The 48,839-nt window shown below is 60.8% G+C and carries 37 protein-coding genes and 3 pseudogenes; 15 read left to right on the forward strand and 25 right to left on the reverse strand.

Annotated elements, in window-relative coordinates; translation table 11 throughout:
• Positions 1–426: 426 nt before the first annotated feature.
• From ACVW0R_RS08885 to ACVW0R_RS08910, 6 genes and pseudogenes are all read right to left on the reverse strand, one after another.
• Positions 427–5,688, reverse strand: a complete 5,262-nt coding sequence (locus ACVW0R_RS08885; protein ID WP_011431517.1) for a response regulator — start codon at positions 5,686–5,688, stop codon at positions 427–429.
• A 183-nt stretch (positions 5,689–5,871) separates the two neighbouring features.
• Positions 5,872–8,322: a methyl-accepting chemotaxis protein gene (locus tag ACVW0R_RS08890; RefSeq protein ID WP_457501937.1), complete on the reverse strand. Its 2,451-nt coding sequence runs from the start codon at positions 8,320–8,322 to the stop codon at positions 5,872–5,874.
• Between the two features lie 308 nt (positions 8,323–8,630).
• Positions 8,631–9,149 (reverse strand): chemotaxis protein CheW, encoded by a 519-nt coding sequence (locus ACVW0R_RS08895; protein WP_041438647.1) that lies wholly within the window; start codon positions 9,147–9,149, stop codon positions 8,631–8,633.
• 111 nt (positions 9,150–9,260) lie between these two features.
• On the reverse strand, positions 9,261–9,626 hold the full coding sequence (locus ACVW0R_RS08900) for a response regulator transcription factor (RefSeq protein ID WP_457501938.1): 366 nt from the start codon (positions 9,624–9,626) through the stop codon (positions 9,261–9,263).
• Positions 9,623–10,013, reverse strand: a pseudogene (locus tag ACVW0R_RS08905) (response regulator). The gene ACVW0R_RS08900 and the pseudogene ACVW0R_RS08905 overlap by 4 nt, the downstream one beginning before the upstream one ends.
• A gap of 227 nt (positions 10,014–10,240) precedes the next feature.
• Complete coding sequence (locus tag ACVW0R_RS08910; RefSeq protein ID WP_011431512.1) at positions 10,241–11,383, reverse strand: response regulator; 1,143 nt, start codon at positions 11,381–11,383, stop codon at positions 10,241–10,243.
• 289 nt (positions 11,384–11,672) lie between these two features.
• On the opposite strand from ACVW0R_RS08910, the gene ACVW0R_RS08915 reads away from it, so the two are divergent.
• Entirely contained in the window at positions 11,673–11,957 is a 285-nt protein-coding gene (locus tag ACVW0R_RS08915) for a YggT family protein (RefSeq protein ID WP_011431511.1), read from the forward strand.
• A gap of 18 nt (positions 11,958–11,975) precedes the next feature.
• Here ACVW0R_RS08915 and ACVW0R_RS08920 read toward each other — a convergent pair whose 3' ends face one another.
• Both ACVW0R_RS08920 and ACVW0R_RS08925 read right to left on the reverse strand, forming a co-directional pair.
• Complete coding sequence (locus ACVW0R_RS08920) at positions 11,976–13,094, reverse strand: electron transfer flavoprotein subunit alpha/FixB family protein (RefSeq protein WP_011431510.1); 1,119 nt, start codon at positions 13,092–13,094, stop codon at positions 11,976–11,978.
• 137 nt (positions 13,095–13,231) lie between these two features.
• The gene (locus ACVW0R_RS08925) at positions 13,232–14,083 is read right to left on the reverse strand and encodes an electron transfer flavoprotein subunit beta/FixA family protein (RefSeq protein WP_011431509.1); all 852 of its coding nucleotides are present in this window, start codon (positions 14,081–14,083) and stop codon (positions 13,232–13,234) included.
• A 345-nt stretch (positions 14,084–14,428) separates the two neighbouring features.
• On the opposite strand from ACVW0R_RS08925, the gene argS reads away from it, so the two are divergent.
• Positions 14,429–16,225: an arginine--tRNA ligase gene (gene argS, locus ACVW0R_RS08930; protein WP_011431507.1), complete on the forward strand. Its 1,797-nt coding sequence runs from the start codon at positions 14,429–14,431 to the stop codon at positions 16,223–16,225.
• 206 nt (positions 16,226–16,431) lie between these two features.
• Here the strand turns inward: argS and ACVW0R_RS08935 are convergent, their stop codons facing one another.
• From ACVW0R_RS08935 to ACVW0R_RS08965, 7 genes are all read right to left on the reverse strand, one after another.
• Positions 16,432–16,647 (reverse strand): hypothetical protein, encoded by a 216-nt coding sequence (locus ACVW0R_RS08935; protein ID WP_011431506.1) that lies wholly within the window; start codon positions 16,645–16,647, stop codon positions 16,432–16,434.
• A gap of 15 nt (positions 16,648–16,662) precedes the next feature.
• Entirely contained in the window at positions 16,663–18,318 is a 1,656-nt protein-coding gene (locus ACVW0R_RS08940; protein WP_457501939.1) for a hypothetical protein, read from the reverse strand.
• A gap of 285 nt (positions 18,319–18,603) precedes the next feature.
• Positions 18,604–19,479 carry a shikimate dehydrogenase gene (locus ACVW0R_RS08945; RefSeq protein ID WP_099812719.1) on the reverse strand — a complete coding sequence of 292 codons (876 nt, stop codon included), beginning with the start codon at positions 19,477–19,479 and terminating at the stop codon, positions 18,604–18,606.
• A gap of 35 nt (positions 19,480–19,514) precedes the next feature.
• On the reverse strand, positions 19,515–20,018 hold the full coding sequence (locus ACVW0R_RS08950) for a hypothetical protein (protein ID WP_011431503.1): 504 nt from the start codon (positions 20,016–20,018) through the stop codon (positions 19,515–19,517).
• Between the two features lie 67 nt (positions 20,019–20,085).
• On the reverse strand, positions 20,086–21,318 hold the full coding sequence (locus ACVW0R_RS08955) for a response regulator (RefSeq protein WP_457501940.1): 1,233 nt from the start codon (positions 21,316–21,318) through the stop codon (positions 20,086–20,088).
• 320 nt (positions 21,319–21,638) lie between these two features.
• The gene (locus ACVW0R_RS08960; RefSeq protein ID WP_240527312.1) at positions 21,639–22,409 is read right to left on the reverse strand and encodes an SIMPL domain-containing protein; all 771 of its coding nucleotides are present in this window, start codon (positions 22,407–22,409) and stop codon (positions 21,639–21,641) included.
• A gap of 3 nt (positions 22,410–22,412) precedes the next feature.
• A complete protein-coding gene (locus tag ACVW0R_RS08965) occupies positions 22,413–22,598 on the reverse strand; it encodes a hypothetical protein (protein WP_041438644.1) in 186 nt (61 codons plus the stop codon).
• 191 nt (positions 22,599–22,789) lie between these two features.
• Between ACVW0R_RS08965 and ACVW0R_RS08970 the strand changes: the two genes are divergently transcribed.
• A complete protein-coding gene (locus tag ACVW0R_RS08970) occupies positions 22,790–23,065 on the forward strand; it encodes a DUF4404 family protein (RefSeq protein WP_041438641.1) in 276 nt (91 codons plus the stop codon).
• A 30-nt stretch (positions 23,066–23,095) separates the two neighbouring features.
• Positions 23,096–23,788 (forward strand): coiled-coil domain-containing protein, encoded by a 693-nt coding sequence (locus ACVW0R_RS08975; RefSeq protein WP_414346686.1) that lies wholly within the window; start codon positions 23,096–23,098, stop codon positions 23,786–23,788.
• Positions 23,789–23,834: 46 nt separating this feature from the next.
• Here ACVW0R_RS08975 and ACVW0R_RS08980 read toward each other — a convergent pair whose 3' ends face one another.
• Positions 23,835–24,059, reverse strand: coding sequence for a DUF2555 domain-containing protein (locus ACVW0R_RS08980; protein ID WP_083759181.1), 225 nt, complete (start codon positions 24,057–24,059; stop codon positions 23,835–23,837).
• A 112-nt stretch (positions 24,060–24,171) separates the two neighbouring features.
• Complete coding sequence (locus tag ACVW0R_RS08985; RefSeq protein ID WP_011431494.1) at positions 24,172–24,522, reverse strand: hypothetical protein; 351 nt, start codon at positions 24,520–24,522, stop codon at positions 24,172–24,174.
• A gap of 226 nt (positions 24,523–24,748) precedes the next feature.
• On the opposite strand from ACVW0R_RS08985, the gene gltX reads away from it, so the two are divergent.
• Together gltX and ACVW0R_RS08995 are read left to right on the forward strand one after the other, a co-directional pair.
• Positions 24,749–26,188, forward strand: coding sequence for a glutamate--tRNA ligase (gene gltX / locus ACVW0R_RS08990; RefSeq protein ID WP_099813302.1), 1,440 nt, complete (start codon positions 24,749–24,751; stop codon positions 26,186–26,188).
• Between the two features lie 40 nt (positions 26,189–26,228).
• Positions 26,229–29,366 (forward strand): GAF domain-containing sensor histidine kinase, encoded by a 3,138-nt coding sequence (locus ACVW0R_RS08995; RefSeq protein WP_143596985.1) that lies wholly within the window; start codon positions 26,229–26,231, stop codon positions 29,364–29,366.
• A 182-nt stretch (positions 29,367–29,548) separates the two neighbouring features.
• Here the strand turns inward: ACVW0R_RS08995 and ACVW0R_RS09000 are convergent, their stop codons facing one another.
• Complete coding sequence (locus ACVW0R_RS09000) at positions 29,549–30,193, reverse strand: class I SAM-dependent methyltransferase (protein ID WP_457501941.1); 645 nt, start codon at positions 30,191–30,193, stop codon at positions 29,549–29,551.
• A gap of 118 nt (positions 30,194–30,311) precedes the next feature.
• On the opposite strand from ACVW0R_RS09000, the gene ACVW0R_RS09005 reads away from it, so the two are divergent.
• Positions 30,312–30,527: a hypothetical protein gene (locus ACVW0R_RS09005; RefSeq protein ID WP_011431490.1), complete on the forward strand. Its 216-nt coding sequence runs from the start codon at positions 30,312–30,314 to the stop codon at positions 30,525–30,527.
• A gap of 23 nt (positions 30,528–30,550) precedes the next feature.
• Here the strand turns inward: ACVW0R_RS09005 and ACVW0R_RS09010 are convergent, their stop codons facing one another.
• Positions 30,551–31,405 (reverse strand): ABC transporter permease, encoded by an 855-nt coding sequence (locus tag ACVW0R_RS09010; protein ID WP_011431489.1) that lies wholly within the window; start codon positions 31,403–31,405, stop codon positions 30,551–30,553.
• A gap of 163 nt (positions 31,406–31,568) precedes the next feature.
• Positions 31,569–32,588 carry a daunorubicin resistance protein DrrA family ABC transporter ATP-binding protein gene (locus ACVW0R_RS09015; protein WP_011431487.1) on the reverse strand — a complete coding sequence of 340 codons (1,020 nt, stop codon included), beginning with the start codon at positions 32,586–32,588 and terminating at the stop codon, positions 31,569–31,571.
• A 339-nt stretch (positions 32,589–32,927) separates the two neighbouring features.
• Between ACVW0R_RS09015 and ACVW0R_RS09020 the strand changes: the two genes are divergently transcribed.
• From ACVW0R_RS09020 to ACVW0R_RS09045, 6 genes are all read left to right on the forward strand, one after another.
• Positions 32,928–33,932 (forward strand): hypothetical protein, encoded by a 1,005-nt coding sequence (locus ACVW0R_RS09020; protein WP_457501942.1) that lies wholly within the window; start codon positions 32,928–32,930, stop codon positions 33,930–33,932.
• 288 nt (positions 33,933–34,220) lie between these two features.
• Positions 34,221–38,828, forward strand: a complete 4,608-nt coding sequence (gene gltB / locus ACVW0R_RS09025) for a glutamate synthase large subunit (protein WP_457501943.1) — start codon at positions 34,221–34,223, stop codon at positions 38,826–38,828.
• A gap of 99 nt (positions 38,829–38,927) precedes the next feature.
• Positions 38,928–40,019, forward strand: coding sequence for a magnesium-protoporphyrin IX monomethyl ester (oxidative) cyclase (acsF, locus tag ACVW0R_RS09030; RefSeq protein WP_011431482.1), 1,092 nt, complete (start codon positions 38,928–38,930; stop codon positions 40,017–40,019).
• A gap of 46 nt (positions 40,020–40,065) precedes the next feature.
• The gene (locus ACVW0R_RS09035; RefSeq protein ID WP_457501944.1) at positions 40,066–41,547 is read left to right on the forward strand and encodes a site-2 protease family protein; all 1,482 of its coding nucleotides are present in this window, start codon (positions 40,066–40,068) and stop codon (positions 41,545–41,547) included.
• Between the two features lie 2 nt (positions 41,548–41,549).
• Positions 41,550–41,981, forward strand: coding sequence for a tetratricopeptide repeat protein (locus ACVW0R_RS09040; protein ID WP_457501945.1), 432 nt, complete (start codon positions 41,550–41,552; stop codon positions 41,979–41,981).
• On the forward strand, positions 41,936–43,504 hold the full coding sequence (locus ACVW0R_RS09045) for an O-linked N-acetylglucosamine transferase, SPINDLY family protein (RefSeq protein ID WP_457501946.1): 1,569 nt from the start codon (positions 41,936–41,938) through the stop codon (positions 43,502–43,504). The genes ACVW0R_RS09040 and ACVW0R_RS09045 overlap by 46 nt, the downstream gene beginning before the upstream one ends.
• 42 nt (positions 43,505–43,546) lie before the next feature.
• Here the strand turns inward: ACVW0R_RS09045 and lgt are convergent, their stop codons facing one another.
• The 3 genes from lgt to ACVW0R_RS09060 form a co-directional block, all read right to left on the reverse strand.
• Positions 43,547–44,686 (reverse strand): prolipoprotein diacylglyceryl transferase, encoded by a 1,140-nt coding sequence (lgt, locus tag ACVW0R_RS09050; RefSeq protein WP_414348323.1) that lies wholly within the window; start codon positions 44,684–44,686, stop codon positions 43,547–43,549.
• 217 nt (positions 44,687–44,903) lie between these two features.
• The gene (locus ACVW0R_RS09055; protein WP_011431479.1) at positions 44,904–45,596 is read right to left on the reverse strand and encodes a response regulator transcription factor; all 693 of its coding nucleotides are present in this window, start codon (positions 45,594–45,596) and stop codon (positions 44,904–44,906) included.
• Between the two features lie 672 nt (positions 45,597–46,268).
• Positions 46,269–46,547 carry a transposase gene (locus ACVW0R_RS09060; protein WP_457501947.1) on the reverse strand — a complete coding sequence of 93 codons (279 nt, stop codon included), beginning with the start codon at positions 46,545–46,547 and terminating at the stop codon, positions 46,269–46,271.
• A gap of 300 nt (positions 46,548–46,847) precedes the next feature.
• On the opposite strand from ACVW0R_RS09060, the pseudogene ACVW0R_RS09065 reads away from it, so the two are divergent.
• Positions 46,848–46,979 (forward strand): annotated as a pseudogene (locus ACVW0R_RS09065) (IS200/IS605 family transposase); the annotation flags it as partial.
• A 283-nt stretch (positions 46,980–47,262) separates the two neighbouring features.
• Here the strand turns inward: ACVW0R_RS09065 and gmk are convergent.
• Positions 47,263–47,916 carry a guanylate kinase gene (gene gmk, locus ACVW0R_RS09070; RefSeq protein ID WP_011431478.1) on the reverse strand — a complete coding sequence of 218 codons (654 nt, stop codon included), beginning with the start codon at positions 47,914–47,916 and terminating at the stop codon, positions 47,263–47,265.
• Positions 47,917–48,010: 94 nt separating this feature from the next.
• Positions 48,011–48,280, reverse strand: coding sequence for an extracellular matrix/biofilm regulator RemA (gene remA / locus ACVW0R_RS09075; protein ID WP_011431477.1), 270 nt, complete (start codon positions 48,278–48,280; stop codon positions 48,011–48,013).
• 107 nt (positions 48,281–48,387) lie between these two features.
• Here remA and ACVW0R_RS09080 point away from each other — a divergent pair.
• Positions 48,388–48,604, forward strand: a pseudogene (locus tag ACVW0R_RS09080) (RNA-guided endonuclease TnpB family protein); the annotation flags it as partial.
• Between the last annotated feature and the right edge of the window lie 235 nt (positions 48,605–48,839).

Below are 48,839 nucleotides of genomic sequence, written 5' to 3' on the forward strand. Positions count from 1 at the left end.
GTCAGCGTCGCGTAGTGACAACGGAAACGGACAGAATGCTATCGCTTCACCGCTGAGCAGTAATGCTCAGCAGTGTTCAGCGTAAATGTATCAGGATCATCGCATCCAGAAACCGCAGTTCGAAGGATTCGTCGGCAGGGCCTAGGCCTAGCCGATGAGCTCTCTGGATTGAGAGCCCCCCCTTGTTCTCATGAGCAGTTGCCTCTAGCCCCAGCTCCCTGGCAAGCCAGGGATTGCCCAGGACAAACCCACCAGCCAGGATCAGAGCACAGACAGTCAGGCGCATCGCCACTTCTCTCCGAGGACAACAGGTCAATATCCTACGCCTTCCAGCCCCCTCTGGAGTCAAACCCTTTGGCGATCCTGGCGCCAGAGTGGGATCCCTTAGCTTGGTGCCTCCATCTGGGCGCCCCTGGCGTCGCCAGTTCAGGAAGTGGGGTTGGGTGCCAACAACTGCTCCCCTTGCAACATGCGAGCGGCAGCGCTGAACAGCTCTTCCTCCAAGTAGGGCTTGGTGAAGTAGGCAGTGGCTCCCAGCTCGCGGGCTGTCTGCCGGTGCCGTTCTGCCCCCCGTGAGGTGAGCATAGCTACTGGAATATGCCTGAGGTTGCTGTCTGCCCGTATGCGGGAGAGCAACTCCAAGCCGTCCATGCGCGGCATCTCGATGTCGCAAAAGATGAGATCGCAGCGCAAGCCACCGCGAAGCTTTTCCCAGGCGTCCTGGCCATCGCGGGCTTGCTCCACCCGGTAGCCCACCTTTTGAAAGGACATGGAGAGCAGTTCCCGCACTGCAATCGAGTCGTCCACAATGAGCACCGTGGTTTGATGGGTTTCCTCGGCACGTGGCTCCGCAGCGCGACGCTCCGCCCAGAGGCGGCTGAGATCGCGACGGCGGCCTTGGGCCATATCTACCAGTTCAAGGACGTCAGCAATTGGCAGCACGCGACCATTGCCCAGCACCGTTGCCCCAGAAATGCCAGGTGGTTTGGGCACAGGCCCGCGCAATTGCTTGATCACGATTTCCTGCTCTTCCACAAAGCTGTCCACCTGCAGGGCAACGTACTGGCCGGCACTTTGCAGGACGACGATGGGCAGGATGCCCTCCTCTTGGGCGATGCTGTAGACCTCTGAGCGGCTGCGGCTGTGGCTGCGGCTGTAGGACAACAGATTCGAGAGGGGCTGGAAGGGAAGGCGTTGATCCCGCCAGGGAATGGAGGGCCGCCCCTGTTCATCCGGCTGCACCTCGTCGACGGGAACATCCAGCATCTCCTCCACACCGTCGAGGGGGAAGGCGATCAGGGCTTTGTCGCTGACACACACCATTGCCTTGGAAATGCTCAGGGTAAGCGGCAGGCGGATGGTGAAGGTGGTGCCCTTGCCGCGCACGGAATCCACTTGGATGCTGCCGCGCAGATCGGTGATGTTGCGGCGCACCACGTCCAAGCCAACCCCCCGCCCGGCCAGATCGTCCACCTCGCTGGCCTCGCGAACGCTAAAGCCGGGGTGGAAGAGGACGTTGAACACTTCTTCTTCGGTTGCCTGCTCTGACAGCAGCCCCAGCCTTTGCGCCTTGGCCTTGATTTTCTCCACCGGGATGCCGGCACCGTCGTCGGCGACGACGATGATTGTCTGGTTGCCCTGGTAGAAAGCTTTGACGGTGATCTTGCCTTCAGGGGGCTTGCCCAAGCGGCGCCGCTCCTCAGGGGGCTCGATCCCGTGCACCAGGGCATTGTTCACCAGGTGGGTCATCGGGTCGGAAAGCTCTTCCAGGATGGCCTTGTCGATGAGGGTGTCGCGGCCTTCCACCACCAGGCTGGCCTGTTTGCCCGTTTTGATGGAGAGGTCACGGACGGCGCGGGGCAGCCGGTCGGCAATTTGCGAGAAGGGCACCATGCGCGCCCGGTTCAGGCCTTCTTGCAGTTGGGTGGTGACCTGGCGGAATTGGCGGGTGATCTGCTCTGCCTCGTCCACCGCAAACTCGATGTCGGAAGAAGACTCGCGCACCCGCACGATGAGCTCAATGATCTCCTGGGCCAGCGTGTGGAAGGCCGTAAACTGATCCATCTCCAACTTGTCGAACTCTTGGCCTATGGAATGACCCACCCGTCCCCGAGGGGATTCCTCGCCGTTCCGACCAAACCCCACCGTTGCCGCGCTGCTGCGGCTGGAGAACAGCGCCGCTTCCAGCAACGAGCGGTCGTACTGATCCCGCATGCGCTGGCCCAGCTCCCCTAGCTGTTGCACCCGGCCCAATAGGCCATCCAGAAACTGGCGCAGGCGAGTTTGGTTTTGCTCCATGCTGTTGCGGATGACCACCAGCTCTCCCACCAAGTTGTTGATGGAGTCGAGGTGGCGCACCTCCACCCGCATTACAGGATTGCTGAGGGCAGATCGCCGTGTGGTCGGTGCTGTTGGGGTAGCCGGTGCCGTGGGGGCGGCTGTTGCTGGGGCGGCGACAGCGGGCGGAGAAGGCGCCGGCGCTGCTGCAGAGACTTGGGGGGCGACCTCGAGATCGCCTAGGAGGGATTCCAGTTGGGCTGCGAAATCGTCGGCGACCTCGCCGCTCACGGCTGTAGGGGATCCCACAATGGGAGCGATGACCTCCTCTAGCTCAGGGGGCACCGCTGGTTCGGCGGCATCGAAAAGGGCGGCCAAATCGTCCAAACTTGGGGCAGGAGAGGCTTCCGGCGCTTCTTCCTCCAAAGGCTGTGTCTCATCTGGGGAAACAGTCGCGCTCTGGGCAGCCAAGAGCTCATCCTCCGCGAACAGGCTTTCCAGTTGGCTGGCCAGATCGTCCTCTGCTGGCTGGGAAGCTCCGCCTTGCTCTGCTGCAGCTACAAGTGGTTCTGGCTCAGGCAGAGTCACTCCCTCCAGACTGCTCCCTTGCAAAGCCTCTGCCTCGCCCAGGAAAGTGGCCAGATCTGAGGGGATCGCTTCCTGGGCGGCCTCCCCTTCTGCAAAGAACCGGCTCAACTCATCCAAATCCACCTCGCCATCCATGGCCGAGAGGGATCCGCTGGTTTCTAAGCTCAGTGCTTCGGTAGCGGGCTCCTCGGCAAATAGAGCCTCGAGGCGGTCGAAGGCCTCCGCGGGCTGGCCCTCAGGATAGAGAGCTTCTTCCTGAACCGGGAAGAGGTTCTCCAAAAGAGCCCAGTCCTGGGCCTGTGCCGCATCCCCCGTGCCCGGGGCATCCTCCAGCGTCTCCCCGGCGAAGAGATCGGCTAGGCTCAGCTCGGCCCCCAAGTCCGGGGTTTCCGCCGCCGTCGACTCGTCGGAAGGGGCCAAGAAGCTCTCCGCCGCAGCGGCAGGTTCGCCGGGCGAAGATTCTTCGGCGAAAAGGTCTTCCAGTTGCTCGACTGCGGCAGAGTCGGCAAGGTCAGAAGAGGGTTGAGAAGCCACCTCGAAAGAGGGGGAAGGTTCGCCTGCTTCTTCTGGGCTCCACCAGGCCTGATCCGCCGCCGAGACAAGGCTCTCCAGGCCGCCTTCAGCCGCAGAGTCCAAAGATGTCAGGGATCCCGTCTCATCGGGGACAGAAAAGTCCCCCGGCCAGATGTCGGCGGGGAACTCAGCCCACAAGTCTGCGGCCGCCTCCCCATCCCCAGGCTGGAGGGACGGAGACGGCTCCTCTGCCCAAAGATCCGCTTCCGGCCCGCTGTCGGGAGCAGCCCCAAAGTCAGGCAACTGAGACAGCTCCTGCAGAGGAGAGCTCTCTACTGCCAGCTCCTCGAGCTCGAACAAGGCTTCCACTCCGACACTTGCAGCTTCGTCTGCAGCCGAGGCTTCCTCGGGGCTTTCCGCAGCGACTTGGGCCGCCCGCTCCTGGGCGGGGACATCCCAGATGGCCTGGCTGGTTTCCTCGGCTCCTGTCAGCTCGGCAGGCTCGACAGGTGACAGCTCTGCCGCCGCTTCGCCCATTACTTCGGCAAACAGCTCCGCCAAATCCGTTTCCGCTCCCCCCTCTTCTGGGCTCAGCTCCTCAAGCGCCTGCGAAAAAGGCTCGGGGGAAGGAGGGATCAGCTCCGGCGGCGGCTCTTCAATATCGGATAGCTGCTCTGCGTTGGCAAACAGCTCGTCAAAGGCGGCGGAGGCTTCTGCTTCCAGGCTCAAAGGAGGGGCGTCGAAATCGCCTGAGCCAAAGCTCAGCCTATCCTGGAGCCAGCCGCGGGCTGCTGCGGCTTCTTCCGGCGCGGCGACGCCCTCTTGGGCAAGGTCGGCGGCTGCTTGCCAGTCTTCCTCTGGCAAAGCCTCGGTGGACATCTCCGGCCAGCTCAGCCCTGGGCCCTCCTCGCCCGCCAGAACGCTGTCCATCTCCAAAGTGGACGGCGGCTGTTCGGCCAGCAGATCCCAGGCCGCCTCCTCCGCTTGCAGGGTTGCTTCGACGGGGATCGCCTCTCCTGGTTCAGGTTCTTCTTGGCTCCCATCAGGGGCAGAGGATTCTTCTGCCGGGATCCCAGCAGCGGCCCAGTCCGCTGGGGCAGGCGTGCTCTCGGGTTCGAGGAAGAGCGGCTCTGGCTCCTCAAGGGCCGGCAGCACAGGGCGGAAGGCCAACAACTCAGCGGAGGGCTGGATGGTCTGCGCTGCTCCGCTGGCCAGAGCTTGGTGAGCCTGTTTCAAATCTCTCAGAACCGGCAGAGCCAGTTGCCGCAAATCCTGGGCAGGATCTGCCAGGATCTCGCCAATCAGGCGGGCTAGGGCCGTCCAGCCGCCCAGATCCACACCTTCGGCCTGTCCCACCTGCTGGAGCGATTGGGCCAAGCTTTGCAGGGCAGGCCGCGTTGCCGGGTCGTCAGGACGCTTGAACAGCTCCAGCATCTGGCGCAACAGGGCCGGGATCTGCTGGTGAACCACCACCTCCAAAGGATCCGGCGGCGGAGCGGGAGCCGCCGGGCGAGCCAATTGCTGCAATTCCGCCGAGGCCGTCACCTCTTCGGCCCTGCCCGCCAAGATAAGCTGCTGCCCCTGCTTCAAGTCTCGCAGGGCGACCAACGCCAACGTTCGCAGATCGGCGTCGGGGTTGCCCAGGGCTTGCTCGAAGGTTTCTGTGAGCTGCTGCCAGCCCGCCAGATGATGGGCTTGCCCGATCTGCTTGAGAACGGCATTTGCCTCCCGCAACTGCTCGCGAATGCCCGGCTGATCCCCTCGCTTGAACAGCTCCAACATCTGCCGCAATTGCTGCGGCACCACTTCCGCCATCTCTTGTTGTAGGGTGCGGGCCGCCGGCGGCGGGGGGGCAGCCGGAGCAGAGCTAGCGACAGGGCCAGCGCCGAGAAGGCTCTGAATGTAGTTTTCAGTCTCCTGAAAAACCGGCTCCAGTTCCGCCAGCGTCGCGTTGCTGAACTCCTGGGTGAGACCGCGAGGGCTCTGCAGCTCGTCCAACAACGCCGCCAACCCATCAAAAACTCGCAGCAGCAGCGTCTCCAAGTGCTGATCCACCGGCACTTCGCCCGGGCGAGAGCGAAACACGTTGAAGAAATCCTCTAGGCGGTGGGCAGTCCGCTGAATGCTGGCGAGGGCCAGCATGGCCGCTCCGCCTTTGATGGAGTGGGCAGCTCGGAACAACTCGTTGATCAGCTCAGGATCGCTCACGCTGTCCCGCAGGCTGAGGAGCCCTTGCTCGATCGTTGCCAAGTGGTCGCGGGCTTCTTCGATAAAATAACCGAGGATCCGCTTTTGTGCTTCTTCATTCATGGCAGGAGGTTCCTCCTACAGCCCACAGGTACTCATATCAGTAGTAGCAGATCGGACAGGGGAAGCTCTCCCATGCCCGGATTCTGTCTTGGGACAGAGGGATCCCGATGTCCCTGAAGTGCGGCAACTTCCCATCGGGATCCTTGCTTGTCCCTAGGATGCCCGCCAACCGAGCAGATTTGCTCATTCATCCCCCACCCGGAAGCGACCGACAGAAGCTTGCAGCTCGCGAGCGATGCTCACCAACTGTTGCAGCGAGCTGGCTACCTTCTGCGCCTCTTCGGACGTCTCGTTGGCAGTCAGCTCCACTGATTGCATTACCTGGGCCACGGCGCGAGAGGTTTCTGTTTGCTGCACGGTAGCCTGAGAAATAGCCCGCACCAGCCCATCGATCCGCCGGCTGACCTCGATGATCTCGTCTAGGCTGCTTTTGGCCTGCTCTGCCCGCCGCGTCCCCTCGATCACCAGTTGGGTGCCTTCTTCCATAGCCGTCATCACGTTGCTGGTTTCCGATTGAATCTGCAACACGATCTGCTCGATCTCCTTCGAGGCTTTGGCAGCTCGGTCGGCCAGTTGTCGCACCTCATCGGCCACGATGGCAAAGCCCCGTCCCGATTCCCCGGCTCGGGCCGCCTCGATGCTGGCGTTGAGGGCAAGCAGGTTGGTGCGCGAGGCAATTTGAGAGATCAAAGCCACAATTTTGGAAATTTCCTGCGAGGATTCCGCCAATCGCTTCACTTTGCGGGTGGTTTCTGCCACGGTTTCGCGAATTTCCAGGATGCCACTTACCGTGCGATCCACAGCTTCTTCACCCCGAGCGGCTGCTTCTGTGGCTTGGGCAGTCACGTTGGCCGCCTCGCGGGCGTTGCTGGCTACCTCTTGAATTGATTCCGTCATCTCCTGAATGGAGTTGAGGGAGTTGGAAATCTCCTCCGCCTGGCGCAAGGCATCGGCAGAGAGGCTGCGGGCAAAGTTCTCGCTCTGCAAAGCCGCATCGTTGACGGCAGCGGCGGCCCGCTTCACTTGGACAACGATGTCCCGCAAGCTGCGAATGGTCAGGTTGAAAGAGTCGGCGACGGCGCCGAGCACATCGGCAGTGACCTCCGCCCGCACCGTTAAGTCCCCGCGGGCTGCCCCCTCGACGTCGTCCAGCAGGCGAATGACCTGGCGTTGTAAGTCCTCCTTGGCCTGTCCCTGCTCGGCAGCTCGCTGGCTCAGATCGGCAAAATGGGCCTCCAGGGCGGCAGCCATTTGGTTAAAGCTGTTGGCCAAGCGGCCCAACTCGTCATCCCCTCTCGCCTCTGCTCTGACGGAGTAATTCCCCTGGGCCAAGGCGGCAAAGTGGCTGGCCAGCTCTTGAGCGGTGGAGCGAATGTGTTTGGCACTGCTGGCCCCCAGCACAACCCCGGCTCCCGTGCCGATCACTCCACCCCCGATGACCCCGGCAAGCAAGCGAGCTCCCCCATTGGCGGGGATCCCCAGGCCAATGGCCAACCCGGCAGCCAAACTCACGGCTCCTTGGATCAGCGCTGTGGCCAACTGCCGATCGGCAAGCGGGCGGTTGGCGATCCCAGCGAACATCCCCGCTCCCTGGCCCCCTGGGAGGGGCATCGAGATTGTAGGCGAGCTGCGAGCCGTTCCGCCCGCCTCCTGCGTCTCCCCCTCATCGGGAGAGAAGACCGGCACCTCGCCGCCCTCCATGCCGGCCAGTTCGCGATCCAGACTGTCCAGCTCGTTGAGCTCGAAAAGAGCAGGGCCAGGACCGGCCGTGTCTTCTTCGGGGGCAGGGATCGGCTCGCTCATGGGGGTGGCCAATTCCGTCGGCAGGCCCTCATCCAGGGATCCCACCTCCTCTTCCCCAAAAGTGGGTAGGGAGAAGCCCATCTCCTCGGGAAAAGCCGCGTCGCCAGCCAACTGCGTAATAGAATCACTGTCTAGATCCTGCAGGTGCTGCCGGTCGAACTCGCTAAGGAAGGCAAAATCGTCATCGACCACTGGGTCTGTTTGAGGCTGCTCCCTGCCCGCTCGCAAAGCGGTCTCTCCCGGAACCGCTGGCGGCGTTACCTGAGGGTTGGCGGGCAGCGGGTGAGAGGAGGCAAACGGATCCGCAGGCTCCATTTCTAGCCTTGTCTCAAAAGGATCCGCAAAGCTTTCTTCCTCGCCAAAAGTCATCTCATCGGCGGCAAAGCTGTCGCTTCGCATCGAGAAGAGATCCTGAGCAAAGGGGTCGGCCTCCTGTTCCCTCATCGCCTCAAACTCAAACTGGGGAAAGGGATCCGCCTCCTCCGGTTGAGGTGGGAACTCCCCTTGAGGTTGGAGCTTGTCTTCCTGCGCCGGAGAGGGAACATCCGCCAGCTCCGGCGCCATCTGGAGCAGCTCCTCCAGGCCCCTGCGGGCCGACTCCAGCTCCTCAGGATCGCTGGCCGTCTTGAGGATGGTATCGTAGGTATGGCGGGCTTCCAGCAACTGCCCCGCTTGCTTCTGGGCCGAGGCCAGCAGCAACTTGACAGCAGTATCCTGCGGCTGAGCAGCGGCTACCTGGTTGAACAACCGCACTGCCTCGACGTAGTCTCCCTGCCAAAAGGCGACCATTGCCTCGGTAAAGTCTCTCTGATTGTTTGCGCTCGAAACCATGGATCCTCCCTTCCCTGCTTGGCTACCTCTGTTGCTACTTCAACCCAAATGCCCAGAACTCCCCCAACACCAACCCGCCTAAACCCTTTAGATTGTTAAGCTACAGATAGGTTACCTCTCCCAACTGGCTGCTTTGCTCCCAAAAAGAATGGGCTCTTGCCCTCTTTCCACAGACCATTGGGGCAGCACGGCCACACTCGCCGGGTGGCCGGGCGCCAATCTCTAGGGAACAAGATCGGCTCCATTCTTTCCATTGTGAATGGCTTTGGAATTTCCGCATTTCTGCCGAACTTGCGGCTAGCCATTCCTCAACCCCAACGGTCGGATCTCAGGATGGCTGACTGATCCAGCAGCGGCAAGCGGGCTCCCGTCGCGGGCACCACCCATTCCCCTCGCAAGAAGGGAGCTATCGACTCAGGAGCCACGAGAACAGGCCGCACCGCTTCCGTCTTCAGCCACTCCATGCCCACAATTAAATCCACAGCCAGGCCCATCAGCAAATCCGGTTGATCCATCACGGCCACCACAGGGAGCTCGGCGCGGTCGAGGTTGAGGGGCGGGCTGATCCCCAAAAACTGCCCCAGATCCGCAACCCAGATAATTTCGCCCCGCAAGTTCAGAGTGCCCAGCAGAACTGGCGCGACATTCGGCATGGGGGTAATTTTCTCAGGGCCGATGCTCATCACCTCTACAACCGATACTGCCGGCAGGGCAAATTCTTCTCCGGTGGCGACCTTGAATTTCAGGAATAGCTCACCTTCGGGAGCCTCCATTTCCTGCAATTCTTGGGTCTCATCCCCCATCAACAGATCCAGATCCCCTAGCATGACGCTCCCCCGTATCGATGGTCTTGTGGAGGGGTGGCCGCCGCTCCCTTGTCCAGGGCATGGAACCCCTTTGGGCTCTGCCAGCAGGCATAGAGGCGGGATGGGCGGTTCCTAGCCTCTCAGCAATTGCTTAATCGTACCCACCAGTTCCTGCGGCTGGAAAGGCTTGGCAATATAGGCATCTGCTCCCTGGCGGAGCCCCCAGTAGCGGTCGAACTCTTCGCCTTTGGAAGAACACATGACAATCGGGGTTTTTTGGGTGAGCGGATCGGCCTTGAGGAGACGGCACACTTCGTAGCCATTCATCCGCGGCATGACGATGTCCAGCACGATCAGGTCGGGCTTGTTTCGCTTCACCGCCTCTACGGCTTCCACGCCATCTTCCACCGTCATCACCTCGAAGCCGTTTTCCTGCAGCAACTTGCCGATCATCTCCCGCTGGGATTGGCTGTCTTCCACCACCAGAACGCGACTCATTTTTGGCTGGTCTCCTTGATCTCCCGCAACTGCTGTTTGATAGTAGCCAATAGCTCTTGAGGCTTGAAAGGTTTGGTTACATAGGCATCGGCTTGATTGCGCTTGGCCCACTCGATATCAAAGACTTGATCTATCTTTGGTGGAACACACGACGATGCGGATGTGCTTGGTGCTTTCATCTTTCTTCACTTCCCGGCACACTTCGTAGCCGTTCATGCCAGGCATGACGATGTCCAGCACCACCACGTCAGGCTTCTGCTGACGAATGATGTCCATCGCCTCCACACCGTCCATGGCTGTGGAGACTTCCAACCCGCTCTCGGAGAGCAGGCTGGAAATGGCCTCCAGATAGGTACGGTTATCATCCACCACCAGTACTTTGCTCATGGTCATCTCGCCCCTGCTGTGTTTCGCGTGTCCGGTCAACCCTGGCGGCTACCTGAAGTGGGATCCTGTCTTTCAGCGCTTTTGGCTGCATCTGGCCTTGCAGCCCCAGGCTGGTTGGGCTACCTCCTATTGTTTGGTGAAGTTCCTCTTCTGTCCAGTATTCTGCAGTACTCTGCTTGCTTGGCTCGAATCTCGACATTTTTTAGGGATTTCGGCTGGCCCCCCGCTTATTCGCCACCGCCCCGCTTGGGAGGTGGGCCCACATAAGATTCGACGACGGTCAACAATTCCCTCTCAGAAAAGGGCTTGCTCAGAAACTCGTTGGCCCCGGCCATGCGGGCCTTGAGCCGGTCGGTGAAGCCGTCCTTGCCGGTGAGCATGATCATGGGGGTTTCGCGGAACTGGCTGGATTTGCGCAACATGGCGCACAGCTCGTACCCATCCAACTTGGGCATGGCCACATCGCAGAGGATCATGTCGGGGTTGAGGAGAAACACCTGTCCCAGGGCTTTGAGGGGGTTGCCGATGGTGGTGACCTGGTAGCCCTCGTTTTGCAAGATGAACTCCACGGTTTTTTGGATGGCCATGGAGTCGTCGATGCAGAGGATGTGGGCGGGCTTGTCGCTGGGTTTGAGGGGACGAGTGCGCTGGGGCTCGATGATCAGGACGGGATCGGAGAGGTGGATCGCCCCTTGACGAACATAGGGATAGATGGCTTTGGCTACCACCAGGGTGTCTCGGCCCAGGTAGCGACCCATTTGGCGAATGCTGGTTTTGCCGTCCGACCACTCGCTCAGCGCCTTGAAGACGGGGGCGGGCAGGGTTTGCTGGAGGGGCAGGGGGTTGACGATGGTGGGGGCTTGGTTGGGGTCTTGGATGTAGGGGTGCAGCTTTTTCCACTCCTGCACCTGGGTGACCATCTCGGCGAGCAGAGGGGTGACAGGAAAGGTGGTCAGTTGGGGGGCCAAGGGGGATCCAGCCTCGAAAATGAAGGAGCCCTGGTGGAGGCTGAGCAGGTCGAAGAGGACTTCCCGCACCATGCCCAGCAGGATTTGCTTGCCTTGGCTGGGGTTGAGCTTGTGGTTTTCCAGCAAAGACCAGAGGCGGTTGTATTCGGGGGCATTGACCGCAGCTTTGGGAGGGATCTGAACTTCGTCTAGGGCGGCTTCCAGCTTGAAGCGGCGCAGGTAGTCTTTGAGGCGGGCGATGTGGCCTTCGGTTTCAGAGGCGTAGATGATTCGCCCGTTCAAGAAAAAGACAAACCAGTAGATGGAGGGTCTGGCCTCTACGAAAAGCTCACCGGTGCGCTGGCCCAACTCGATCAATTGAAGGATGCTTCGGATATCGATCTCTTGTAATCTTCCCTGCATGGGATCCCTGCCTGCAGTCAGCAAGATATGACCATTATGACGCTAGCCTTCTTGCTGCCATCCCACAAGGGGAGCTTTTTGGGGAAATAACCCACTTTGAATCCTGAAGATTTCTGGGTTCCTCGGGCTTTTAGGTTGGAACTGGCCAGAAGCGGATCCAGGGATCCCTTTTCAGCGACCAAAGGACTAACTTCTGGTTTGAAGGCAAGCCGATGGATCTGCACAGGCGGCTTTCCTTGGAGCAGAATAGGTGAAGAACCTCCCCTGAAACTCAATTGTTGCAAAAGCAATGCTGCCGATTTTCACCACTTGGGTGCTGGGCCCGCTGCTGGCGCTCTACACCGTTCTGTTTGTGCTGCGCATCTTCTTATCCTGGTATCCGCAACTGGATACCTCTCGGCTGCCCTATTCGCCAGTGGTCGGCCTGACGGAGTTTTTGCTGCGCCCGACACGCCGCCTGATCCCGCCCCTGGGGGGGGTGGACATGGCGCCTGTAGTGTGGGTGGGCCTGGTTACCCTGTTGCGGGAGGTGTTGCTGGGACAGCAGGGATTGTTGACCATGGCCCTGCACTAAAGTGCTTTCCCAGGAGGATTAGCGGCCCTGCAAGATAGGGATCTGCAGGGCGGGGGTTGGCGAAGGCCGGGCAGGAGAGTCCGCCTGGGTTTTCTCCTGCATCTGCTGCAGTTGCCGGATCAGTTCGGGCACCACCTGGTAGAGATCCCCCACGATGCCGTAGTGGGCAAATTTGAAGATGGGGGCAGAGCTGTCTTTGTTGATGGCGATGATGGTCTGGGACTTGTCCATGCCGACGCGGTGTTGGATGGCCCCGGAGATACCACAGGCGATGTAGAGCTGGGGGCGGACGGTCTTGCCAGTTTGCCCCACCTGGTGGGCATAGGGGATCCAGCCGGCATCCACAGCCTTGCGGGAGGAGCCGACGGCGCTGTTGGGGAAACAGGCGGCCAGCTCGCGCATCAGCTCAAAGCCGTCTGCCGATCCCAGCCCGTAGCCGCCAGCAACGATCACTTTGGCCCGCGTCAGATCGACGGCCTGGGAGAGGTTGCGCACCGTTTCCACAATTTGCAGCTTGAGATCCTCCGGCTCCAAGTTAACCGGCACCGGGATCACTTCTCCTTGGCGGGATCCGTCCCAGGGAAGCGGCTGCATCACCCCGGGGCGCACGGTGGCCATCTGCGGGTTTTTCCAGGGGCCGAGGATGCGGGCCTTGAGGGACTCGCCAAAGCTGGGCCGAATGGCGTACAGGCAGTCGGGGAAGAAGCCAGACTTGCCGGGATCTTTGCTGTTGCTGTACTCGAAGGGGCCGATGTCGAGCTCGGTGCAGTCGGCGGTCAGGCCGGTTTCCAGGTGGGCGGCCAGACGGGGGGCCAAGTCCCGACCGGTGGTGGTGGATCCCAGCAGGATGGTGTGGGGCGGCTGGGGCCAGCTTTTGATCAAGTCCAGGATAACGCGGCGGTAGGGCAGGGTGCGGTATTCGGCCAGCTCGGGGTGGTCGGCAACGAAGACCTGATCCGCCCCATGGCCGATCAGGATTGGGGGCAGGTGAGCGATGTTGTGCCCGAGGACAAGGGCGCTCAGGGTGGCTTCCAGCTTATCGGCCAGCCGTCGCCCCGCTCCCAACAGCTCCAGGCCGATGGGCTGCAACTCACCCTTGATCTGCTCGGCGAAGATCAACACCCGCTTGTGCTCCATAGAGCTTACGACTCCTCATCAAAGTAGAAAGGCTGGGAAGTTTGGTCAATTCCTATACAGATTTCCGCAACTTAGCGATAACTCACCTTTGGGCAGGCTGCAACTGAGAAGTTAAGGAATGGGTTTAGAGGGTGGAGTTAGCGGAAGGGGAAAGAGGGTAAAGCCTCTGGGGTAGCCAGGTAGAGGCTCAAGTCAAGTGCCTGAGCCAATTCCTTCACCAGTTGCGGCACGGGCTGCCCTTGAAAGATCTGACAGTTGCCGCCGATTTCCCCTACTTTTTCGGTGGCGGCCACGATGGTCGGGGATCCCTGGAGGCCGCAGCGCTTTGGATCGGCCCCCACATCGTCCAGGTTGAGGATCTGGATGGCCTCGGCCCGCGCCGCCTCATCCCGCATCAGCCGCTGCACCCGCTGCACACCGCGCAGGGTAGGATAGGCCAGACGCCGCGCCGAATTGGCTACCGTGACCAAGGCCGGCAGAGGCACCATCACGATTTGGGATCCCCCTTCGATGGCCCGCCGCGCCACCAGCATCCCGTCGCGGATCTCGAAGGCCTCGCAATAGGTAACCTGAGGGATTCCCAGCCGCTCGGCCAACTGGGGCCCCACCTGGGCCGTGTCGCCGTCAGTGGTCTGGAGCCCGCAGAAGATGACATCGGGCTGGCCGGCGTAGCGAACCGTGTGGGCCAGGGTATAGGCGGTGGCCAAGGTATCCGAAGCGGCCAGGCGGCGGTCGGTCATCAAAATGCCCCGATCCACGCCGTGGGCAATGGCCTCGTAGAGCACCTCGATGGCCGGGGGCGGCCCCATGGTAATTGCCGTCACCCTCGCCCCGTGTTGCCGTTTGGTTTGCAGGGCCGCTTCCAGCGCATAGCGATCGAAAGGGTTGAGCATCCGCTTGGCCTTGGCCCGGTCGATCGTGCCATCGCTGTTGATGCCGGCTTTGGCATTTGGATCGGGAACTTGCTTGATCAAAACAAAGGTTTCCAAGAGGCAACTCCCCAGCAATTTTCTCCACGTTAGAAGGGATCCCCAACCTGCGCAGGCTTATTTAGCTTTTCTTTGGGATCGATAGCAGCTTTGGGCTTGAGCGTAGCCATGGCCGCAGAACCTGCCGTTTTCAAGGTTTCTCTCTAAGAACTGAAGAACAATTTACTATGGTTAATGAGGCGCAATGATCTCTGCTTTTCAGTAACTTTGTTAGACATCTAACTTGATACTAACTTGGCGCTACAGCAGGAGTGGCTCTGGTAGAGGGGCCTAGCCCAGGCGGAAGTATGTCAAAATCGAAAAACGCCTCTTCTCTGGGTTGAATTTTCCGGCAAGGTCTCTGCCATGGCCACCCAACCCCTCTCCACCTCGCTAGTTCGCTTTCTCACCGCCGCTGTATCCGAGAGCATTCGACGGGCCTCCGAGGCAGGGCAACTGGGATCGCTGACGCTGGAGCAGGCGGCAGGAGTTGCTCCCACGATCCAAATTCCCAGCGATCCCCGCTACGGCGACTACGCCTGTCCCACTCCTCTGGGCATGGCCAAGCTCTGCCGCATGGCGCCGGCCCAGATCGCCCAGACTCTGCAAAAACACCTGGATCTGCCGGGCATTGCAACTGAGGTAGCAGGGGGGGGGTACCTCAATTTCCGGCTGGGGGATTCCTTTTTGGCCGAGCGGTTACAAGAGCTGTTGCGGTTGGGGGAAGATTTCGGCAAAACTGCTGCCCCCCATCCCGAGCGCATCCTGCTGGAGTATGTTTCCGCCAACCCGACGGGGCCCCTGCACGTGGGGCACGGGCGCTGGGCTGCTGTCGGCTCCACGCTGGCCAACCTGCTGCGCTGGACGGGGCACCAGGTGGAGCGGGAGTTCTACATCAACGATGCCGGCAACCAGATGCGGCTCTTGGGCCAGTCGCTAGAAGTGCGGGTGCGGCAACTGCAGGGCGAAGAGGTGGCTCTGCCGGAAGACGCCTATCACGGCAGCTACTTGGTCGATATCGCCCGGCGGCTGCTGGATCAAGTTAAGGCCGGGATCCGCCCTCTGCCCACCACCCCGGAAGAGTACACCGATTTTGCCTACGCCGAGATGCTGGCTTGGCAAAAGCAGACTTTGCAACAGTTGCGCACCGAGTTTGACCACTGGTTTAGCGAGCGCCGCCTGCACGCCCCGGATCCCCAGACGGGCCTGAGCGCCATCCAACAGGCTTTGCAGGAGCTGCAGGAGCGCGGCTTCCTCTACAGGGCCAAGGCGCCGCGGGGTGAGGATCCCAAGCCGGGAGCGGAAGAGGCCGTCTATTTCAAAACCCAAGAGTTTGGCGACGACAAGGATCGGGTGGTGCAGAAGGCGGATGGCTCCTTTACCTACCTGGCCGCCGACATTGCCTACCACCGCGACAAAGTGCGGCGGGGCTATCAACGGCTCATCAACATCCTCGGCTCGGATCACCACGGCTATATCGGTCGCTTGCATGCGGCGGTGGGCGCCTTCAGCCCGGATGTCAAGCTGGAGATCCTGATTGGACAATTTGTCAAATTGTTCAAAACCGACCCGGAAACCGGCGAGAAAACCGAAGTGCGCATGTCCAAGCGCACCGGCAATTTTGTCTCCTTAAACGATCTCATCGACGATCCCGAAATTGGCGTTGGGGTGGATGCGGCCCGCTGGTTTTTGCTCAGCAGCAGCATGGACAGCCCCATCAACTTCGATTTGGATTTGGCCGTCAAGCAAACTTTCGACAACCCGGTGGTCTATGTCCACTACAGCCATGCCCGCTGCTGTACCCTGCTGCGGCGGCTTCAGGAAGAAGAAAAAGTGGAGCTAACTAACAAAGTTACCTTGACAGAGCAACAAAAACTGCCCTACCAAGAACCCGAAGAGCGGGCCCTGTTGCTGCGCCTGTTGGCCCTGCCCGATGAGCTGATCGCCGCTGCCGAAGAGCGCGCCCCCCACAAGATCATCCGCTATGCCGAGGCGATTGCCGCCGATTTCAACAAGTTTTATGACAACTGCCGCATTTTGCCCCTTTTGAAAGAGGATCCCCTCTTGGCTCAAGCCCGCATTCAATTGGTGCAGGCCACGCGACAGGTTTTGTTTAACGTGCTTACCGGCATTCTCGGCCTGAGCGCGCCGGAGTCGATGTAGATTTTAAGTAACACCGATCCCCATCTCAATACGAGAGGGAACTTGGGGATCAACTGCCTAAGTTTCGACTCTGTGGGCGCGCAAGAGCACGTTGGTTCCTAGCCTCTCTTGAGCCATCCAAAAAGCGCAAATCCACCACGAAACCTCGTCTTGGCGATAGATGCCACCGGTGAAAAGGTAAGGTTGCAAAATATCGGCCATCTGGGCTAAAGCTGGCACCTCAACACATGATTGGCCCACACTTCGGGATCCAGAGCCTCATAAACGTAATCGGAAGGGAAATATAGATGGCTTGCTTCCAGGCTAGGTTGGCTGGTCAGCAATAACTGAGCAGGATCCGAAGACTCACATCCCAAGCGATCCCCGATTTGAAACGTGAGTTGAAACAAGCGGTTAATCAGCTCGAATTGTTCGGCGCTCATAGATTGAGATGGGCATCAGAGTTGACAAGTGCGACGGCTGCGTTCCAGCTCCGGCTCGATCCAAGAGAGGGCAAAGTGACTCACACAGGGCAACTGCGGGAAGCGGCGGGCCAGCTCTGCCATTTGGGCTTCCAGGCTGGGGCGTTTTCGCTGCGCTTGTCCCCACAGGCCGGCAATGGCCGGGCAGACAAAGGTTTGGGGAGAGGCCACGGCCAAGACCTGCTCCACCTGCTGCGCCACACAGGAGCCATCCTCGCACTTGGCATAGGCCATTGGGTGCCACTCCATGCCGGGATCGAAGCGATCCCAGGGCTGGAGACGAGCGTCAAACCCTTCTCCCACCGCCTGATTGCCATCGGGGAAAAAGACGGCTCCGCTCGGGATCCCAAGGCTTTGGGCCGGTTGGGCAGCTTGCCGTAGGTAATCGAGGATCCCGTAGCGGGCAAACTCGACGCTGAGCTGCCAGAGCTGCTGCTGCCAGCGCTCCTGTCGGAAAGCGGCGCTGGGTGTCGGAGAGGGGGTGGGATTCGCCGACGGCTGGGAATCCTCGTTTGCAAGGCTTGAATGTAGATCTTCGTTCCCGCCTGCTCTGCCTTGGGCCATCCCGTCCCATAGCTCTGGAGAAAGCGGCCGCTCCCCGCTTGCGCTGGGCCTGGGATCCCCTGGCTGACGCCACTTGGGCTCTTCGCCATAGGTGGCGTCCAGGTGGAGCACATCCGCCACTGTCACGTAGCCCTGGCTGAGGTAACGCTCCAGCAAGGCTCGGCCTGCCGCGTTTTCTGCCAAATCCAGGTAGGCTTGCCGGGCCGCCTCCCCATGGATCCAGAGATCCCGGACGGTGGCTGCCAGGCTGGATCCCCCAGAGCCGCGGGGATAGCGAATGTAGTCGAAGAGGATCCCATCCGGCTGCCGCTGCAGGATGCGGCGGATCAGCTCGGCAAAATCCCGGCGCGCCACGGGATGGAAGGGATCCACAAACACCTCATCCGGGCTGCCCAAATCTTCCAGAAGGGCCGTTGCCGGATCCAAGACGGTGGTGAGGCCACGGCCGTTGCGGGCCAAGACTGCCTGACGATCCGGTCGCTGTCCGTAGCTGTAGCCAAAATTGAGGGAAAACACCCAGGCATAAGCCGAAAGCCCTCGCCGTCGCGCCGCCTTGAGGGCCAAATCCAACAAATCGGCGTTGGGCTGTAGGCTGGGCCAGATCCCGCCCCCACCATCTGGCAAAATGGAGCGGCCATCGTAAAACGTCTCGATAAAGACGCGGTTGTAGCCCAGGTTCACCACCTGGTCAAACACCTGATCCAACACGCCCGGATTGGCATCGCAGGGATGCAAGCGCACCCAAATGGCTTGGATTTGCGGCCAACGGCGGCTACGGCAGACGATCAAGGCAGCGCGATGTTCTGCCAAAACTTGGTTGTATTCAGCTCGGGCGGCATCTGACTGGGCGGCCCGCTGGCGCAGTTGGGCCTTGCGCGCCACTTCCTCAGGCGGCTGCCGGCAGAAGGCGTCGAGGGATCCCCTCTGTTCCCCCCTACCCTGCAACCCGGAATGGCCGGGCCAGAGGAATTGGGCCTGGGCGGCGATCCCGGATCCCAGGAGTATCAGCGCGCCGAGCACGCCCCCCAGCCAACGGATCCCGTATTTTTTCCACCGTTGCCTCAGCACTCCCGACACTCTCAACCTGTACTGAGAATGGCTTCAATCCTATCCTCTTTCTCCTCTAAAGATCGGCAAATCAAAAGCAATTGTTCCCGCTCGAACAAGCTCAATCAAGCTCATTTAACTTCGAGCCCGTTGTCCTGAAACTTCTCGCACGACTGTGGGCTTCTCAGCGCGGAGAATAACATTGCAGGAAGCTCGATCGTTTACCGATTTCAACAGAGTGAGGAGCCTATCTTTGTAGCAAAAAATACGGCTCTGTTTGAATTCAAGACTCAGCCAAGAGGACAACTAGGAGTTGGGATCCCCGATCTGGGCCAACTGCTGCCGGGCCGCCTGCCGCATCACCTCTACCGGCACGGGCTTGCCCCCCAGCCAGAGGGAGAGGGCTTTGGCCCCCTGGTGGATCAACATTTCCAGGCCGCCAATAGGGGTGTGGCCCAGCTCAGCAGCCATGCGCAGCAGCGGTGTGGGATCCGGCACGTAGACCAAGTCATAGACAGTGGCGCCGGCGGGCAGAAGGCGCAGTTGCTCCCAGCTGAGGGGAGACAGCTCAGCAAGGGATCCCGGCTTATGCATGCCCACGGGGGTGGTGTTGACCAAAAGCCGCGTCTCAGCCAGGTGGCGATCCAGTTCTGCCCAGCTCAGCGTCTCCACCTGCGGCCAGGTCTGTTGCAAGGCACGTAACTTCTCAGGGGATCGCCCGGCCACCCGCACTGGCCCCAGCCCCAGCTCCAAACAGCCCTGGATGGCCGCCCGCGCCGCCCCGCCGGATCCCAGGATCAGGGTGGGGATCCCTTTCTCCAGGCCCAGCAAAGGCTGGACAAAGCCGTCGATATCGGTGTTGGTGCCGCCCCAGCCTCCCTCCGGCAGGGCGTAGACCGTGTTCACCGCTCCCACCGCTGCCGCCCGCGCTTCCACCTGGCTGAGCAAAGGCAGAATCGCCTGCTTGTGGGGAATGGTGACATTAAACCCCCGCACGCCGATGGCCGCCAGGCCGGCCACCGCCACCGCTAAGCGCTCTGCCGCCACCGGAAAGGGCACATAGCAGTAGTCTTCTCCCATGGCCGCCAGAGCGGCGTTGTGCATCGCCGGGGATAGGCTGTGGGCCACCGGATCCCCGATCAGGCCCAGCAACTGTGTGCTTCCCGAAATCCGCCTGTCCACTCCAATCCCAACTCCAAATTGTCTGCGAGTCTCGGCTATCGAGATTCCGACTCCACGCGATCTAGAGTTTGCCGGTAGCGCTGCCGCCAACTGGCCAGGGATTCCTCGGAAATGTGATCGATTAAGTTGCTGATCTCTCCCAGAATTTGGTAGGCGCGGTCAAAGCTTTGGCGGGTGCGCTCTTCTTGATCTGGTTGGCGCGCCTGCACCATGTACAGGCTCATCTTGATGGTTTGCAGCCGGTTTTTGCCCAGATCCTCCAGCATTTCGCGAATCTGACCGATGGCCTCCTGCCGCACTCGGCGCTGCCGCCGCCGCAACAGCCAGAACAGAATGCCGTGGATAACCCCCACCACGGTGGCGCTGACTGCCGTTGCCATTGCTACGGAAAGAGCGCTGCGGCTGGCCACCCAACCGCTGAGCAGGATTACGCCTATCCCCACCGCTGTCAGGATCAGCTCGATGTTGTCGAGAAACCACCTTCTTGCTGACTTCCAGGTAGCGGATCCTGCTCCTCGGCCCTGAATAGAATTGAACATCGCTGTTACACCTCTCCCCCACCCATTCTGCTCAAGCCAACCTGATGGCAAACTTTGGGGATCGGACTTACCGGCGCAGTCGCCATTTTCCGCGGCCCAGTTGACGCTTTAGACGACGCCGCGGTTTCCGCCGGCGGATCCACAAGGGCCTCTGAGAGCGGGATCCCGCTGCAGAGGTTTCAGATCCAAGCCTGCCAACCCTTTGGCTTAGCTCTTGGTTTTGTTGCCGCAACTCTTTGAGCTGCCGGAGGTGAGTTTCCAACTCCTGGCGCAGGTTGGCATTTTCTTGTTCCAGACGTTGCAGAGATTTCAGCAGCTCTGAAGACTCCGTCCCCCTGACACGGTCGGAAACGAGGATGGGATGGGGAGCAGTCACCACCGAGGTGTGGACATTTTTGCTGTCTCGCAGGGCTTGGGCAGCCCGTCGCAACAGGGCCACCCCCTTGGGATCGTCCTTATCTGTGAGCGTGGCCGCCCCAAATTGAAGCTGCACCGGCAGCGCTTGCCCATTCACCACAAAGGGATCCTGGATCAACCGCTGGCAGCAGCGCTCGGCAGCGATCTGGGCAGCGGCCAGAGTGCTCCCCGGCAGCACCACGATAAACTGGCCCTCGTCGTAGCAAAAGAGATCATCCCCCTCTCGCAAATTGTGGGCCAAGCGATCCGTAAACAGCTTGAGAAGAGCAGCCCGACCGCCGGCCTCCAGTCCTTGCCCCAGAGCAGCGAGGTTGGCCAAGCGCAGCACAAACAAACTGAGGGGATCCGATTGGGCACGGGCTTGGGCCACCCGCAACGGCAGGCGAGTAACCAGATCCTGCCGATTGCCCAAAGCAACCGAGCCAGAAGGAGATGAGACTTGTTTTTGTCCAGTCTGGAGCAGATATTGCTGGCGGCGGCTCTCCACAATGCGCAGCCCTGCCCGCACCCGCGTCAGCAGCTCCGCTGCCTGAAAAGGCTTAGAAAGAAACTCGTCGGCTCCGGCTTCTAAAGCCCGCTCCATGTTGTCGTTGCCCTCGCGGGCGGTCATGAGGATGTAGTACACCCAGGCATATTCGGGCGCTTGCCGCAACTGCCGGCACAGCTCTAGGCCGTCGAGAGCGGGCATGACCCAGTCGGCAATGATGAGATCTGGAGTTCGGCGGCGGATTTGTTCTAGGGCAGAAAGGCCATCCAGGGCATAGGAAATACTACAGCCCTGCTTGCCGAGAAAATTAGAGAGCATTTCCGCCACCATGTAGCTGTCATCCACGATCAGCACATGGGCCCGCAAGCTGCTGGCTTCGCCTTTGCTAGCGCCCAAGCTTGCCTGAGGGCCTTCAGACGTACCAGTGGCAGCAGCGCTCTCCAAATTGGGATCCACGGGCAAGCCAAAGCCAGATGAGAAGGAAATCCGGGAAAGCAAACTTTCCAATGGTTTTCCATCGCCATTCTAGACGTAGGGATTGGCAGCCACTACCTAACTTTGCCGGGTTATTTTTTTGAGATTTTTGAAGTTTCGTAGTCATTCCCAACCCGAGGAAGAGGCTTCTAGGCGTTCCTCCCTCTCCCAGGGGGAATCCTTCTCTGCCCCAGCGAGAGGGAAGGCAGGGTTCGACGCGACTTCAGGGCCGCCACAGGAACCTAGAAACGAATCTCGAGCGTGACTTGGGCGCGCACGGTTTGTTGTCCTCCCTCCACTGGCGTGGAGGCTGCCTGTAGGCGAGCATACTCCGCTCCACCCATGCCTGCCAGAGGAACTGGCGGCGCGATGTAGCCCTCGCTGTGAATTTGGATGCGCTCCACGGAACGGCTGCTCAGGTTCAAGGCCCTCAACACATCGTTGGCTTGACGTTGGGCATCTTCTACAGCCTGCCTTAAGGCACGGCTGCGCGCCTGCAGCAAGGTGGCCTCGTCGGCCCGGAAGCTGACTGATTCCACCTGGGTAGCTCCGGCGGCCACGGCTTCATCCAGCACTTGTCCGGCTCGGGCTATGGGCACCTCAAATTGCAAGCTGTTCTGCCCCTGTACCCCGCTCAGGCGGGGTGGGCTCTGCTGGTAGTCGTATTGGGGATAGAGGGAAATGCCGGTGGTCTGCAGGGCGCTCACCTGCAGCTCCTTGAGGCGGTTCACCAGCCGCTCCGAGCGCTCGGCCACCTGTTGCTGTACCGATTGCGCCGTCTCCCCTTGGAGCACCACCCCCAGCCGGATTACCGCAATGGAGGTTTCCACCGCAACAGATCCCTGGCCGGTTACCGTCAAAGTTCGGGATCCTTCACCGGGACTGGCCATCGCTCCTCCATTGCTGCCAAGCCCATTCCACACCAATAAGACCAGCGCCAGTCCCAAAGCCAGCCAGGGCATTCCCTTCAAGAATCCCAACTGCTCTTTTTTCCAGCCCTTGCTCCCTTCCATGCTTCATCCCCAACTTACTCCCACCGCTCTTCCATCTGGCTGGACAAAAGCCCCAGCCACCAGTGCCCTAGCCTCACCCAGACGTTGCGTTGCTGCCCACCGCTGCAACAGCCCCTGGCCCTGTCTAATTCCTAGGAACAGGGCAACGGCAACTGCTGCCCCCAGCAGGGCCAATGCCAGCTCAGACATAGGGATAGACAGCAAGGCTACTGGCCATCCTAATGAGAGTTGCTCCAAGGTTGGGATCCCTGGCTGCAAAAGTTAACCTTTGCCGCCTCAGCCACCCCCAAAAGAGCGATCTCCGCTCCTGCCCATAGGACGTATGATCGAGTCAGCGTGGTCAAAACTTGATTTATTGATTTGTTAAGGTCTTTTTGAGAATGGCCGAATCAAAACTGCGACAACTGCTGCACGATCTGGATGTTGAGCTGCAAAAAACCTCCGGCTTGGATGAAAGGCAGCGGCAGCACATTGCCGCCATCCGCCAGGAGGTGGAAGCCGTGCTGGCAGAGCTGGGATCCCCAACCAAGGGCCAACAAAACCCAGGGCGCAAAGCTCGCATTGGGGAAGCGCTGGCACTGTTTGAAACCTCTCACCCCAACCTCACGCTGATCCTGGAGCAGGTGATTGACACATTGGCAGGAATGGGTTTGTAGTTCCCGCGGTGGGTATCCAAGGGTTTCAGAATGAACGGCCAAGACCGCTTAGATCGAGTAGAACAACTCCTAGCTCAGGCAGCCGAGCAAACTGCTGCTAACAGCCGCGAGATCCAAGAGCTGCGCCAGGCCATTCGGGAAAGCCACGCCGAGCTGAGCGAGCAAAACGCCGCCCGCAGTCGAGAAATCGAGCAGCTACGCCAGGCCATTCGGGAAAGCCACGCCGAGCTGAGCGAGCAAAACGCCGCCCGCAGTCGAGAAATCGAGCAGCTGCGCCAGGCCATTCGGGAAAGCCACGCCGAGCTGAGCGAGCAAAACGCCGCTCGCAGCCGGGAAATCGAGCAGCTGCGCCAGGCCATTCGGGAAAGCCACGCCGAGCTGAGCGAGCAAAACGCCGCTCGCAGCCGGGAAATTGAGCAGCTGCGCCAGGCCATTCGGGAAAGCTATGAGCAAAACGTGGCTCAAGCGCAAGGCTTGAGAGACTTACAGGAAGTTGTCCGTGAGACCCGCTCGGACTTAGCACACTTGGCCGAATGGGCCGAGGAAGTAACTCAAGCTCTCATCACTCTCACTGCATTGCAACAAGAGCACGAACGCGCTATCCAGGCCATCAACCAGCGTCAGATCGAGAATGACCAGAGGTTTAACGTTCTCCTCGAAGAAGTGCGCTATCTTATTCGCAGACAGGGGCTAGATGGAAGCTCTTCTCCCCCTTCTGGTTGAGGAGGGGGATCCCTTCTAAGCAAAGCTCAGAGCTACAAGGACAGCTCTAGTCTTCATCCACTTCCCACTCCAACAGATGGGCATAAGGAGCCACCAGCTCGGGAGAGTAAAAGGCAATGGCCCGCAGGGTGTGCCAATCCTCCAGGCAGTCGAACACGTTGGGGTACTCGTTGCGCTCCAGACGCTCCGCAATGGCCGCCACATCGGCTGCAGTGAACTGGCGGGGATCCATGCCCTTGGGGAGGGCTTCTACTTTGGATCGGGCAGACATAGGCAGCCTGAACACGCTACAAGCCGATCTTAGCCTCTCGGCCCGACGCCCCCTGGCCGAAACCACGAATTTGTAGAGGTTCTACACAATGCAGGCTGGGTATCTGCCTTGCCTAGCGGAGGAGCTCGGCGTCCAAAACAGGCTCTGTCTGGGTAACGCGGTAATAGCCAGCCTGGGTGCGGACCGAGGCTTGGTAGGGGCTGGGCAAATCCAGCGAGCGCAAGGGCGGGATGTTGGTGCGCTGGTTCAGCAAAGTGGTGAAGAAGGCGGTGGTTCGCCGGGCCTGGGAGCGCACTACCTCTTCAGGGAAAACCACCGGATCCGCATCTCTGCCCCTATCCAGCAGGATCGCATCCAGGGCATCCCCCACCGGGTAAGAAGGATAGGCAATTTGGGCAAAAACAGCCCCCGCCGGGATCCCGGCGGCTAGACAGCCCAGAACAATCGCCAGGGTTAGACGCATGTGCTGTAGTTCCTCCTACGCTACTGTAGTTCGTTCCTCAACACCGGAAAAAGCAGAAGCTGGGCGTTGCCCACCAACCTTGACCCCCGGGGAGCCTACCTCTTGACCGGCAGCTAAGGCGGATTCTACCCGAAAGACTTCGGTTGACAACGGTTGCAGCCCCCAACATGACACGGGATCCCCCTGCCGACTAGGATCGGGATGCACTGTTTGAGAACCGTTGCCTGTGAGTGTTCGCGTTCGCCTTGCCCCTAGCCCAACTGGCAACTTGCACATCGGCACCGCCCGGACGGCGGTGTTTAACTGGCTCTACGCTCGCCGCCACGGTGGCCAGTTCATTTTGCGCATCGAAGACACCGACCGCGAGCGCTCTTCCCCCCGCTACACCCGCAACATCTTAGCAGGGCTAGCCTGGCTGGGACTGGATTGGGATGAGGGGCCCATCTACCAGTCCAACCGCATCGCGCGCTACCAAGCGGTGGTGCAGCAGCTTTTGGACCAGGGGCTGGCTTACCGCTGCTATGTCAGCGAGGTGGAGCTAGAAGCAATGCGCGCTGCGCAGAAGGCCGCCGGCAAGGCTCCCCGCTACGATAACCGCCACCGCTTTCTCACTGAGGAGCAGCGACGGGCCTATGAAGCCGAGGGTCGGCAGCCGGTGATCCGTTTCAAGATCGAGGAGCCCCTGGAGGTGTCGTGGGTGGATCTTATCCGCGGCCCCATTACCTGGAACACCCAGGATTTGGGGGGAGACATGGTGATCGCGCGGGCGGATGGCTACCCTCTCTACAACCTGGCAGTGGTGGTGGACGACATCGACATGGGCATCACCCATGTCATCCGTGGCGAAGACCATATCGGCAACACGCCTAAGCAGATCTTGCTCTACCGCGCTCTGGGTCATGAACCGCCGCAGTTTGCCCATTCTCCCCTGATCCTGAATCCAGAAGGGAAGAAGCTCTCCAAGCGGGATGGGGCGACCTCGGTGGCGGAGTTTCAGCAGATGGGCTTCTTGCCGGAAGCTCTCAAGAATTACTTGGCTTTGCTCAGTTGGTCGCCTCCCGATGGGGAAGAGATCTTCTCGTTGGAAAAGGCGGCTACGATGTTTGACTTCGACCGGGTCAACCGGGCTGCCGCTCGTTTTGATTGGGACAAGCTCAACTGGATCAACAGCCAGTACATCAAGCAGCTCTCCCCGGCAGAATTGGTGGAGCGGCTGACACCCTTTTGGCAGGCGGCGGGGTTTGACCTGGGATCCGTGCCGGATCCCACTTGGCTGGAAGAGGTGGCCTGCCTAATCGCCGAGGGCATCGACCGCCTGACGGAGGCTCCTCCCCTGAGCCGCTTTTTGTTTCAAGAGCCCCTCAGCTACTCGTTGCCGGCTCTGGAACAGTTGCGCCTGCCGGGGGTGGCGGAAGCGATGGCCGCCATGGCCACCACGTTGGCTGCTGCTGAGTTGCCCCAGCCAGTTTCCGCGGACAGCCTAAAACCGCTGGTGGAAGAGGTGGCCAAAAGCCAGGGGATGAAAAAGGGCCTGCTGCTGAAAAGCTTGCGGGCCGCCCTGACAGGGGATCTGCAGGGGCCGGATTTGATGGCCTCTTTTGCGCTGTTGCAGCGGCGGGGCTGGGCTTTGGGGCGGCTGGAGGCGGTGCAGAAGGTGGTTGCCTGAGTTCAGGCTGTTGGAGTTGACTTTTCTATTGCTTGCTGCTATGCCTTTGCAGGCTTTTGTCGATCCGGATTCCACTTTCTTGATCCAGCTTCAGGCTGCCAACCAAATCGTTCAGGAACTGGTGCTGCTCTCTTCGCAAGAGGCTTCAGAAGCGGCGGAGCCGGAGGTGTGGGAGCAAGGCCTGCTCAAGTTGGCTCAAACCCTAGTGCACCAGATGGTGAGCCGCCTGGGCGTGGCCTCCGCTCGCCTCTGGTTTTTCGACCCGCAAGAGGGTTGCTTTCGGTCGGTGGCCCATGCTGGCCTGCTCAGCCCTGCCCACGCCCAAATTGAGCGAATCTACCCCGATGACAGCCCTATGGGGCGTGTGGTCCAGCAAGGGTTGCCCCTCTTGAGCAACAACCCGGATCAAGAGGTCTGGATGCCTGCCCCGGAGTGGGTGAGGGCCAATGGCCTGCGGGGCTTTGTCGCCTACCCAATTAACCGCGGGGAGGAGCGGCTGGGCGCTTTGGCTCTGCTGAGCCGGACACCCTTGGAGGCCAGCTTTGTAGAAGTAGTGAAGTTTCTTTGTTCCTATACGGCCAGCGCCATTATCAATGCCAAGCTGCTGGAGCGCAGCCGCCGACAGGCGGTGCGGGAGGCGTTGCTCAACCGCATCACCAGCACTGTCCACCGCTTTCTGCAGTGGGATCAAATCGTCAGCACTGCCCTGAAGGAGCTGCAGCACGCCTTTCTCTCGAAAGGGGTGAAGGGGCTGAGCCGCTGTTGTTTTTACAGTATCAACCCGGATCAGGAGACGGTTCAGGTCACCCACGAGGCCCTAAGCCCTGGGCTGGCCCCGTCCCTGGGGCAGGTGTACCGGATCCAAGACTTTGGCTCGCTGTGCGAGCGGTTGCAGGAGGGGCAGGTGGTGCAAATAGCCCTGCATATGCAGCCGGCTCAGGAACATCTGTTGCCGCCGCAGGGACTGGCCGCTTTCCAGGCGCTACAGGCTCGCTCGGCGGTGCTGATCCCGTTGCAAGCGGTGGGCTCAGCAGGAGCCGGGCTGGGGGAAGCCGGCGGCAGGGATCCGCAGACGGGCCGATCCGACTTGGCTGCTGCGCCAGGGGGGATGATCGGGCTGCTGGGGGTATACCTAACTACACCCCACCCCTGGCAGCCGGAGGAGATTGACCTGTTGCGCTCGGTGGCCTACCAACTGGCGATTGCCCTAACTCGTTCCAGCCTGTTTGAGCGGGCCCATCGGCAGGCGGAACGGCTGGCGCTGTTGCACTCGATCACAGCGGCAATTCGCTCCAGCCTGGAGCCCACCACTCTCTTCCACGCGATTACCCAGCAGATTGGTGCGGCTTTTCAGGCGGATGTGTGTATCTTGGCCCTTTGGCAGCCGGAACAGGAGATGCTGCATCCTGTGGGCATCTATGCGCCGGAGCTCACCCCTGCCGTGCGCGTGAGCGGGACGGAGCCCTTGCTGGATGCCCCGCTGACGGGATCCCTCCAGAAGCCCTGGCCGGAGCCGGGGATCCCGCCGGAATTGTCGGAAACGGTTCAGGCCAAGTTGCGCTTGGCAGCCAGCCTGCTGACCACCTTGAAGGAGCCGGTGGTGGTGCCGGATGACTTGAAGCCGCAGCGGCAGGGAAGCGGGCTGTTGTGGGTGCCTTTGTTTGCCTCTGACCAGCCGCAGCGACAACAGGAAGTGTTGGGGGGTATTGCCCTGCTGCGCTACCCTCACGGCGGATCCCCCTGGCAGCCGGAGGATCTGGAGTTGGCGGAAGCCGTGGCCGAGCAGGCGGGGATCGCCCTCCAACAGGCGCAACTTTACGAGCAAACCCGCATCTCGGCCCAGCGGGAAAGCTTGTTGCGCCAGGTCGCCCAGCGCCTCAGCGGCACCTATGATCCCCACCAAGTGGTAGAGATTGCCCTCGAGGGCATGGCGGAAGTTTTGCAGGTCGATCGCTGTACTTTTGTGGCGCCGCGGAGCGGCTATGGGCCGAGCGCCCAACAGCCTGCAGCGGCTCCAGAACCCCTCGCCATTCTTCAGGAATACCGCCGTCAGCCGGGGATCCCTTCCCAGGTGGGGCAGACGTTGACCCCTGAGCTGAGCCAGCTCATTTGGGTAAGTTGCTACACCCATCTGGACACGCTGCTGATCCCCGATGTCCAAACCTTTCCGCTGCCCCTTCCCACCCGCCAGACGCTGTTGCAGAAGGGCATCCGCTCCCTACTGTGTGTACCTCTGGTTACCGATGCCAACCAGATTGCGGGTGTGCTCTGCGCCTCCATTCCGCCCCTGGCGACGGCAGGCCGGAAGCCTCCAACTGCCGATACTGCCCCCGAAGCCGCCGGATTTGCCCCTGCAGATAGGGACTTGGTGGAAGCGCTGGCGGACATTGCGGCAGTGGCGCTGCAGCGGGCCTCCTTCTACGAGCAGGTTCGCCGTCAAGAGGCGACGGCAGCAGCCTTGCAAGGGCTGACCGAGGGGCGAGAGGCGGAAAGTCGTCGCCTGGCCGCCGATCTGCACGATCAGACCCTAGCGGATCTGGGAGCTCTGTCTCGTCAGATTCAGGAGCTCGCCGGCGATCCGACCCTCAGCCCTGCCGGCCAGGCTCAACTACGCGTCATGAGCGTCCAACTGCAGGAGACCATGGCCGAGTTGCGGGGGATCGTCGAGGATCTGCAGCCGCTGGCCATGCGGGCTTTTAACCTGGGCCCGGCTCTGCGCAGCCTTCTGGAACGGGCGGCCCAGCGTTCTCCTCACCCGCTTCTCACCCGCTTCGACAACCGCGCCGATGGCCTGCTCTCCCGTCTCAGCCCTGCCTGCCAAAGCAACATCTTTCGGATCGTGCAGGAGGCGCTGAACAACATCGTCAAACACGCAGGGGCACGGCGCATCGACATCACCATTCAGCCCAAGGTTCAAGCCGGTAGCGGCGCAGAGGAGCCTTCTGTCAATCCCGAAGCCCCTTACACCCACCTGGAGCTGAAGATCATCGACGATGGCCGTGGCATGCCGGAGTTCAACGGTGGGATCGATCCCGATCAGAAACCTGGCCACGGCCATGGATTGCTCAACATGCGCTACCGAGCCGAGCTAATCGGGGCAACCATCACCTGGCGCAACCGCCGCTTGGGTAGCGGCACAGTGGTGGAGCTGCAGATCCCTTTGCCCCCCCCTTCCTAAGCTTGCCCGGAGAACCCCCGCAGAACCTCCTCGGGATGGCAGTTTGCCTCAGGGATCCAGTCTCGTCGCCTTTGCCCCCGTCGTTCGGCAGGGAGCAACCCGCCCCTCAAGGCCGGGGAACCGCAGCGGCATGCCGGTTGGAGTCCAGAAATGCAAGGGCGCCACGCGCAAGATGGATGGCCTCATGCCTCGGTTCGCCGACCGACCACAGCGTAAAAGGGATCCCCGCCGGCCAAAAGGGCAAGCCAACCCAGGGGAGCAGGCCGCTGGATCACCTCGACGATCTCGAATCCCAGCACCGACTCAAAATAGCGCTTGACCAGCTCCACCCGCTCTGCTTCCGAGCCATCCCGCCAGGCCTGGATGGCCTTCTGGAAAAACATGCGATTGGAGAAGCTGACAATGAAAAGGCCCTGGGGCTTGAGGATGCGATGCACCTCGGCAAACACCTGCTCCGGCTGCTGCAGGTATTGCACCGAAACCGCGTTCAGCGCTGCATCAAAAGTGCAGTCCGGGAAGGGCAGAAGCGGGTTTTGGTTGAGGTTCTGGACGAAGAAATGGTCAAGCCGGGGGTTGGCGGCCAGTTCCTGAGCATTCATCCCATGCCCTTCCACATGGGCAAAGTTCATCTCCGGCGGCAGGTGGGAAACCCAACTGCTCATTAGATCGAGAATGCGGCTCTGAGGCCGCAAATACTCGCGGTAGAGATCGGTGAGCTGGCCGATGAAGCCGGCATCCACATGGGTTACGAAGCGGGGATAGTCGTAAAAGAGGGCATCGTCGCTGGGATCCAACTTGGAGCGCTGCCAATCTTCAAGAACCGCCATGGCCAAAATCTGTTGCAAAGCTTAATCAAAGCTAACATTCTGGAACTCCCTCGAGGGGAGCAGGCGTGATAGCGTAGCAGGGCGACGGTGGCCATTTTCCGAGGGACTTCTTGCCGTGATGTCTGCCTCTTACGCTTCCGCTACAGCTCGCTCCTCTTCTGCCGCTGGCTTTGACCTGCGCGACTATGTAACCGAACTGCAGCTCCACATGGCCCTGCAGGCCCGCAGCCTCACCCCTCCTCTACATCTCTCGCCAGCAAAGGACAGCCCTCTGGCCCTAGTGCAGCAAGCGCAGGCAGAGCTAGAGAAGTCCGTCTCCCGCCAGTGGCTTTGAGGGGCACAGCCTGGGCAAAATGCTCAGGCCAAACTCTTGCGCAGCACCCCCTGCACCAGCAGCACTGACACCACCACAAACCCTGTCAAGAGCCCCAGGGATCCCGCCAGGGTGAGTTCGCCCCAGGGGGCCTGCAGCACCACATCGGCAAAGCTCCAGGTGCTGCTGCGATAGACGTGGCGAATCGGCTCGATGGCAAAGGTGAGCGGGTTGAGGCTGGCCACCCAGCGAAGCCAGGTGGGCATAAAGCTGAGGGGAGCCAAAGCGGTGCTGGAAAAGATCAGCGGCAGATTCACCAAAAAGATAAAGGCCAGCAACTGCTGGTGCCCCGGCATGGCAAAGGCCAGGCCCAAGCTCAGGGCGGTGAAACCCAAGACCAACAGGCCCACGATCAACGCCACCACCGCCAAGCCCGGCCCGTCCGGGATCCCGCCGCCGAGGACGTAGTCTGCCCCCACGATCACCGCCGTCTGCAGCAGCGCCAAGCTGACGATGAACAGGCTAGAGGCCAGCACAATGGAAAAGCGAGAGGTGAGGGGAGCCACCAGCAATCGGTTTAAAAATCCGAACTCCCGGTCGAAAATCACCGGCACACCGGCGTTCAAGGCCCCGCCAAAGGCCGTAAACACGATCACGCCTGCCCCCAAAAACTGGGTGTAGTTTTGTCCGGCCCCGAAAATGCCGGCAGGGGCATTCTGGAACAAGGCCCCGAACAAAATCAGCCAGAGCAGCGGCTGGATGATGCCGACCAGCAGGGTGGCGGGGCGACGCTGCAATTGGATAAACAAGCGGCGGGCGAGGGCAAAGGTCTCCTGCCAAAAGTCGGCTGTAAATAGAGGAATCGGGTTGGATTGGATGGGGGAAGCGGCAGAGGTCATACCAAGGCTCCTGCAATGTTGCGATCAATAATCATCAATGCAATCTTCAATCGATCAATCAATATCAATGGAACTTTGTACATATCAGCTTGTAATCAGTATGGCTCAATTGGGGAGTTAGGGATCGACGTGGGGAACCGTTGCATTGCTCTTGAAAATGAAGTTACTTTTTCTTTTTGCCCAGGTTGGCTTCGGCGGCAGCCAGCTCCGCATCCAGGAGGGTTTGCCCGGTTGCCGCCAAATACACGTCATCCAAGCTGGGGCGAGATTGGCTGCTGCTAAACACCTCCAGCCCATGGGCCTCGAGGTGGGCGCGGATCTGGCTGAGGGGATCCTCCCCGTTGCGCTGCACCACCAGGTTGAGGGCGTTGCCCTGGGCGCTGTTGATCACCACTTTTTGGACAAAGGGCAGGGATCCCAGCAGTTCGGCCCCCCGTTGGGCCAGTTCTGGCGGCGCAAACTCCTGCAGCTTGACGGTGATGCGCTCGCCGCCGACGCGGGCTTTTAGCTCTTCTGGGGTGCCTTCGGCAATCACCTTGCCGCGGTCGATGATGGCCACCCGGTCGGCCAATAGGTCGATCTCCTCCAGGTAATGGCTGCTGAGCACCACTGTAACGCCGGTGTTCTTGAGCTGGCGCAGGAAGTCCCAGATGGCCTGCCGGCTGGGAACGTCTAGGCCCACCGTGGGCTCGTCCAAAACCAACACCTGGGGCTGGTGCAGCAGTCCTGCCGCCAGATCGAGGCGTTTGCGCAAGCCGCCGGAGTAGGTGCCGATGCGTTGGTCGGCCCGGTCGGCCAGCCCCAGTAATTCGAGGACGGTGGCAATCCGCTCTTGGGCCAAGGGCCGCGGCAGGTGGTAGAGATCGGCCTGCAACTGCAACAATTCTCGCCCCGTCAGCACCTTATCCAAAGCCACCTCCTGGGCAACAAAGCCCAGCTTTTCGCGTACTGCCTTGGGATTTTCGTTGACGGGGATCCCGCACACCTCGATCCGGCCTGCGTCGGGGCGCAGCAGGGTGCACAGGCAGTGCAGGGTGGTGGTTTTGCCGGCGCCGTTGGGGCCGAGAATGCCGTAGATCTGGCCGGGCTCTACTTGGAAGGAGACATCGGCCACGGCCACTGTGGAGCCGTAGCGCTTCTGGAGTTGTTCTACCAAGACTGCAGGGGTATCTGACATGGGCATCCACCTTTCGCTTCCTCTAAGCTATCAAGCCGGCTCAGGAGAAAGGAGTAGCGATTCCCTCAATTCCTCCCTCCCTATCGCCGACTCATGGCTCCCAACCCCATAGGGATGGTGGGATCCAAACCGAAGCTCAGGATATAGTGGTTCAGGCAACGCTGGGGGGCTGCAGGTGGATTTTCGCCGATTTCCCGCTCAGCCCGGTCGCCAATCTCTGTTGTGGGGAGAAGATGAATGGTGAAGCCAAAGCTTGCCTGCCGGCCTGCGCATCCCACCTGTGCGGGCCCGACTTCCCCTGTTCAATCTCTTATCCCAAATCTCGTCAAACCTAGACTGGGATCTTTGGCAGCTGGGGCGATCTTGGCGCTCGGCCTGGTCGGCTGTGGCGAGGCGACAACGCCGCTTAGCCCGCTGGAAAATGCCTTTCTGCGGGCCGACGACTTTGAAATTACAGGGGGATCCGCGACAGCGGGCGCGGTGGGGCCCTACTTGCAGTTCAACGTGCGGCGGCAGCGGGACAACCAGATCTTGAATCGCCCCTTCAACGTCTATGTGGAGAATGCGGGGCTGGCGGAAGGGCGACCTCCTCTAGTCGATAACCAAAACCGTCCCATCCTGCTCCAGCGCTCAGTGGCCTTTTTGGGCAATGGCCTGGATCTAAACAGGGATAGCCAGCCGGATCCACCTCCCCAGGATCCCCCCAGCCTTGACAGCGGCCCCTTGCTGCCCTACGCGCCCCCCAACAACTGGCAAAGCCGGGCCGTCCTCGCCTACGTCCCCGGCCAGGCCAACATCCCTGGACGTGGCCCTAGCGACCGCTTTGGTATCTACTTCTCTTCCCTCTTGCCCTACAGGGGTCAGCTTCGCTTTCGCATCCGCGACGAGCTGGGCAATGCCCCTGCCCGCCTCTTTGAGATTACTTATCCCCCAGCACCCAGCCGGGCCAATGTCACTGTCACCTTGACCAACGTCAGCGCCAGCGCCCAGGAACCCGTGCTCATTGCCATCTGCAACCAGTTGGGAGCTGCTGCCGTGGTGGGCCTGCGGAGCGGCACCTTTACCGAGCTGGTGGATCTTTTGCCGGCCCCCAGCTTGCCGGTGGATCCCAATTTGAGCGAGCCCATCCGCTACGTGGCCGAGGCCTATCAGTTCAACCGAGAGCGAGCTGTTATCCGCGTCTCCCAGAATCCTGAGGATCCCAGCCGCATGAGCGTCCCCCTCTTGGGATCCGAGGGCGCAACCGGCAGGGCAGATTTAACCCTGGTGAGCTCCACCGATGACCGGCTCACCTGCTTCAACGACCGGCTCTCCGATCTGCGAAATACATTTTCCGACTTCTTCAGATAACAGTTAATGGCAGTTCTCCACATGGCCGGTTGGCGGCAAGCGAAGCCAGCGCCAGCTGAGGCATACCCTCTGGTTGTCCCAGATCGTCCAAAGTCTGCCGAAGAAGCTGGCAGAAAAACTGGAAAAATCTGTTCGTAGCGAGCCTTTTTTGGCTTTCTTCGCTTATCCGATTGTCCTATCGGCAAAATCCAGCTTGACTTGGGGCTGACCCCTTTTCCTGCCGGATTGGATTGCGATATGCTAGTTTCCCAACTCTAAAGCGTGATTCATTCCAAGCCGTTTTTCCCCATGAATCCCCATCGCTCCCAGGTCTCGGTTCCCATCCTGCAGGAAAGCTGGCACTTTCAAGAGCGGGATGCCTGTGGCGTTGGGTTTTTGGTGGATCGCCAGGGGAGAGCCAGCCACGAGCTGCTGCAAAAAACCCTCCAAGCTCTCGCCTGCATGGAGCACCGCGGCGGCTGCGGCGGCGACAACCAAAGCGGCGATGGGGCCGGCATTGCCACAGCCATTCCCTGGCAACTGCTGCAGGCAGAGAGGGACGAGATCCGGGCTTGGGATCCCGGCCGCAGCGCGGTGGGCATGGTGTTTTTGCCTCAGGCTCCCGCCGAGTGCCAGGCGGTACGCCAGCTTATCGACGACTACTTGGCCACCAGCGAGTGGGGGCGGCCCCTCTGGCGCCAGGTGCCGGTCAATCCGGAGTGCCTGGGGCCGATGGCGCGGCAAACCCTGCCTTCTATCTGGCAGATGCTTCTCACCCATCCCAGGCTGGCGGGAGATGAGCTGGAGCGGCAGCTCTATCTGCTGCGGCGGCGTCTGCGGCGGCAGGTGGAAAGCCGGTTTGGCTTTTATTCCATCTATTTTGCTTCTCTCTCCTGCCGGCTGATTGTCTACAAAGGCATGGTGCAATCGGCGGTGCTGGGCCAGTTTTACCGCGATCTGCACAACCCCCTCTACACCACCGCCTACGCCACCTATCACCGCCGCTTCAGCACCAACACCTTGCCCCGCTGGTCGCTGGCCCAGCCCTTCCGCTACCTCTGCCACAACGGCGAGATCAACACGTATCTCGGCAACGTCAACTGGATGGCTGCCCGCGAGCCCACCCTGGCCCATCCCCTCTGGGGCGAGGCCATCGAGGAGCTCAAACCCGTCATCGATCCCGGCAGCAGCGACTCAGCGGGCCTGGACGCGGTCTTTGAGCTCTTGATCGCGTCGGGCTACTCCAGCCAGCAGGCGATGATGGCGCTGATCCCGGAGGCCTACCGCCACCAGCCGGAGCTGCAAGATCGCCCGGAAGTGGTGGACTTCTACGAGTTCTTCGCCGGCCTGCAGGAAGCGTGGGACGGGCCGGCTATGGTGGTCTTCTGCGACGGCAAAACCATTGGCGCCACCCTGGATCGCAACGGCTTGCGCCCGGCCCGCTATGCCCTCAGCCGCGATGGGTTGCTGGTGGTGGCTTCAGAGGCCGGGGTGGTTTCCCTGCCGGAAGCCGAGATCCTAGAAAAGGGGCGGCTGGGGCCAGGGCAGATGCTGACGGTGGATCTGCAAAGTGGCCAGCTTTACAAAAACTGGGAGATCAAAACCCAGGTGGCAGCTCAGCACCCCTATGGGGAGTGGTTAAGGGCTCACCGCGTTCAGCTGGCTAGCCAAGACTTTGAGAACGCCCCGCAGCTTACCGAAGAGCAGCTGCTCCAACTGCAAACTGCCTGCGGCTACTCCTCGGAAGATGTGGAGATGATCATCGAGGAAATGGCCGCCACAGGCAAAGAGCCGGTTTTCAGCATGGGGGACGACGCGCCGCTGGCAGTGCTCTCCACCCAGCCCCACCCCCTTTACGACTACTTCAAGCAGCGCTTTGCCCAGGTAACCAACCCGGCTATTGATCCCCTGCGGGAGAGCCTGGTGATGTCTTTGGAGGTGTACCTGGGATCCAAAGGCAACCTGCTGGAGATTCGCCCAGAGCATGCCCGTCTGCTGCACTTGCGCAGCCCGGTGCTCAACGAGGCGGAGCTGGCCGCCCTGCAGCAGACGCCTTTTCCCTGCCGCACGCTGCCGATCCTCTACCCGGTGGCCGCTGGGCCAGCAGGGCTGGCCGCCCAGGTGCAAGCCCTCTGTCAAGAGGCGGCGCAAGCGGTGCGGGAGGGAGCAGAGATCTTAATCCTCTCGGATCGCGGCCTGAGCGCCGAGCAGGCCTTGATCCCGCCTCTGCTGGCCGTGGGGGCCATCCACCATCACCTCATCCAGGAGGGGCTGCGCCTGCGCGCTTCCCTGGTGGTGGAGACAGCCCAGTGCTGGAGTACCCACCACTTTGCCTGTCTAATTGGCTACGGGGCCAGCGCCGTCTGTCCCTACCTGGCCTATGAGGCGGTGCGCCAGTGGTGGCACAAGCCCAAGACGCAAACCCAAATGGCCGCCGGCAAGCTGCCCCAGCTCTCTCTGGCCGAAGCTCAACTGAAGTACCGGGCAGCTATCGAGGCGGGCTTGCTCAAGATCCTCTCCAAGATGGGCATTTCCCTCCTCTCCAGCTACCACGGGGCCCAGATCTTCGAGGCCATCGGCCTCAGCCAAGAGGTGATCGATCTGGCCTTCCGCGGCACGGTGTCGCGGGTGGGGGGGATGACGCTGGCGGATCTGGCCCGCGAGGGCATGGCCAATCACCAGCGAGCCTTCCCCCAGCTCACCTCGAAAAAGCTGGAGAACTTTGGCTTCATTCAAGCGCGGCCCAAGGGGGAATACCACATCAACAGCCCGGAGATGGCCAAGCTGCTCCACAAGGCCATTGCCTCAGGCCAGCCCGACCACTACGAGATCTACCGGACCTATCTGCGGGGCCGCACCCCCACAGCCTTGCGGGATCTGCTGGACTTTCGCAGCGACCGGGATCCCATTCCCCTGGAGGAGGTGGAGCCGGCCACCGAGATCTTCAAGCGCTTTGCCACGGGGGGAATGTCGCTGGGGGCCCTCAGCCGCGAGGCCCACGAGACCCTGGCCATTGCCATGAACCGCATCGGCGGCAAGTCCAACTCCGGCGAAGGCGGGGAAGATCCGGAGCGCTACATCCCCATCACCGATGTAACACCCGAGGGGACCTCGGCGCGCTTTCCTCACCTTAAGGGCCTGCGCATGGGGGACAACGCCAGCTCGGCGGTGAAGCAGGTGGCTTCGGGCCGCTTTGGCGTGACGCCGGAGTACCTGCTCAACGCGCGGCAAATCGAGATCAAAATTGCCCAGGGGGCCAAGCCGGGCGAAGGCGGACAACTGCCCGGCAAAAAGGTCAGCCCCTACATCGCCAAGCTGCGCCGCTCCAAGCCGGGGGTGACCCTGATCTCGCCGCCGCCCCACCACGACATCTACTCGATTGAGGATCTGGCGCAGTTGATCTTCGATTTGCACCAGGTTAACCCGCAGGCGCAGGTGTCGGTGAAGCTGGTGGCGGAGGTGGGCATCGGCACCGTGGCGGCGGGAGTGGCCAAGGCCAATGCCGACATCATCCAGATCTCCGGCCACGAGGGGGGCACAGGGGCCTCTCCCCTGAGCTCCATCAAACACGCAGGCTCACCCTGGGAGCTGGGCCTGGTGGAGGTGCATCATGCTCTCTTGGAAAACGGCCTGCGGCAGCGGGTAATTCTGCGGGTGGACGGCGGCATTCGCACCGGCTGGGAAGTGGTGATGGCGGCCATGCTGGGGGCAGAGGAGTTCGGCTTCGGGACAGTAGCCATGATTGCCGAGGGGTGCATCATGGCGCGGGTGTGCCACACCAACAACTGCCCGGTGGGGGTGACCAGCCAAAAGGAAGAGCTGCGCAAGCGCTTCCCTGGCACTCCGGACCAGGTGGTGACCTTCTTCGCCTTTGTGGCCGAGGAAGTGCGCCAGATCCTGGCCCGGCTGGGCTACCGCTCCCTGGAGGAGGTAATTGGGCGGGTGGATCTGCTCTGCCCCCGCGCCGATGTGGCTTTGGCGAAAACCCAGTCCTTGAATTTGGAGTGTCTGCTGCGAACTCCGCCGGGCTTTGATCCCCACAAGCGCCCAGAGTGGCTGGAGCACGAGCCGGTGCACTCCAATGGCCCGGTGCTGGATGACGCCATCTTGGCCCGGCCCGAGGTGCAAAAGGCCATCGAGACCTGCGGCGCGGCCATGCTGGAGCTGCCCATCGCCAACACCGACCGCTGCGTGGGCGGGCGCATTGCCGGCACCCTGGCTCGGCTGTATGGGGATACCGGCTTTGTCCGACAAGGGGGGCTGTTGGATCTGCGCTTTGTGGGCACAGCCGGCCAGAGCTTTGGGGCCTTTACCCTGGCGGGCATGCGCCTGACCCTGACGGGAGAAGCCAACGACTACGTGGGCAAGAGCATGTGCGGCGGTGAAATTGTCATTCTGGCTCCCCCAGAAGCCCCGCGGGATCCGGCGGAAAATGTAATCCTGGGCAACACCTGTCTGTACGGGGCCACGGGCGGATCCCTGTTTGCCAACGGCCAGGCGGGGGAGCGCTTTGCCGTGCGCAACTCCGGCGCCCAGGCGGTGATCGAGGGATCCGGCGACCACTGCTGCGAGTACATGACCGGCGGTGTGGTGGTGGTGCTGGGGCGGGTGGGCCGCAACCTGGGGGCGGGCATGACCGGCGGCCTGGCCTACGTGCTCGATGAAGAGGGCAACTTCCCCGCCAAGGTCAACGGCGAGATCGTGCGCATCCAGCGGATACAGACGGCGGCGGCGGAAGCGCAACTGAAGGGCCTGATCCAAGAGCACTACCGCCGCACCCATTCCCCCAAAGCCGAGCGCATCCTGCAGAACTGGGAGCGCTACCTGCCTCTGTTTTGGCAGGTGATCCCTCCTTCGGAGGAGGGGAGTGAGCTGACGGATCCGGCGCGATCCCAGCCGGCGGCGGTGCAGTCGTAGGGGGTTGTGGGGCCTGTCGGTAACACTTCTTATCCCCCCGCCGGCCACAAGGGCTGGTAAACTGCGAGAGTATACTGGCCTTTTCATCCTGTAACCCCTATGAGTTCCACTTTGCGAGCTGCCCAAACCCAGGCGCGAGTGCCCACCGAGACCATCCTGACGCCGCGCTTCTACACTACCGACTTCGAGGCCATCGGCAAGATGGGGTTAGGCGATCGAGAGGCCGACTTCCGGGCCATCTTGGAGGAGTTTCGCGCCGACTACAACCGCCACCACTTCGTCCGCGGCGAGGAGTTCAACCAAGATTGGGAAAGCCGGCTCGATCCGGAGGCGCGGCGGCTGTTTGTGGAGTTTTTGGAGCGCTCCTGCACGGCGGAGTTCTCCGGCTTCCTCCTCTACAAGGAGCTATCCCGCAGGCTGAAGGAGACCAACCCGGTCTTGGCTGAGTGCTTTGCCCTGATGAGCCGCGATGAAGCTCGCCATGCCGGCTTCCTCAACCGCGCCATGGGCGATTTCAACATGGCCTTTGACTTGGGCTTTTTGACCAAGCACAAGTCCTACACTTACTTTGCGCCCCGCTTTATCTTCTACGCCACCTATCTCTCCGAAAAGATCGGCTACTGGCGCTACATTCTCATCTACCGCCACCTGGAGGCTCACCCCGAAAACCGCGTTTACCCAATCTTCAACTTCTTCAAGAACTGGTGCCAGGACGAGAACCGCCACGGCGATTTCTTTGCCCTCATGCTCCTGAGCCAGCCGCGGCTGCTCGAGGGGTGGGTGGCGGAGCTGTGGTGTCGCTTCTTCCTGCTGTCGGTGTTTGCCACCATGTACCTCAACGACGTGGGCGAGCGCCCAGGTTTCTACCGCCTCCTGGGCCTGGATCCGCACACCTACGACATGGAGGTGATCTACAAGACCAACCGCGAGGCGGCCAAGGTCTTCCCGGTGGTGCTGGATGTGGAGAACCCCGAGTTTGTGCGCCGGCTGCAGAAGTGCGTGGCCAACAACGCCAAGTTGAGGGAGATTGCCCGCGGAGCTGGGCCCTTCAAGAGCCTGCGCAAGCTGCCTCTTTACCTCAACAACGCCTACCAGTTCCTGCGGCTGTTCCTGCTCAAACCGCGCAAAGCTGGCTTTTACTTGTGGGAGCAGCCGGAGCCTCGGTTTGAAGGAACGGCTGTTTCCGCTTGAGCCGTTTTGACTCCAGCTCCCTATTGGTAAGCCTCGTGGGTTAGCCATGAACATCGCCGCCGAGATTACGCCCCTCTTTTTGTTGGGAACGCTGGCGTTTTTGGGTTGGGGCTTCTGGCGAGCCCGCCGGCGGGGATCCTTAGCCGTTTGGGTGTGGTTACAGGGATCCCTGCTCCTTTTGCCGTGGGTGGTCTTTCTGGGGCTGCTGTTGCTGGGGATCTACCTCAACTTCGCCGGCTTCCTGCTGCTGTTGCTGGTGTTCACGGGGCTCTACATTGCCGTGGGGCGCAAAACCCGTCAGTTGGCCCAGCAGGAGCTGCAGGCGCGGCGGCAGCAGTTGGCCCAGATGGAGGAGCGGCAGGAAATCCCCTCGGAAGGGGCTGGGGAGACGCCTGCCGAGCAGCCTTTGGTCTTGCGGGGCATCTCTGCGGAAGATTTGCAGGCCATTCAGTCCATCTTCAGCCTGGACACCTTTTTTGTGACTGAGACCATCCCCTATGGGGAGGGGGCGATCTTCAAGGGCAACCTACGGCGGGAGGCGGAGGGGGTGGTGCCGCTGCTGCAGGAAAGGCTAAGGGAGCGGCTGGGCAGCCGCTACCAACTGTTTTTGGTGGAAGATGCCTCAGAAAAGCCGGCGGTGGTGGTCTTGCCAGATGAGATTGTTAACTACCGCACCTCGAGGGGAGCCCAGATTCTGGCAGCAGGCCTAATGCTGGCTAGCTTTCTGGCCACTTTGGAGGTGGGGGCCAACCTGTTCGGCTTCCGGCTGTTGGAGGCGCCGGGGCGTTGGGTGGAGGCCCTGCCCGTGGCGGCCGGGATCTTCGCCATCTTGCTGGTGCACGAAACCGGACACCGCTGGATGGCCGGCAAGTACGGGGTGCGCCTCAGCCCTGCCTTTGTTATTCCCAGCTTGGGCATTGGCACGCTGGGATCCCTGAACCGCATCCAATCGCCGGTGCCCAGCCGCAAGGCCCTCTTCGACATTGCCTTTGCCGGCCCGGCAGCGAGCGGGATCCTGTCGCTGCTGGTGCTCTTGGCTGGCCTGAAGCTCTCCGGCTCCGAGGGTCTGTATGTGCCCACGGAGATCTTCCGCAGCTCCATCCTGGTAGGCACCCTAGCGCGGCTGGTGCTGGGATCCCAGTTGCAGGCGGAGCTGGTTCCCATTCATCCTTTTGTTGCCGTGGGCTGGATTGGCCTGGCCATCACCGCCTTGAGCTTGCTGCCGGCAGGGCAGTTGGACGGGGGTCGCATTGTGCAGGCGGTGTACGGGCGGAAGACGGCGGCCCGCGCCACGGTGATTACCCTGATTGCCCTGGCGGTGGCGGCCATCAGCAACGTCTTGGCCCTCTACTGGGCGCTGCTGATTCTCTTTATTGCCCGCGAGCCGGAGCGTCCCCCGCAGGATGAGATTACCGAGACCGACGGCCAACGGGATGCCTTGGCGTTGCTGGCCCTCTTTTTGATGGTGATGACCCTGCTGCCGATTGCCCCGGCCTTGGCAGGCTTTTTGAATTTTCCCAACGGCTAAAGATGTCGCCGCCGGGAAAGGGCTTTGGCCCCAGCCGAGAGAACCAGGAACAGCACCTGCAGCGCCTGCTGGTTCAGGCTGTCCACCATCACCAGGCGGGGCAACTGCCGGAGGCCATCTCCCTCTACCAACAGGTGTTGCAAGCCCAGCCCGCCCACCCGGAGGCGCTGCACCTCTTGGGGATCTGCCGGCAGCAGCAGGGATCCCTGGAAGAAGCCATTGCCCTGATGCAGCAGGCCTTGGCCCAGCAGCCGTGGTTTCCCGACGCCCACTACAATCTGGCAATTGTCCTCAAGCAGGTAGGCTGCCTGGAGGAGGCAAAAGCTCACCTCCAACAGGCTCTGGAGCAGGGGGGCCGGATCCGGAAGTTCTGTACCAGTTGGGGCTGGTGCTGCGGCAACAGGGGGAGTTGGAGGCGGCCCTGGTACCCCTGAAGCAGGCTCTGGAGTTGCAGCCGGACTTTGCCGATGCCGCCTACACGCTGGTCATCCTGCTGCTCGATTGTGGCCGGGAGGCGGAAGCAGCGGAGCTGTTCTACCGCCTCTGGCAGGCCGATCCCGCCGATTTGGCCGCGGCCCTGGGCTGGTGCGTCAGCCAGTTGCCTTTGCTCTACGACACCCCTGAGCAAATTGCAAGCGCCCGCCAGCGCTACCGCCAAGCGCTGGAACAGGTCAAGGCCCGCTGGGCCCAACTGCCGCGGGATCCCGCTGCTTTAGAGCGCGCTGCCGCCGGCGTCGGCTCCGTCCAACCCTTCTTTTTGCCCTACCAAGGCCAGAACGACCGCGATCTGCAGCAGCTCTACGGATCCTTGGTGGGGGAGGTGATGGCGGCCCGCTACCCCCAGCCCCCTGTTGTCCTGCGGCGAGGTCCTGGCCGGCTGCGGGTGGGCATCGTCTCCGGCCTGTTCCGGGATCACTCCGTTTGGAAGATCCTGACTCGCGGCTGGGTAGAAGCCCTGGATCGCTCCCAAGTGGCCCTCTACGGCTTCCACACCTCGGCCGTCCAAGACGAGATCACGCGCTCCCTGCCCCCTCGTTTTGAGCAGTTTGTGGCCGGATCCCGCAGCCTGGCGGAGTGGCAGGCAACCCTTCGGGAGGCGCAACTGGACGTGCTCCTCTACCCGGAGGTGGGCATCGACCCGGTCTGTGCCCAGTTGGCCGCCCTGCGTTTGGCCCCTGTGCAGGCCATGGCCTGGGGACATCCGCAAACCTCTGGCCTGCCAACAATGGATGTTTTCCTCAGCAGCGAGCTGATGGAGCCGCCGGACGGGGCCGGCCACTACACCGAGCAGCTCCTGCCCCTGCCCGGCATCGGCACCTACTACATCCCTCTGGACATTGACCCCGCCCCTGTGGACTGGCGAGCTTGGGGGGTGGATCCCGACAGGGTGCTCTACCTCTGCGCCCAATCTCTGTTCAAGTACTTGCCGCAGTACGACGAGGTGTTCCCCCGCATTGCTCGGGAAGTGGGGCGGTGTCAATTCCTGTTTTTGCGAGGCCGCCTCTCCCAAGGGATCCGCCAGCGCTTTTGGCAACGGCTGCAGCGGGCCTTTCAAGCCTACGGCCTGGCCGCTGAAGACTACGTGCTGCTGCTGCCAGAGCTCTCGCCCGCCGAATATGCCGCCTACAACGCCCTGGGGGATGTTTACCTAGACAGCATCGGCTGGTCCGGCGGCAACACCACCCTGGAAGCCCTGCCCCATGGCCTGCCCATCGTCACGCTGCCGGGATCCCTGATGCGGGGCCGCCACACCTACGCCATCCTGCGGCAGATGGGGATCTACGAGACCATCGCCTCTAGCCTAGAGGAGTACATCCAGATTGCCGTGCGGCTGGGCCTGGATGACCGCTGGCGTGAGGAAATAGGGCAGCGGGTAAAAGCCCGCCAAGAGCGCCTCTACCGGGATCCCGCTCCCACCCGCGCCCTAGAAGCGTGGCTGCAAAGTCTGAAGACCTGAAGGTTAGTTTGGGTGGCCTAGTCCGGCCCGATAGCTCTGGCGCTAACTTGGCTGGGGAAGCCCTTCTCCAGCGGGATCCCGACCTTCCAAGCGGCAGAACAATTGCCGCATCAGCAGCTCCCGTTGGCCCAAAGAGAGATGGGGGGCAAGGGCGCTGGGAAAGTGGGGCATGGCCAGGGTGACGCGATCCAGCAAGTCAGCGCGGCGGTGCTTTTGCTGGATGGCCCAGGCCCGCTGCACCAGCTCAGCAGCCGTCTCCTGTTCTAGCCCTGCCTGTTGGGCCAGCCAAGCTGTCAACTGCTCCAAATCGGGGTCGAAGCGCAGCCGGTACATATAGACCAGCATGCCGATCCCCAGCACCAGGCCTACGGCGCTGGCCACGTAGGCGGCCTTGATGGAAGTTCCCGGCAGATAGGCCACCGCCGAGACGCGCAAAATTTCGTAAGGGATGCGGATCAAGCTATAGCCGACCACATAGGTCCAGACCCAGGTGCCATCTTTGAGCTTGGGGAAGCGCCAGAACATCCCCATCAAGAGAGCAAACAGAAGCAGGTTGAGCAGGCTTTCGTAGAAAAAGATGGGGTGGAAAAACTCAAACTGGCTGTAGTCAGGCTCGCGGGCTTGGGGGGGGATATATACCCGCAAGGGCCAACTGCTGTCTGGGGGAATGGGGGCTCCATAGGCCTCAGAGTTGAAAAAATTGCCCCAGCGCCCAATGGCCTGGCCCAAGATTAGCCCCGGCGTGATCACATCGGCGTACTTCCAGCCGTTGATCCCGGTGGCGCGGCAGTAAAGGTAGAGGGCAAGTGCACCAGCCAAGATCCCACCGTGGATGATGATGCCTCCCCGCCAGATGGCAAAGGCCAGGAGGGGGTTGTCTTGGAACTCTGACCAGTGGGTGAGGACGTAGTAGAGGCGGGCGCCCAGAAATCCCGATACCACTAGCCACAGGGCCAGGATCTCGACCCGTTCGCTGGCCTCGCCTGGCTCCTTCTCCAGGTGGCGGGCCTCCGCCAAGGCTTTGGTCAAGAGCAGCCCCAGCAACACGGCAATGGCCATCAGCAGGCCGTACCAGCGCAGCCCCAGCCCACCTACGAGAGGGGTTTCGGGGGGAAAGCGGAAGACAAATTCTCCCGGTGAGCTGAAGGTAAGGCCCAGCAGCCCTGCACTCCCTAGATTCATCGACAACACCCTCTGCACCCCAAAATCCCCCCATTCATTTCCAGCAGTCGGCTTCCATCAACCTCACCTGCTAGCAGGACGAAATCCTCTCCGGGTTCTTTTCTCCAGTTTTGAGCAGCCGTTCCCGCGCCTCGATAGGGATCCATTCTCCCCAATCTTGCCGCAGCAGCGATCCCCCCAGGCTGCCCAGGCCATTCTTCTGGGGGATGTCGGCCTCCTATTCGCGCAACACGTAGCCTACCCCGCGCACCGTCTGGATCAGGCGCTTCTCCCCTGGGCCTTCGATCTTAAGACGCAAGTAGCGAATATAGACCTCGATGATGTTGGAATCGCCTGTAAAGTCATAGCCCCACACATGCTCCAAAATTTGTTGGCGTGTGAGCACCTGGCGGGGGTGTTCCATCAGGTAGCGCAACAAGTCGTATTCCTTGGCCGTCAGCTCCACCTGTCGCTCTCCCCGGCTTGCCTGGCGTGTCACCGGATCCAGCGTCAGATCCATAAACACCAACCGGCTGTCGCCAGATCCCTTGGGGGGCTGCAGATAGATCCGTATCCGCGCCAGCAACTCCTGAAGGCTAAAGGGTTTGACCACATAGTCATCTGCCCCAGCATCCAGACCTGCCACCCGATCTGCCACCTCGTCGCTGGCAGTCATCAGCACCACGGGCACGCGGTTGCCCGTCAAGCGCAACTGCCGACAAACTTCCAACCCCGAGATCCCGGGCAACATCCAGTCCAGCAGCACCAAATCGGGGTTCTGGTCGCGGGCTGCCGCCAAGGCCACCGTGCCATCGCCGACCACACTCACCCGATATCCCCTATAGGCCAGCTCGGTTTCCAGGAAACGGGCCAGTTTGGCCTCATCTTCGATCACCAGAATGTGGGCTGAGGAGGATTCCGGTTCTGGCATATTCTCTCCTCAAAAGAAAAGGCAGGAAACTTGCTCACTGCTCACCAGCATACCCTAGCCGTGGGAACTGGCGGTACTAATCAATCCATCCTGCTTCCGAAGTTGGTTTGCTAGGTGTTGCTACTGTGCCCTTTAATTCTTTAACAGGCCGTACCTGAGTTCCTATAAGGGTTTTGGCCTGTCTAAATGACTAAAGATACTCCCCTACTTAGACCTGGAAAGCGTCCAGAGAGATTGCTGCCTTGCCTCGAAAAGTAGGTATATTTGACACTCCCACCGCCTAAAGGCGGGGGATTCTTACGCAGTCCACAAAAGAACCCGTAACGGCGTTGTCAAAGCGCCTCTAGACAGTTCCTGAAGGCAAAGCCCCAAGGTTCTGCTGACTTTCTTAAGCAGGTTGGCGGCAGCATTCGCCTCAGCCCAGAGGGTCTCCACCCGTCGGGTTTTTCACCATAATTAGGTAGCTCATCTCCATCTAGGAAGCTTGCCTGCGAGCTGTACGCCTCCTCTACCTCAATAAACTCCATGCCATAATGCTGACATAATTGCGCAATACGCTCCTTGAACCGACCTGTTGGGACGAAAACAAAGTTTTGGTTATTGACCTTCCCTAAACCGCATTCTTTGTTCCAACCAAAGACTATTCTCCCAATTGAGTGGTGCAAACAGAAGTCAATGACCTTGCCCGCAGCTTTGTGGATTGCATTCTCCGGTTTCCGTAATTCGACGAAGCTTTTGCAACCAAAACCCCCGCAGCTTGTGAGTCTTGAGCCTAGCCAGCTCCTTGTTGTACCCCTGGTTAAAGGACTTGACTTTGCGGCCACCAATGATGAAGCTATGTCCTAAGTTGCTAACGCACGTAAGCCAGTTGTTGACTCCGTGGTCAATTGCTAGAGCTTTTCTCGGATCCAGCGATTGGGGTCGAGCAGGCTTGGCATAGACCCACTCCAGCTACAGACTTACAGGTCTGTTGTGCGGCGGAGACATACATTGCGATCATTGCGATGAAGTGCTTGTTTTGGGTTTTCCCCATCTCAGCGCAAAGCTCACCATAGCTTGCCCATCGCTTCGTTTTGAAATAGACTTGTCTCGCATAGTACAGGGCACAGTTGTACACCTTATTAGACTGTTGACACAAGTACTCTGATAGGGGGACTAGCTCCCTGTTCCTGACTCGAACCTGCTGACAGCCGTACTTCATCATTGTTGGCAAGCGGCATGACAACCGCAGTCTGACATGGGCAAGCGATAGTGCGAGAGGAAAGTCAACGGTACAATCACTACAACCATGGTGTGGGGCTAGCGGTTGTTCATCTCATTTTTTGGCCAAAGAGAAGGAAAAAGGTGTTGGTGGGAGAAGTCAGGAAGAGGTTGTTTGAGCTATGAAACTATATCAACGACCCCCATCATGGGTAAGCGACTAAAGTGGCTAGCGGGCTTTTCCGCCCCGCACTCAAGTGCGGGGCTACCAAGCTATCCCTTTGTGTGTAGGGGCGTCTTGACAGCGCCTTCGCGATTCCGGTTGTGGACTGCGTGAGAATTCCCCGACTTGAGTCGGGGGAGTGTCAAAAAGCACTTGGCGTGGATGCCGAGGCTTGTGTCGCCGTTTTTTAGTTAAGAAAAAGACGCGAGCTCTCGGAAAAAAGCGCGTAGAGTCGCAGAGCTCCTAGGATTGCCCCTTCCCTGGAGAGGGAGGATAAAGCAAGGCTTCCAGCTCCTGTAGAGCCTGCTCTAGATTGTCGTTGACGATCACGTAGTCGAATTCGTCTTTGGCATCCAATTCTTTGCGAGCCTGTTGCAGACGGCGTTGGATGCTGGCTTCAGAGTCTTGTCCGCGTTCGCGAATGCGGCGTTCGAGCTCTTCTAGCGAGGGAGGAGACAGGAAGATGCGAATGGCATCGGGACACTGTTGTCTCACCTGGCGGGCCCCGGCCAGTTCAATTTCCAGAAGCACATCCTGACCCTGGCTGAGTTTTTGGAACACGATCTCGCGGGGAGTGCCGTAAAAGTTACCTGCGTACTGGGCCCATTCCAACAACTCATCGGCTTCAATCAGGTTGAGGAACTCCTCGCGAGTGCGGAAGTAGTAGTTGACGCCTTCCTGTTCCCCAGGGCGGGGGGGGCGGGTGGTTACCGAGACAGAAAAGTACAGCTCAGGGTGGCGCTGGCGCAATTGGCTGACCAGAGTGCCTTTGCCCACCCCACTGGGCCCTGTCAAAACCACCAGGCGACCGCGAGTGGCAGGAGGCCGAGGGGCTTCCTGTTGCTGCAGGCACTCAGGGGGAGTTGGCGAGGAGAGCGTAGTGGAAGAAACTGCCATAGGCGGAGAGCGACAAAGGACGGCTGGACAGTTGGCTGGTTTGGTTTGTTTTAGGATATCTCACTCTCGGCCTCGCAGGCTGCTTGTGAGGCCCTTACTCAGGTTCCTCCGGCGCACCGACTTTGGCAGTAAGGAAGCGGTTGGCAACGGTTTCCGGCTGAATGGCCGAGAGGATGACGTGCCCGGAATCGGTGATGATTACGGCGCGGGTGCGGCGACCGTAGGTCGCGTCCACCAACTGGCCTCTTTCGCGGGCGTCGCTAATGATGCGTTTGATGGGAGCTGACTCAGGACTGACAATGGCGATAACGCGCCCGGCGGCGACGATATTGCCAAAGCCGATGTTGATTAGGCGAGTATCCATGGTTAATCAGCCAATCTAGCGCCTGTCCGGCCAGCAGCCTTCATCTGAATGCGCGGGACACCCCACCGTCTATACGGTGGGGAGCGATAGCGCCTAATATAACCAGCATGACCCAAGTCCTGACTATCTTCTGCAAGCTCAAGGTATCTGCCTCGCAAGCCACAAAGCTGGATGCAACTTTGGATGCCTTTGCCCAGGCCTGCCAACCAAAACACGCCAGAGAAGATAACCAACGCTCTTCAGCTTCAGTCTCTGAGCGACCGCGAAATCCATGCACGGTTTGGGCTGTCCAGCAACTTGGCTGTGCAGGTATGTAGGTCCATCCCCCCGTATACGGGGGGTGTGGAGGGCGGTTGGAGCCGGGTAGTTTACCCTTTTTCCCAAGAAAGTGCAGGTATTAGGCAGCAAGCCGTTCTATGGCTACTGGAAATGGCTTTCTGATACATTTACGCTGAACACTGCTAAGCATTACTGCTCAGCGGTGAAGCGATAGCATTCTGTCCGTTTCCGTTGTCACTACGCGATGCTGACGCGACCGCGCTACTCGGACGGAGTCCAA

The organism is Thermostichus sp. MS-CIW-15 (genome assembly GCF_054060575.1).

What these genes read in the sequence shown, in the direction of transcription:
- ACVW0R_RS08960 (WP_240527312.1), bottom strand. Translation starts at nt 22,409, where the DNA reads ATGGAAGGGAGCAAGGGCTGGAAAAAAGAGCAGTTGGGATTCTTGAAG.
- ACVW0R_RS09000 (WP_457501941.1), bottom strand. Translation starts at nt 30,193, where the DNA reads ATGGCGGTTCTTGAAGATTGGCAGCGCTCCAAGTTGGATCCCAGCGAC.
- ACVW0R_RS08915 (WP_011431511.1), top strand. Translation starts at nt 11,673, where the DNA reads ATGCTGCCGATTTTCACCACTTGGGTGCTGGGCCCGCTGCTGGCGCTC.
- gltB (WP_457501943.1), top strand. Translation starts at nt 34,221, where the DNA reads ATGAATCCCCATCGCTCCCAGGTCTCGGTTCCCATCCTGCAGGAAAGC.
- ACVW0R_RS08970 (WP_041438641.1), top strand. Translation starts at nt 22,790, where the DNA reads ATGGCCGAATCAAAACTGCGACAACTGCTGCACGATCTGGATGTTGAG.
- lgt (WP_414348323.1), bottom strand. Translation starts at nt 44,686, where the DNA reads ATGAATCTAGGGAGTGCAGGGCTGCTGGGCCTTACCTTCAGCTCACCG.
- ACVW0R_RS08900 (WP_457501938.1), bottom strand. Translation starts at nt 9,626, where the DNA reads ATGAGTCGCGTTCTGGTGGTGGAAGACAGCCAATCCCAGCGGGAGATG.
- ACVW0R_RS08935 (WP_011431506.1), bottom strand. Translation starts at nt 16,647, where the DNA reads ATGAGCGCCGAACAATTCGAGCTGATTAACCGCTTGTTTCAACTCACG.
- ACVW0R_RS08885 (WP_011431517.1), bottom strand. Translation starts at nt 5,688, where the DNA reads ATGAATGAAGAAGCACAAAAGCGGATCCTCGGTTATTTTATCGAAGAA.
- ACVW0R_RS08980 (WP_083759181.1), bottom strand. Translation starts at nt 24,059, where the DNA reads ATGTCTGCCCGATCCAAAGTAGAAGCCCTCCCCAAGGGCATGGATCCC.
- ACVW0R_RS08985 (WP_011431494.1), bottom strand. Translation starts at nt 24,522, where the DNA reads ATGCGTCTAACCCTGGCGATTGTTCTGGGCTGTCTAGCCGCCGGGATC.
- gmk (WP_011431478.1), bottom strand. Translation starts at nt 47,916, where the DNA reads ATGGCAGTTTCTTCCACTACGCTCTCCTCGCCAACTCCCCCTGAGTGC.
- ACVW0R_RS08975 (WP_414346686.1), top strand. Translation starts at nt 23,096, where the DNA reads ATGAACGGCCAAGACCGCTTAGATCGAGTAGAACAACTCCTAGCTCAG.
- ACVW0R_RS09010 (WP_011431489.1), bottom strand. Translation starts at nt 31,405, where the DNA reads ATGACCTCTGCCGCTTCCCCCATCCAATCCAACCCGATTCCTCTATTT.
- remA (WP_011431477.1), bottom strand. Translation starts at nt 48,280, where the DNA reads ATGGATACTCGCCTAATCAACATCGGCTTTGGCAATATCGTCGCCGCC.
- ACVW0R_RS09015 (WP_011431487.1), bottom strand. Translation starts at nt 32,588, where the DNA reads ATGCCCATGTCAGATACCCCTGCAGTCTTGGTAGAACAACTCCAGAAG.
- ACVW0R_RS09040 (WP_457501945.1), top strand. Translation starts at nt 41,550, where the DNA reads ATGTCGCCGCCGGGAAAGGGCTTTGGCCCCAGCCGAGAGAACCAGGAA.
- acsF (WP_011431482.1), top strand. Translation starts at nt 38,928, where the DNA reads ATGAGTTCCACTTTGCGAGCTGCCCAAACCCAGGCGCGAGTGCCCACC.
- ACVW0R_RS08965 (WP_041438644.1), bottom strand. Translation starts at nt 22,598, where the DNA reads ATGTCTGAGCTGGCATTGGCCCTGCTGGGGGCAGCAGTTGCCGTTGCC.
- ACVW0R_RS08950 (WP_011431503.1), bottom strand. Translation starts at nt 20,018, where the DNA reads ATGTTCAATTCTATTCAGGGCCGAGGAGCAGGATCCGCTACCTGGAAG.
- ACVW0R_RS09005 (WP_011431490.1), top strand. Translation starts at nt 30,312, where the DNA reads ATGTCTGCCTCTTACGCTTCCGCTACAGCTCGCTCCTCTTCTGCCGCT.
- ACVW0R_RS08890 (WP_457501937.1), bottom strand. Translation starts at nt 8,322, where the DNA reads ATGGTTTCGAGCGCAAACAATCAGAGAGACTTTACCGAGGCAATGGTC.
- ACVW0R_RS08995 (WP_143596985.1), top strand. Translation starts at nt 26,229, where the DNA reads ATGCCTTTGCAGGCTTTTGTCGATCCGGATTCCACTTTCTTGATCCAG.
- ACVW0R_RS09035 (WP_457501944.1), top strand. Translation starts at nt 40,066, where the DNA reads ATGAACATCGCCGCCGAGATTACGCCCCTCTTTTTGTTGGGAACGCTG.
- argS (WP_011431507.1), top strand. Translation starts at nt 14,429, where the DNA reads ATGGCCACCCAACCCCTCTCCACCTCGCTAGTTCGCTTTCTCACCGCC.
- ACVW0R_RS08910 (WP_011431512.1), bottom strand. Translation starts at nt 11,383, where the DNA reads ATGCAGGGAAGATTACAAGAGATCGATATCCGAAGCATCCTTCAATTG.
- ACVW0R_RS08920 (WP_011431510.1), bottom strand. Translation starts at nt 13,094, where the DNA reads ATGGAGCACAAGCGGGTGTTGATCTTCGCCGAGCAGATCAAGGGTGAG.
- ACVW0R_RS08895 (WP_041438647.1), bottom strand. Translation starts at nt 9,149, where the DNA reads ATGCTAGGGGATCTGGATCTGTTGATGGGGGATGAGACCCAAGAATTG.
- ACVW0R_RS09055 (WP_011431479.1), bottom strand. Translation starts at nt 45,596, where the DNA reads ATGCCAGAACCGGAATCCTCCTCAGCCCACATTCTGGTGATCGAAGAT.